The 54,428-nt window shown below is 67.4% G+C and carries 57 protein-coding genes (1 of these 57 running past the window's edge); 30 read left to right on the top strand and 27 right to left on the bottom strand.

Annotated features, from left to right (window positions below):
* From ACMUOO_RS01730 to ACMUOO_RS01715, 4 genes are all read left to right on the top strand, one after another.
* Positions 1-623, top strand: the 3' portion of a protein-coding gene (locus ACMUOO_RS01730) for a flagellin (protein ID WP_301920266.1). 592 nt of this gene lie to the left of the window's left edge; 623 of the gene's 1,215 nt are visible here — the last part of the coding sequence; its start codon lies beyond the left edge, outside the window; its stop codon occupies positions 621-623.
* 86 nt (positions 624-709) lie between these two features.
* Positions 710-1,084, top strand: coding sequence for a flagellar biosynthesis regulator FlaF (gene flaF, locus ACMUOO_RS01725; protein WP_301920265.1), 375 nt, complete (start codon positions 710-712; stop codon positions 1,082-1,084).
* Positions 1,081-1,485 (top strand): flagellar biosynthesis repressor FlbT, encoded by a 405-nt coding sequence (gene flbT / locus ACMUOO_RS01720; RefSeq protein ID WP_301920264.1) that lies wholly within the window; start codon positions 1,081-1,083, stop codon positions 1,483-1,485. Before flaF ends, flbT begins: the two co-directional genes overlap by 4 nt.
* Positions 1,482-2,309 (top strand): DUF1217 domain-containing protein, encoded by an 828-nt coding sequence (locus tag ACMUOO_RS01715; RefSeq protein ID WP_301920263.1) that lies wholly within the window; start codon positions 1,482-1,484, stop codon positions 2,307-2,309. The genes flbT and ACMUOO_RS01715 overlap by 4 nt, the downstream gene beginning before the upstream one ends.
* A gap of 68 nt (positions 2,310-2,377) precedes the next feature.
* Here the strand turns inward: ACMUOO_RS01715 and ACMUOO_RS01710 are convergent, their stop codons facing one another.
* Positions 2,378-3,709 (bottom strand): FliI/YscN family ATPase, encoded by a 1,332-nt coding sequence (locus ACMUOO_RS01710; protein WP_301920262.1) that lies wholly within the window; start codon positions 3,707-3,709, stop codon positions 2,378-2,380.
* Between the two features lie 79 nt (positions 3,710-3,788).
* Here ACMUOO_RS01710 and ACMUOO_RS01705 point away from each other — a divergent pair, with 79 nt between their 5' ends.
* From ACMUOO_RS01705 to ACMUOO_RS01665, 9 genes are read left to right on the top strand one after another with little or no spacing between them, the layout of a single operon-like run.
* Positions 3,789-4,178: a FlgB family protein gene (locus tag ACMUOO_RS01705; protein WP_301920261.1), complete on the top strand. Its 390-nt coding sequence runs from the start codon at positions 3,789-3,791 to the stop codon at positions 4,176-4,178.
* Between the two features lie 12 nt (positions 4,179-4,190).
* The gene (gene flgC / locus ACMUOO_RS01700) at positions 4,191-4,583 is read left to right on the top strand and encodes a flagellar basal body rod protein FlgC (protein ID WP_301920260.1); all 393 of its coding nucleotides are present in this window, start codon (positions 4,191-4,193) and stop codon (positions 4,581-4,583) included.
* 18 nt (positions 4,584-4,601) lie between these two features.
* Positions 4,602-4,901, top strand: coding sequence for a flagellar hook-basal body complex protein FliE (fliE, locus tag ACMUOO_RS01695; RefSeq protein WP_301920259.1), 300 nt, complete (start codon positions 4,602-4,604; stop codon positions 4,899-4,901).
* A 2-nt stretch (positions 4,902-4,903) separates the two neighbouring features.
* Positions 4,904-5,170, top strand: coding sequence for a flagellar biosynthetic protein FliQ (locus ACMUOO_RS01690; RefSeq protein WP_301920258.1), 267 nt, complete (start codon positions 4,904-4,906; stop codon positions 5,168-5,170).
* 3 nt (positions 5,171-5,173) lie between these two features.
* Complete coding sequence (locus ACMUOO_RS01685) at positions 5,174-5,893, top strand: flagellar hook-basal body complex protein (protein ID WP_301920257.1); 720 nt, start codon at positions 5,174-5,176, stop codon at positions 5,891-5,893.
* A gap of 12 nt (positions 5,894-5,905) precedes the next feature.
* The gene (gene flgG, locus ACMUOO_RS01680) at positions 5,906-6,691 is read left to right on the top strand and encodes a flagellar basal-body rod protein FlgG (RefSeq protein WP_301920256.1); all 786 of its coding nucleotides are present in this window, start codon (positions 5,906-5,908) and stop codon (positions 6,689-6,691) included.
* Positions 6,691-7,116, top strand: coding sequence for a flagellar basal body P-ring formation chaperone FlgA (gene flgA / locus ACMUOO_RS01675; protein WP_301920255.1), 426 nt, complete (start codon positions 6,691-6,693; stop codon positions 7,114-7,116). Before flgG ends, flgA begins: the two co-directional genes overlap by 1 nt.
* A gap of 14 nt (positions 7,117-7,130) precedes the next feature.
* Positions 7,131-7,856, top strand: a complete 726-nt coding sequence (flgH, locus tag ACMUOO_RS01670; RefSeq protein ID WP_301920254.1) for a flagellar basal body L-ring protein FlgH — start codon at positions 7,131-7,133, stop codon at positions 7,854-7,856.
* An 8-nt stretch (positions 7,857-7,864) separates the two neighbouring features.
* Positions 7,865-8,380, top strand: a complete 516-nt coding sequence (locus tag ACMUOO_RS01665; protein ID WP_301920253.1) for a flagellar basal body-associated FliL family protein — start codon at positions 7,865-7,867, stop codon at positions 8,378-8,380.
* A 200-nt stretch (positions 8,381-8,580) separates the two neighbouring features.
* On the opposite strand, the gene ACMUOO_RS01660 is transcribed toward ACMUOO_RS01665, so the two are convergent.
* The 10 genes from ACMUOO_RS01660 to fliL form a co-directional block, all read right to left on the bottom strand.
* Positions 8,581-8,949 carry a hypothetical protein gene (locus tag ACMUOO_RS01660; protein WP_301920252.1) on the bottom strand — a complete coding sequence of 123 codons (369 nt, stop codon included), beginning with the start codon at positions 8,947-8,949 and terminating at the stop codon, positions 8,581-8,583.
* Positions 8,946-10,031, bottom strand: a complete 1,086-nt coding sequence (gene flhB / locus ACMUOO_RS01655) for a flagellar type III secretion system protein FlhB (protein WP_301920251.1) — start codon at positions 10,029-10,031, stop codon at positions 8,946-8,948. Before flhB ends, ACMUOO_RS01660 begins: the two co-directional genes overlap by 4 nt.
* Entirely contained in the window at positions 10,028-10,804 is a 777-nt protein-coding gene (locus tag ACMUOO_RS01650; RefSeq protein ID WP_301920250.1) for a flagellar biosynthetic protein FliR, read from the bottom strand. Before ACMUOO_RS01650 ends, flhB begins: the two co-directional genes overlap by 4 nt.
* On the bottom strand, positions 10,801-12,888 hold the full coding sequence (gene flhA / locus ACMUOO_RS01645; RefSeq protein WP_301920249.1) for a flagellar biosynthesis protein FlhA: 2,088 nt from the start codon (positions 12,886-12,888) through the stop codon (positions 10,801-10,803). Before flhA ends, ACMUOO_RS01650 begins: the two co-directional genes overlap by 4 nt.
* The gene (locus ACMUOO_RS01640) at positions 12,888-13,688 is read right to left on the bottom strand and encodes a transglycosylase SLT domain-containing protein (protein WP_301920248.1); all 801 of its coding nucleotides are present in this window, start codon (positions 13,686-13,688) and stop codon (positions 12,888-12,890) included. The genes flhA and ACMUOO_RS01640 overlap by 1 nt, the downstream gene beginning before the upstream one ends.
* 90 nt (positions 13,689-13,778) lie before the next feature.
* Complete coding sequence (locus ACMUOO_RS01635) at positions 13,779-16,409, bottom strand: hypothetical protein (RefSeq protein WP_301920247.1); 2,631 nt, start codon at positions 16,407-16,409, stop codon at positions 13,779-13,781.
* On the bottom strand, positions 16,409-17,278 hold the full coding sequence (motA, locus tag ACMUOO_RS01630; RefSeq protein WP_301920246.1) for a flagellar motor stator protein MotA: 870 nt from the start codon (positions 17,276-17,278) through the stop codon (positions 16,409-16,411). The genes ACMUOO_RS01635 and motA overlap by 1 nt, the downstream gene beginning before the upstream one ends.
* A gap of 82 nt (positions 17,279-17,360) precedes the next feature.
* Positions 17,361-17,981: a MotE family protein gene (locus tag ACMUOO_RS01625; RefSeq protein WP_301920245.1), complete on the bottom strand. Its 621-nt coding sequence runs from the start codon at positions 17,979-17,981 to the stop codon at positions 17,361-17,363.
* The gene (locus ACMUOO_RS01620) at positions 17,978-18,343 is read right to left on the bottom strand and encodes a hypothetical protein (RefSeq protein ID WP_301920244.1); all 366 of its coding nucleotides are present in this window, start codon (positions 18,341-18,343) and stop codon (positions 17,978-17,980) included. The genes ACMUOO_RS01625 and ACMUOO_RS01620 overlap by 4 nt, the downstream gene beginning before the upstream one ends.
* A gap of 9 nt (positions 18,344-18,352) precedes the next feature.
* A complete protein-coding gene (fliL, locus tag ACMUOO_RS01615; protein WP_301920243.1) occupies positions 18,353-18,838 on the bottom strand; it encodes a flagellar basal body-associated protein FliL in 486 nt (161 codons plus the stop codon).
* 120 nt (positions 18,839-18,958) lie between these two features.
* Here fliL and fliF point away from each other — a divergent pair, with 120 nt between their 5' ends.
* From fliF to fliP, 4 genes are read left to right on the top strand one after another with little or no spacing between them, the layout of a single operon-like run.
* Positions 18,959-20,566, top strand: a complete 1,608-nt coding sequence (fliF, locus tag ACMUOO_RS01610) for a flagellar basal-body MS-ring/collar protein FliF (RefSeq protein WP_301920242.1) — start codon at positions 18,959-18,961, stop codon at positions 20,564-20,566.
* The gene (locus ACMUOO_RS01605) at positions 20,566-21,165 is read left to right on the top strand and encodes a flagellar biosynthesis protein (protein WP_301920241.1); all 600 of its coding nucleotides are present in this window, start codon (positions 20,566-20,568) and stop codon (positions 21,163-21,165) included. The genes fliF and ACMUOO_RS01605 overlap by 1 nt, the downstream gene beginning before the upstream one ends.
* The gene (locus ACMUOO_RS01600) at positions 21,158-21,439 is read left to right on the top strand and encodes a FliM/FliN family flagellar motor switch protein (RefSeq protein WP_301920240.1); all 282 of its coding nucleotides are present in this window, start codon (positions 21,158-21,160) and stop codon (positions 21,437-21,439) included. The genes ACMUOO_RS01605 and ACMUOO_RS01600 overlap by 8 nt, the downstream gene beginning before the upstream one ends.
* Positions 21,440-21,442: 3 nt before the next feature.
* Complete coding sequence (gene fliP, locus ACMUOO_RS01595; RefSeq protein ID WP_301920239.1) at positions 21,443-22,210, top strand: flagellar type III secretion system pore protein FliP; 768 nt, start codon at positions 21,443-21,445, stop codon at positions 22,208-22,210.
* Positions 22,211-22,434: 224 nt separating this feature from the next.
* On the opposite strand, the gene ACMUOO_RS01590 is transcribed toward fliP, so the two are convergent.
* The 3 genes from ACMUOO_RS01590 to ACMUOO_RS01580 form a co-directional block, all read right to left on the bottom strand.
* A complete protein-coding gene (locus ACMUOO_RS01590) occupies positions 22,435-23,211 on the bottom strand; it encodes a 3'(2'),5'-bisphosphate nucleotidase CysQ (RefSeq protein WP_301920238.1) in 777 nt (258 codons plus the stop codon).
* On the bottom strand, positions 23,198-24,544 hold the full coding sequence (locus ACMUOO_RS01585; protein ID WP_301920237.1) for a TldD/PmbA family protein: 1,347 nt from the start codon (positions 24,542-24,544) through the stop codon (positions 23,198-23,200). The genes ACMUOO_RS01590 and ACMUOO_RS01585 overlap by 14 nt, the downstream gene beginning before the upstream one ends.
* Positions 24,545-24,699: 155 nt before the next feature.
* Positions 24,700-26,190 (bottom strand): DUF2125 domain-containing protein, encoded by a 1,491-nt coding sequence (locus ACMUOO_RS01580; protein ID WP_301920236.1) that lies wholly within the window; start codon positions 26,188-26,190, stop codon positions 24,700-24,702.
* Positions 26,191-26,328: 138 nt separating this feature from the next.
* Here ACMUOO_RS01580 and ACMUOO_RS01575 point away from each other — a divergent pair, with 138 nt between their 5' ends.
* Complete coding sequence (locus ACMUOO_RS01575) at positions 26,329-26,940, top strand: enoyl-CoA hydratase/isomerase family protein (RefSeq protein WP_301920235.1); 612 nt, start codon at positions 26,329-26,331, stop codon at positions 26,938-26,940.
* 6 nt (positions 26,941-26,946) lie between these two features.
* Here the strand turns inward: ACMUOO_RS01575 and sugE are convergent, their stop codons facing one another.
* Positions 26,947-27,267 carry a quaternary ammonium compound efflux SMR transporter SugE gene (gene sugE / locus ACMUOO_RS01570; protein WP_301920234.1) on the bottom strand — a complete coding sequence of 107 codons (321 nt, stop codon included), beginning with the start codon at positions 27,265-27,267 and terminating at the stop codon, positions 26,947-26,949.
* Positions 27,268-27,327: 60 nt separating this feature from the next.
* The gene (locus ACMUOO_RS01565; protein WP_301920233.1) at positions 27,328-27,636 is read right to left on the bottom strand and encodes an HNH endonuclease; all 309 of its coding nucleotides are present in this window, start codon (positions 27,634-27,636) and stop codon (positions 27,328-27,330) included.
* Between the two features lie 53 nt (positions 27,637-27,689).
* On the opposite strand from ACMUOO_RS01565, the gene ACMUOO_RS01560 reads away from it, so the two are divergent.
* A complete protein-coding gene (locus ACMUOO_RS01560; RefSeq protein ID WP_301920232.1) occupies positions 27,690-29,003 on the top strand; it encodes a mechanosensitive ion channel family protein in 1,314 nt (437 codons plus the stop codon).
* Positions 29,000-30,181, top strand: a complete 1,182-nt coding sequence (locus ACMUOO_RS01555) for a TIGR03862 family flavoprotein (protein WP_301920231.1) — start codon at positions 29,000-29,002, stop codon at positions 30,179-30,181. Before ACMUOO_RS01560 ends, ACMUOO_RS01555 begins: the two co-directional genes overlap by 4 nt.
* Here the strand turns inward: ACMUOO_RS01555 and ACMUOO_RS01550 are convergent.
* From ACMUOO_RS01550 to ACMUOO_RS01530, 5 genes are all read right to left on the bottom strand, one after another.
* Positions 30,157-30,744, bottom strand: coding sequence for a glutathione S-transferase family protein (locus ACMUOO_RS01550; protein WP_301920230.1), 588 nt, complete (start codon positions 30,742-30,744; stop codon positions 30,157-30,159). The two genes, ACMUOO_RS01555 and ACMUOO_RS01550, sit on opposite strands and share 25 nt — an antisense overlap.
* Positions 30,745-30,800: 56 nt before the next feature.
* Positions 30,801-31,823, bottom strand: coding sequence for a DNA polymerase III subunit delta (holA, locus tag ACMUOO_RS01545; RefSeq protein ID WP_301920229.1), 1,023 nt, complete (start codon positions 31,821-31,823; stop codon positions 30,801-30,803).
* Positions 31,820-32,317 (bottom strand): LPS assembly lipoprotein LptE, encoded by a 498-nt coding sequence (gene lptE, locus ACMUOO_RS01540; RefSeq protein ID WP_301920228.1) that lies wholly within the window; start codon positions 32,315-32,317, stop codon positions 31,820-31,822. Before lptE ends, holA begins: the two co-directional genes overlap by 4 nt.
* Positions 32,304-34,859: a leucine--tRNA ligase gene (gene leuS, locus ACMUOO_RS01535; RefSeq protein ID WP_301920227.1), complete on the bottom strand. Its 2,556-nt coding sequence runs from the start codon at positions 34,857-34,859 to the stop codon at positions 32,304-32,306. Before leuS ends, lptE begins: the two co-directional genes overlap by 14 nt.
* Before the next feature lie 121 nt (positions 34,860-34,980).
* The gene (locus tag ACMUOO_RS01530; protein ID WP_301920226.1) at positions 34,981-35,523 is read right to left on the bottom strand and encodes a DUF3576 domain-containing protein; all 543 of its coding nucleotides are present in this window, start codon (positions 35,521-35,523) and stop codon (positions 34,981-34,983) included.
* A gap of 258 nt (positions 35,524-35,781) precedes the next feature.
* Here ACMUOO_RS01530 and ACMUOO_RS01525 point away from each other — a divergent pair, with 258 nt between their 5' ends.
* The 3 genes from ACMUOO_RS01525 to ACMUOO_RS01515 all read left to right on the top strand — a co-directional run bounded on the left by ACMUOO_RS01525 (position 35,782) and on the right by ACMUOO_RS01515 (position 39,717).
* Complete coding sequence (locus ACMUOO_RS01525; protein ID WP_301920225.1) at positions 35,782-36,768, top strand: porin; 987 nt, start codon at positions 35,782-35,784, stop codon at positions 36,766-36,768.
* Positions 36,769-36,893: 125 nt separating this feature from the next.
* Positions 36,894-39,071 (top strand): tetratricopeptide repeat-containing sulfotransferase family protein, encoded by a 2,178-nt coding sequence (locus ACMUOO_RS01520; RefSeq protein WP_301920224.1) that lies wholly within the window; start codon positions 36,894-36,896, stop codon positions 39,069-39,071.
* A complete protein-coding gene (locus tag ACMUOO_RS01515; protein WP_301920223.1) occupies positions 39,058-39,717 on the top strand; it encodes a YggS family pyridoxal phosphate-dependent enzyme in 660 nt (219 codons plus the stop codon). Before ACMUOO_RS01520 ends, ACMUOO_RS01515 begins: the two co-directional genes overlap by 14 nt.
* Here ACMUOO_RS01515 and ACMUOO_RS01510 read toward each other — a convergent pair.
* Positions 39,702-40,214, bottom strand: a complete 513-nt coding sequence (locus tag ACMUOO_RS01510) for a L,D-transpeptidase family protein (RefSeq protein WP_301920222.1) — start codon at positions 40,212-40,214, stop codon at positions 39,702-39,704. The two genes, ACMUOO_RS01515 and ACMUOO_RS01510, sit on opposite strands and share 16 nt — an antisense overlap.
* Entirely contained in the window at positions 40,211-41,299 is a 1,089-nt protein-coding gene (gene ribA, locus ACMUOO_RS01505; RefSeq protein WP_301920221.1) for a GTP cyclohydrolase II, read from the bottom strand. The genes ACMUOO_RS01510 and ribA overlap by 4 nt, the downstream gene beginning before the upstream one ends.
* A 165-nt stretch (positions 41,300-41,464) precedes the next feature.
* Between ribA and ACMUOO_RS01500 the strand changes: the two genes are divergently transcribed.
* Complete coding sequence (locus tag ACMUOO_RS01500; RefSeq protein WP_301920220.1) at positions 41,465-42,151, top strand: response regulator transcription factor; 687 nt, start codon at positions 41,465-41,467, stop codon at positions 42,149-42,151.
* Between the two features lie 203 nt (positions 42,152-42,354).
* Here the strand turns inward: ACMUOO_RS01500 and ACMUOO_RS01495 are convergent, their stop codons facing one another.
* Entirely contained in the window at positions 42,355-42,903 is a 549-nt protein-coding gene (locus ACMUOO_RS01495; protein ID WP_301920219.1) for a hypothetical protein, read from the bottom strand.
* Between the two features lie 128 nt (positions 42,904-43,031).
* Here ACMUOO_RS01495 and ACMUOO_RS01490 point away from each other — a divergent pair, with 128 nt between their 5' ends.
* The 4 genes from ACMUOO_RS01490 to ACMUOO_RS01475 all read left to right on the top strand — a co-directional run bounded on the left by ACMUOO_RS01490 (position 43,032) and on the right by ACMUOO_RS01475 (position 48,746).
* The gene (locus ACMUOO_RS01490) at positions 43,032-43,820 is read left to right on the top strand and encodes an exodeoxyribonuclease III (protein WP_301920218.1); all 789 of its coding nucleotides are present in this window, start codon (positions 43,032-43,034) and stop codon (positions 43,818-43,820) included.
* An 88-nt stretch (positions 43,821-43,908) separates the two neighbouring features.
* On the top strand, positions 43,909-45,057 hold the full coding sequence (dapE, locus tag ACMUOO_RS01485) for a succinyl-diaminopimelate desuccinylase (RefSeq protein ID WP_301920217.1): 1,149 nt from the start codon (positions 43,909-43,911) through the stop codon (positions 45,055-45,057).
* Between the two features lie 96 nt (positions 45,058-45,153).
* Positions 45,154-47,406, top strand: coding sequence for a ribonuclease R (gene rnr / locus ACMUOO_RS01480; protein WP_301920216.1), 2,253 nt, complete (start codon positions 45,154-45,156; stop codon positions 47,404-47,406).
* An 86-nt stretch (positions 47,407-47,492) separates the two neighbouring features.
* Positions 47,493-48,746: a lytic murein transglycosylase gene (locus ACMUOO_RS01475; protein ID WP_413854775.1), complete on the top strand. Its 1,254-nt coding sequence runs from the start codon at positions 47,493-47,495 to the stop codon at positions 48,744-48,746.
* Here the strand turns inward: ACMUOO_RS01475 and ACMUOO_RS01470 are convergent.
* Positions 48,739-51,615: an error-prone DNA polymerase gene (locus tag ACMUOO_RS01470; RefSeq protein ID WP_301920214.1), complete on the bottom strand. Its 2,877-nt coding sequence runs from the start codon at positions 51,613-51,615 to the stop codon at positions 48,739-48,741. The two genes, ACMUOO_RS01475 and ACMUOO_RS01470, sit on opposite strands and share 8 nt — an antisense overlap.
* 125 nt (positions 51,616-51,740) lie before the next feature.
* Entirely contained in the window at positions 51,741-53,018 is a 1,278-nt protein-coding gene (locus ACMUOO_RS01465; RefSeq protein WP_301920213.1) for a 4-aminobutyrate--2-oxoglutarate transaminase, read from the bottom strand.
* 125 nt (positions 53,019-53,143) lie between these two features.
* Here ACMUOO_RS01465 and ACMUOO_RS01460 point away from each other — a divergent pair, with 125 nt between their 5' ends.
* Both ACMUOO_RS01460 and ACMUOO_RS01455 read left to right on the top strand, forming a co-directional pair.
* On the top strand, positions 53,144-53,713 hold the full coding sequence (locus tag ACMUOO_RS01460) for a cupin domain-containing protein (protein ID WP_301920212.1): 570 nt from the start codon (positions 53,144-53,146) through the stop codon (positions 53,711-53,713).
* 172 nt (positions 53,714-53,885) lie between these two features.
* Positions 53,886-54,167, top strand: coding sequence for a hypothetical protein (locus tag ACMUOO_RS01455; RefSeq protein ID WP_301920211.1), 282 nt, complete (start codon positions 53,886-53,888; stop codon positions 54,165-54,167).
* Between the two features lie 17 nt (positions 54,168-54,184).
* Here the strand turns inward: ACMUOO_RS01455 and ACMUOO_RS01450 are convergent.
* The coding region (locus ACMUOO_RS01450) for a hypothetical protein (RefSeq protein ID WP_413854772.1) at positions 54,185-54,428 on the bottom strand (244 nt) is incomplete at its 5' end.

Raw genomic sequence — 54,428 nt, 5'->3', positions numbered from 1 at the left:
ATCAGGCGGGCGGCTCGGACGACCTGACGATCGCCAACGGCGGCACGTGGGCGGCGGGCGACAAGGTGTCGATCACCATCGGCGACAAGACCGCCTCCTACACCGTGACATCGAACGATGTGCTCGCGTCCTCGTCGACCGACGACCTCGTTGCCGTAGGGCTAAAGAACGCGATCGACTCGCTCGGGATCGCGAACTTCTCGGTCGACTACGACAGCGCAAACCCCGGCCAACTGGTCTTCACCAACGGCGGGACCGCCGATCTCTCGGTTACGGGTCAGTTCCGCAACGCCGGCTCCGGCGGGCTCGGCACGCTTTCCACGATCGACGTCTCGACCGCCTCGGGGGCTGCGGCGGCACTGACCGAGATCGAGACGCTGATCCAGACGGGTATCGACGCCGCCGCCGAGTTCGGCTCCGCGGAGAAGCGGATCGATATCCAGAACACCTTTGTGGGCAAGCTGTCCGACGCCCTCAGGGCGGGCATCGGCTCGATGGTGGACGCCGACATGGAGGAGGCCTCGGCACGGCTGCAGGCGCTGCAGGTGCAGCAGCAGCTCGGTATCCAGTCGCTGTCGATTGCCAACCAGGCGCCGCAGAACGTGCTGTCGCTCTTCCGCTGAGGAGCGTTTTCGGGGCGCCCGAACGGCGCCCCGGGTCCCACGGAAAACCCGTGATCTGACGAAAACCGTCATCGGAAGGTATCCCAGTGAACGCTCACCTGATGGCCAGATCGGCCTATTCCGGCGCTGCAATTCCCACCCGCACGGGGCGCGGCACCGAATACGAAATCTTTGCCCGCGTCACCCGCCGCTTGCGCCAGGCGCAGGCTGGCGAGGGCGGGTTCGCGGCACTTGTGCGCGCGCTGCACGATAATCGCAGTCTCTGGACCGCGTTGGCGGCCGATGTCGCGGTCGAGGCGAACGAACTGCCAAAACCGCTCAGGGCGCAGATCTTCTACCTCGCACAGTTCACCAATGAACACAGCCGCCGCGTGATGGCCGGCGACGCCACCGTCGATGTTCTGATCGACATCAATACCGCCGTCATGCGCGGGCTGAGGGGCGAGGGGGAGGGTGCATGAGCGGCCTTGTCCTGAAGCTCGCCCCGCGCGAACGGGTCCTTATCAACGGCGCGGTGATCGAGAATGGCGACAAGCGTTCGCGCCTCGCCATTCTCACGTCGAACGCCCACATTCTCAGATTGCGCGACGCCATCCATCCCGAAGAGGTGAACACGCCCGTCCGCCGGGTCTGCTACATCGCCCAACTGGTGCTCTCCGGCGATGCCGACCCGCGAGAGGCGCGCCCGCAGATCATCCGCGGGATCGAACAGTTGAGCCAGGTTTTTACCGATCATGACAGCCGTTCGCACCTGACCTTGGCCACGGAAGCGGTGCTCGACGCCCAGTTCTACCAGGCAATGAAGTCGCTCCGATCGCTCCTGCCGCGCGAGGCACGGCTCATGGCCGCGGCGGGGCCATGAGCTTCACGCCCGTCGTCCCCGTCGGCGGCTACGCAGGCTGGACCTTCCTCGCCCGTACCCGCGAGGCGCAAAAGCAGGCCTTCGTCGCCTCCGCGTCCCAGCAGCGGGACGAAGCGTACTTCAGGGCAAAGATCGGCGGCATCTCCACTGCGGAAGAGCTGGTGGCAGATCGCCGGCTTCTCTCGGTTGCCCTCGGCGCCTTCGGGCTCGAGGCGGACATCGACAACCGCTACTTTATCCGCAAGGTGCTCGAGGATGGCACGCTGACGCCCGGGGCGCTTGGCAACAAGCTCGCCGACAAGCGCTACCTCGAGTTCTCGAAGGCCTTCGGCTTCGGCGACTACGCCACCCCGCGGACGAAGCTTTCCGACTTTGCCGACAGGATGCTCGAAAGTTACGAGACCCGCAGCTTCGAGGCTGCCGTCGGTGCGCAGAACGATGACATGCGGCTTGCGATGAACGCCGAAAGGGAACTCGCCAGGCTCGCCGGCCGCGCGGGCAGCGATGATGCGAAGTGGTTCGAGGTGATGGGCTCGCCGCCCCTGCGGGAGGTGTTCCAGACCGCGCTCGGCCTGCCCTCGGCCTTCGCCAGGCTCGACCTCGACCAGCAACTCGGCGTCTTCCGGGAGCGGGCGGAGCGCGTACTCGGCGATGCAGAGATCAGCCAGTTCGCCGATCCCGGCAAGATCGGGAATCTGGTGCGCGTCTTCCTCTTGCGGGCCGAGAGCGGCGCCGCGGCCAGCGTCTATTCGGCCCGGTCCGCAGCGCTCACACTGCTGCAATCCGCGGGGCCGCGCGGAACGCTCGTGTCGCGGCTGGTCTGACCCGTGCCGGCCCTGGGGCAGGGTCTCGGACGACCCCCGGTCCACCAGGGCGGAGCGCCCCTCATCCGTCAGTTCCCCCGTTCCGGTCCCGCCCGGTCGAGGATCGCCCGGAGGCGTGCGAAGCTCTCAGTCGCCCCCTCCGGGGCGTCTTCCGACAGGAACGCATCGAGCGCCGGCCAGACACGGATCGCCGCATCGACCTGCGGGTCGCTGCCCGCGGCGTAAAGGCCCGCCTGAATCATCATCTCCGCCCGGTCATAGGCGCCGAGGAGCCGTCGTGCTCGGGAGATGAGCGCATTCTCTGCCTCGGTCGCCGCGTGGGGAAGCGAGCGCGATACCGAGCGAAGAAGATTGATCGCCGGGTAGCGTCCGCGCTCGGCGATCTCGCGCTCCATCACCACATGACCGTCAAGCACGCCGCGCAGGATGTCGGCCACGGGCTCGTCCATGTCCGACCCCGCGACGAGAACGGAGAAAACGGCGGTGATGTCGCCCGTCCCCTCCGTGCCGGGGCCCGCGCGCTCGGCCAGCGACATGATGAGATGAGAGGTCGAAGGCGGAAAGCCGCGGAGCGAGGCCGGCTCGCCGGCCGCCAGCGCCACCTCGCGGTGCGCCTCGGCAAAACGGGTGATCGAATCGGCAAGGAACAGCACCTGACGGCCCTCGTCGCGGAAATGCTCGGCCACCGCCATCGCGGTCCAGGCGCAGCGCCGGCGGACGAGCGGCGACTGGTCCGACGTCGCTGCGACGATCACGCATTTGGCCATCCCCTCGGGGCCGAGCACGCCTTCGACGAATTCCCGCAGTTCCCGGCCGCGTTCGCCCACGAGCGCGATGACTGTCACGTCCGCTTCGACGCCGCGCGCGAACTTCGCCAGCAGCGATGACTTGCCGACGCCGGAGCCGGCGAAGAGGCCGATCCGCTGCCCGCGGACGAGCGGCAGGAGCGTGTTGAAGATGGCGATGCCGGTTTCCAGCCGGGACCCAAGGCGGCGGCGCCGGGCCGGGGCCGGCGGGGATGCGCGCAGCGGCCGTTCGCGCGTCCCGCGCAGAAGCGGCATCCCGTCGGTCGGGCGGCCGAAGGGATCGATGATGCGGCCGATCCAGCTGTCGTCGGGGGCGACTCCGACGGTGCCGAGGTTCTCGACCCGGTCGCCGAGGCGAACGCCGTCCGCGGGCTCGTCGGTCAGGATCGTTGCGCGGCCGTTGCCAAGCGCCACGATTTCGCCACCGGCATGGCTGCCGCCGGCCAGTCGCACCCGGTCGCCGAGCCGCCAATTCTCGCCGATCCCCCCGACGGTCAGTACACCGCGGCCGACCTCCGTCACGCGCGCAAGCCTGCACACCGCGCTGCAGCCGCCGATTTCGGCCCGCAGAATCTCAAGCCCGAGGATCGCCATTCTGGTCTCCTTTTGTTCGCAACCGTTTCTAAAGGAATCGGGGTTAAGGCTTGATTGAAAGTTCGGAGGAGAAACCCCGATGTTCGAGAAACCCGAGGTGCTGACGATCGCCTCCTCGCTCGCGGCGCACGCCGCAGCGCGGCAGTCCGCGATCGCACGGAACGTTGCCAACGCCGATACGCCCGGCTACCGCGCCCAGGATCTTCCCGATTTCGCCGAACTCTATCGAGCCCGTGACGCCGTGCCGCTCCGTACGACGCGCGCGGGCCACATCGCGGAATCCGACCGCACGACATCGTCTTCTCCCTCGGACCGGGCCGGGCCGGGGTCACGCTCACCCAACGGCAATTCGGTGTCGCTGGAGACCGAGATGGTGAAGGCCGCCGATGTGAAGCGCGAGCACGATCTTGCGCTGGCGGTCTACGGCAAGTCGCTCGCCATCCTGCGGGCGAGCCTCGGGCGGCGCTGAGGGGCTTGAGAAATGAGCGGCTTCACCCCTTCCCTCTCGATCGCGGCGAGCGGCATGGAGGCGCAGGCCATGCGGTTGCGCCATGTGTCCGAGAATATCGCGAACGCGGACACGCCCGGCTATCGCCGCAAGGTCGTGAGCTTCGAGGCCGTGATGCAAGATGGCCGGAAGACCGGGGAGGTCCGGCTCGGCGAGGTGGAACTCGACCGGTCGGAACTCGCGAAGGTGCTCGACCCGGGCAATCCTCTCGCGGACGAGAATGGCTACTACGACGGCTCGAATGTCGATCTGGTGGTCGAAATCGCTGACGCGCGCGAAGCGCAGCGCAGCTACGAGGCGAATCTCAGGATGTTCGATCAGGCCCGGCAGATGTCGGCAAGCCTGCTCGACCTCTTGCGCCGATAATCCGAGTGGAGGTCCAGAATGGACATCAGAACCTCATTCGCCACGCAAGTCTACGCGCAGGCCCGGCCGGCGACGCAACCGGCTTCGAACGTGGCCGGGCCGGCCGGCGCCCTGGGCGGGTTCGCACAGGCGCTGGGCAGTTTCGCCGACACTTTGAAGGCAGGCGAAGCAACCGCAAGTTCCGCAATGACCGGTGGCGCGGACCCCCATGCATTGGTCGAGGCGCTTGCCGCAAGCGAACTGGCGGTGGAGACGGCCGTTACGCTGCGCGACAAGGTCGTCGAAGCCTATCAGGAAATCCTCCGGATGCCGGTGTGACGATGGAAGAGGCGGTCTTCTTCGACACGATGCGCCAAGGCCTCTGGATTTCAGTCCAGATCTCGGCTCCGCTTCTTGCGGTCGCGTTGGTCATGGGCGTGGCGATCGGCCTGCTCCAGGCGCTGACCTCGGTCCAGGAGATGACCCTCACCTTCGTGCCCAAGGTGGGCGCGATGATCGCGGTCTTCTGGGTCTCGATGAGCTACATGTCGGGCGCGCTGGTAAGCTTCTTCCAGGATCGGATCGTGCCGATGATCGCGGGGATCTGAGCCATGGAGAATGCGGTCTATACGACGCTCAACCGTCAGTCGGGTCTCATGGCCGAGATGCGGGCTGTGGCGAACAACATTGCCAATCTGTCCACAACCGGCTTTCGCAAGGAAGGCGTGATCTTCACCGAGCACGTGGCCGACCTTGGGCGCGACGAGCCGTCGCTTTCGATGGCCACCGCAGAGGGTCGGCTCGTCAATCTCGCACAAGGCACCCTGGTCAAGACCGGCGGCACATTCGACCTCGCCATCGAGGGCGAAGGATTCTTCCAGATCGACACGCCCGAAGGCCCCCGGCTGACGCGGGCGGGCGCCTTCACCCCTTCGGCGGAGGGTGAACTGGTTACGGCGGACGGCTACCGGCTTCTCGATCTCGGAGGCGCACCGGTCTTCGTTCCGACCGACGCTGGCTCGGTCGCGGTTGCACCGGACGGCACCTTCTCGGCGGGCGGGAACCCGGTGGCGCAGATCGGGCTTTTCCGCCCTGTCGATCCGGCGGGACTGCTGCATTCCGGCGGCACTCGGTTCGAGGCGCCGGCAGGCATTGAGCCCCTTGATGGCGGCACTATATTCCAGGGTTTTCTGGAAAACTCGAACGTCGATCCGGTGGCGGAAATAGCCCGCATGATCGAAGTTCAACGCGCCTACGAGATGGGCCAGGGATTTCTCGACAGCGAGGATCAGCGCATCCGCGCCGTCATCCAGACTCTCGGCAGAAGCTAAGGAGGAAGACGCATGCGCGCACTTCAGATCGCCGCGACGGGCATGAGTGCCCAGCAGATGCGGGTGGAGGTGATCTCCAACAACCTCGCGAACATGTCCACCACCGGCTACAACCCGCGACGGGCCGAGTTCGCGGACCTGCACTACCAGCAGTTCACCCGCCCCGGCACGATCAGCGCCAGCGACGGCACGGTGGTACCGACCGGGGTGCAACTCGGCCTCGGCGTTCGCCCGGCCGCGGTTACGATAAACGTTTCGCAGGGATCTCTCTCGGCCACCGGTGGGGATCTCGACTTGGCAATCGAGGGTCTCGGCTATCTCGAAGTGACGCTGCCATCGGGCTTGTCCGCCTATACCCGCGACGGGGCGCTGAAGAGGTCCGCAGACGGGTTGATCGTGACATCCGACGGCCACCAGGTGGCGCCGGGCATCACCATTCCCGCGGACGCGCGGACGATCTCGGTCAATGCTGCGGGCGAGGTCTATGCCTACTTCAGCGACCGGGTCCAACCGGAACTCCTCGGCCAGTTCACCCTTGCCGGCTTTGTGAACGAGAAGGGGCTGGAGGCGATCGGCTCCAACCTCTTCCTCGAGTCCGCGGCCTCCGGCCCGGCGGTGGTGGCCGCACCGGGGGAAAGCGGGGTGGGCACCCTGCGGCAGGGGTTCCTGGAGGAAAGCTCCGTCGATTCGGTGCGCGAGATCACGGACCTGATCGAGGCGCAGCGCGGCTACGAACTGAACGCCAAGGTGATCACTGCAGCCGACCAGATGCTCTCTGCCACGACGCAGGTGCGCTGATGTGGTGGCTGGCGATTCCGCTCCTTCTGACGCTGGTGGTTCCGGCCAGGGCGGAAACGGTCGTAGCGGCGCGTACACTTCGGGCTCAGTCCGTCCTCGGCCCCGACGATGTTGCTGTGGTCGACGAAGTGGTTCCCGGAACAGCCAGCGACCCGTCCGAGGTCATGGGGCTTGAAACCCGGGTGACGATCTATCAGGGCCGACCGATCCGGTCCGTCGACCTCGGAGCCCCGGCGATCGTGGACCGGAACCAAGCGGTGATCCTGATGTATGCGGCCGGACCGCTCATCATCACCGCCGAGGGCCGCGCACTCGGCCGGGGCGGTGCGGGCGATCGGGTCAAGGTTATGAACGTCGCTTCCCGCGCGGTCGTTCTCGGCGTTGTTGCCGACGATGGATCCGTGCGGGTCTCGGCCAATCGATGACGGGGAGTTACCGGATGAGATACGGAGCGGTGCTGGCCTTCGCGGCCATGCTGTGTGGATGCCAGCGGCTAGAGGATGTGGGCAAGGCGCCTGCCTTCACGCCGGTCGAGGCGGGCGGCGAGTACTACGCGATGACGACACCCGGACTGCCCGAGGTGCAGCCGCAGGGGTACTCGGGCGACGAGGCTTCGCTCTGGACTGGCGGACGCGGTTCGCTTCTCGGAGACCGCAGGGCAGGCCAGCGCGGCGACATCCTGACCGTGGTGATCGAGATCGACGACAAGGCGGAGATCTCGAACACTACCGGACGGTCGCGCTCCGGCTCCGACAGGATGGGCATTCCGAACCTGCTCGGCATCCCTCAGAGGATCGACGGGAACATGCCCGCCGGCGCGAGCCTCGCCGATGCCTTTGGCACCAATTCATCCTCCGACTACCAGGGCAACGGCAGTGTCGCACGAAAGGAAAAGCTGACCCTTCGCGTCGCTGCGACCGTGGTGGAGGCGCTGCCGAATGGTGTCCTTCGAATCCAGGGCTCGCAGGAGGTCAGGGTCAACTTCGAGGTGCGTGAACTGATCGTGCAGGGCTTTGTCCGACCTGCGGACATCTCGCGTCAGAACGAGATCACATATGACAAGATTGCCGGCGCGCGCATTTCCTACGGTGGCCGCGGGCAGATCACCGATGTCCAACAGCCACGCTACGGACAACAGATCGCCGATGCCGTCCTGCCATTCTGAGGTGCCCGATGCGCAAGCTTCTGCCCATGCTCCTCGCGGTTGTCGGCCTCATCGGGGGGGGTGGCGCCGGCTTTCTGCTCCGGCCGCCGCCCGAGGAGAAGGTGGCGATCAATCCTTGCGGCGATCCCGAAGCAGGCGAATCCGCGCATGACGCTGCCATACCCGGCAAGGCGGCGGAGAATGACCCTGAAGCGCTGCCCGCGCACGAGTATGTCAAGCTCAACAATCAGTTCGTCGTGCCGGTGGTCGAGAGTGGCGAGGTCGCCGCACTCGTGATCCTGTCGATCACGCTCGAGGTGACCGCCGGCGCAACCGAGCAGGTTTATGCCCGCGAGCCGAAGCTCCGCGACGTGTTTCTCCAGGTGCTGTTCGATCATGCCAATACCGGCGGCTTCGGCGGAGCCTTCACGGAATCGGACAACATGGAAGTGCTCCGAAACGCGCTTCTGGAGGTCGCGCGAAAATCGCTCGGCGCGGTAGTCGCCGACGTTCTGATCGTCGATATCGTCCGCCAGGACAGCTGAGGTTCCGCAACTGTGGTGACTTCGCGCTGCGACCCGGAAACCTGCCGGCAGCGGCGAACGGCCGCCGGCACACTTGGGGCGCGACTCAAACGCCGACAACTGCCCGGGCGGCTTTTCGATCGTCTCTGCGTCGGGATTGGTCCGGCAGTCGAGACATCGACTGCCACCCGGGCATCCGCGCGGCCGGGCGTCACCTTGGCTCACATGCCGGGTCGGCGACGGGTTCGCGCCGCCTCCGCCAGCCGGGCCAGCACGTCCGAACGCCCGAAAGATGTTCGGGCGCGGTCCCGGGCGACCGCGGCCTGACGTCCCGATGCCTCAAGGCGGTCCGCAAGCAGGGTCCTCTGCGCCGCAGACCAACGTGCAAAGCCTTCGAGGGTGGCGTGCGTCGCCGGATCGGCTGTTCCGGCCGCTGTGCGCCGCGCCTCGGCGAGCGCGGCATCGAGTTGCCCGACTTCGGCCAGGGTCGCCCGGACACTCGCGTCCGCTCTGGCGAGTGCGGCGAGATCGCTCTCCTTCTTGACGGCAGCGAGGCGCGCAAGCGCCGCAAGTCGCCGCGGGTCGGTCATCGGGCGCGGCCTGCACCGGCGCGGCGTCGCATGGCTTCCGCAAAGCGGATAGCGGCGGCGACGGGCGCATAGTGATCCCGCAGGATCTCCTGCCCGACCTGAACGGTGGCATGTATCGCCCGCGCGGTGGGCGGATCGGACCGGATCGGCACGCCGGCGGTCGCTGCGGCCTCGCGTATGCGCGCGGCGACCTCGTCCACGCCCTTTGCTACACAAACCGGCGCCCGCCGGCTGGCGCGGTCCCAGCGAAGCGCGACGGCGTAGTGGGTGGGGTTCACGATAACGACGTCGGCCTTGGGGACATCCGCCAGCATTCGGCTGGTGGCCACGGCCTCGGCCCTCTGGCGGCGCTGTCCCTTGACGTGCGGATCGCCCTCCGCCTCCTTGAACTCCTCCATCAGCTCCTGGCGCGACATCCGGTTTCGGCGCAGATGTTGCTGCCGTTGCCAGAGATAGTCGATGGCGCCGGTGACGGCGCTCAAGGCCAGAACGAGAAGCAGGAACTCGAGGATAAGGCGCGCAAGTTCCGCAGCCACGGGTCCGGCGTCATGGCCTTGTGCGCGGAGCGCGCCAGGCAGGTGCTGCGCGAGAAACCAGCCGAGCAGGCCGGAGACCAGGCAAAGCTTGACCGCGCTCTTGGCAAACTCGAAGAGACCCTCGCGCCCGAATTTCCGGCGGGCGTTCGCGATGGGGTCGATCCGGTCAAGACGCGGCATGAGACGCTCGGGCGTGGCCACGATTGACCTCTGTGCGAGAAGGCTGACGAGAACGGCAACTGCCGGGAAGATGAAGAACGGAAGCACCGGTGTGAGCATCGCCGCCATCACCTTGCCGGTGCCTGTGTTCCCGCCGTGAAGCACAAGGGCCGAGGTTTCCTCGGCCCGGGCGAGGAGTGCCACTCCGGCGTCGCCGAAGCCGCGCAGCGCGGATGCTCCGGTTACGATCGCGGCGACCAGGAGCCCGCCATAGGCGGCGGCGAGCGAGATTTCGGCAGAGCGGACGACCTCGCCGCGCTTTCGCGCCTCGTCGAGCCTTTTCGGTGTCGGCTCGTGTTCCTTCTCGCCGGAGTCGTCGGTGCTCACGCGGGCACTCCGAACGGATCCGCGAACAGGGCGTCAAGGCCACCGAGCCAGAGTGTCAGCGCCGTGGGTGCGGCGATGGCGAGAAGGATCAGAGCCCCTGCCGTCAGCGCTGGGGCGCCCACAAAGGAGACCATGAGCTGCGGCATCGCGCGATTTATGGCGCCGAGTGCGACATTGTAGATCGCAGAGACGAGCACGAAGGGGGCGGCGAGGCTGAAGGCGAATGCGAAGCCGTGCGCGATATGGCGAAGACCCCAGCTGCTCATGCTTTCCGCGCCCGGCATCGTCGCGGGTGGAAGCACCTTATAGGAGATTATGAACAGACCTGCGATCCTGGTATGCAACCCCGCCATCATCGCGAGCGCGAGGCCCGCCGTGACCAGAAGATGAGACATCGAGGGCATCGGCTCGCCCCCGGCGCCGAAAAGTTGCGAGAGCGAGGTGGATTGTGCGGCGATCGTCCCTGCGACCTCGAGCGCAATCACCATGAGCCGAAGCACGACGCCGATGGCGAGGCCGATCAGGGTTTCTGTCCAAAGGCAGGAGAATAGCGCCGCAGGGTTGTCCGAGACAGGGGCGATGGCGGGGGATACGGCCGGGGCAACCACGGCGGTGAAGGCGACGGCCACGGCGAGCTTCACCCGGGCCGGCACGGTTGCCTCGCCGAAGCCCGGCAGGAACGCCATCGCGGCCGCGATCCTGAGAAAGACGACGAAGCCGGTGACGGCCGCTCCGTCGATGACGTCAAGCAGGGCGCCAAGCGTATCTGTCAAGTCGTCACCATGCCGATGATCGCGGGCTTCGTGTCGAAGCCCAGTTCGTCGAAGGACAGGACGGGCGCCGAGATGCCGCGCGCGCCGAGAACCGTCCTCAGGAACCGGCGCCGGCGCGAGGATGTGACGACGGCGGGATAGATCCCCCTCTCGCCTGCCTTCGAGATCTTCTCCGCCACGTTCGCCGCCAGCCGGTTGAACTTCTCCGGCGGCAGCGCGACGTCGGCGAGGCCTCGCTCGCCTTCGACCTGGTGCATGCTGAATGCGTCCTCCCACTCGGGCGCGAGTTGAACCAGCGGTACCGTTCCATCCTCGCGCCGGATCTCGGCCACGAGCTGAAATCCTAGCCTGCGACGGACATGTTCGCAGATCGCCTCGGGGCTGCTCGCGCCGCGCGCCTCGGCAATGCCCTCAAGGATCAGCGGCAGGTTGCGGATCGATACGCGCTCGTCGAGGAGGAGGCGAAGAACCGAGAGCAGCAAGTCCGCGGGCACCTTTTCGGGGATCAGTTCATCGAGAAGCCTCTTGTTCGCCTGGGCGCGCGCTGGATCGGAGAGGTTGACGCACTCGTCGAGCAGCCGGCGCAGCGACTTGAGCGACAGCAGGCGTGCGAAGTTGCGCTTGATCACCTCCAACAAGTGTGTGGCGAGAACCTCGGTCGGACCCACGACGGTGACGCCGGCCAGTGCGGCCTCCTCCTGCCTGGCGGCCGGGATCCAGCGTGCGGGCGCCCCGTAGACCGGCTCCCGGACGTCGCGGCCATCGGGCACGCGCGATTCGTCACCGGCGACAAGTGCCAGTGCATGATCGGGCACCAGCCGGTCGCGGGCCTGTTCGACCCCCTGGATGCGGATGCGGTACTCACCCGGCTCGAGCAGCGCGTCGTCGGTGAGCCGAATCTCGGGCAGGATGAGTCCGTAGACGGCGGCGACATGGTTGCGCATGTTCACAATCCGCGCGTCCAGCCCCGTCGCGGGGTCGAGCACCATGGCGACGAGCGAAGGCGCGAACTCCACATGGATCTCGTCGAGATCGAGGATGTCGCCAATGGATTTCTTCCGTGGCGCGTCCGGCTTCGGCGCCACAGCCCGGGCTGCCTCAGCCTCGCTTCTCTGCGCCTTGCGCCGCATCGCCTCCCCCGCCACTCCGAGGATGAGCGCGCCGGCGACGAACGGCACGAACGGAAGGCCCGGCACGAGCGCAAAGAGCGCCATCAGGAAAGCCACGGTGAGGAGCGCTGGGGGGTAGCGACCGAGTTGCCGGAACAGTTCGCTGTCGGCTGTGCCTTTCGCGCCGCCGCGGGACAGCAGCAGCGCCGAGGCAATCGAGATGATCACGGCCGGAATCTGACTGACCAGCCCGTCGCCCACGGTCAGGATCGCGTAGGTCTCAAGCGCCCGGTCGATGGGCATTCCATGCACGGCGACCCCGATCGCGAGGCCAACGACAAGATTCAGGAGCGTGATCAGGAGCCCCGCAACCGCATCCCCCTTGACGAATTTCGATGCGCCATCGAGCGAGCCGAAGAAGGTCGTCTCCGCCTGTTCGCGTTCGCGCCGGGCCTTGGCCTCGGCGTGATCGATGGCGCCCGCGTTCATGTCGCTGTCGATGGCGAGCTGCTTGCCGGGCATTCCGTCAAGCGCGAAGCGTGCTCCGACCTCGGCCATCCGGCCCGCGCCCTTGGTGATGACGATGAAGTTGACGATGAGGAGCACGCCGAAGACGACGAGCCCGATAAGGACCGAGCCCGACATGATGAACATGGCGAAGCCCTCGATCACTTCGCCGGCGGCATTCGTTCCCTTGTGACCCTGTCCGATGATGAGCTTTGTCGACGAGACGTTCAGCGAGAGCCGCAGCATCAGCGAGGCGAGAAGGATCGTCGGAAAAGCCGAGAAGTCGAGCGGGCGTTCTATGAAGAGAGTGATCGTGAAGATCAGGATCGCTATGGCGAAGGATGCGGCGAGGCCGATGTCGAGCACCAGGGGCGGCATGGGCAGGATCATCATGACGATCACCGCCATGAGTGCGAGCGCCAGAAGCACCGTCGGCCGGAACAGGTCGGCGACGCGGAAGCTCGACATTAGTCCGCGTTCCTCTCGCCTGCGGGGACTGGCGCGCTCGCCGCGAAGAGACTGCCGCCGGTGCCACCGTTGCCGAGCGGTACCAGCGAGCCTAGTCCGGTCGGCGCGCCCGTCTGCAAGAGCGGATAGCGGTTGACACGGATGATCGCCGGCAGGGCATCGGCGCCGGCAGTGCCGTTGGCTACCGCCACGATGTCCGGAATGTCCGGGACCTCGGTCGAAATGGTGCCGGCGAGCCCGGCGAACAGTCGCTCGAACCGGGCCTGGTAGCGGTTGGCGAATTCGGGTGTCCGGGAATGGTATGCGCCGGCGGCACGACCCCAGTCACCCTTTTCGGCATGAAGCCCCTGCAGCAGGCGCGCCGCATAGAGCGCATTGGCAAGGGGATCGAACATCTCCTCGATCGAGCGGAAGGCCTCGCCATGCCATCTGTAGTTGATCTGGAAGCAACCGACATCGAAGCTTCGGGCTCCACGCTTGTATTCCCGATAGACGTAGGCGCGGGCCTCGTCCGCGCTCTCGAACCAGTGGCCCTCGCCTTCCATGTTCACGGTCCAGGGCCAGGGACGGAGAGCACCGCCACGATTCCGTCCCGTTTCGGTCAGGGAGATCGCCTTAAGGACCGAAAGCGGCACGCCGGTGCGGCGCGAAGCTTCGGATGCGACGTGATCGCAGACGGCGGAGGCGTCCGTGCTGGCTTGGATGCAGTTTGCGCTCGCAACGAGGAGAAGCGCCGCGACAGCGGCTCGGCCAATGGCGAGCGACGTAAGCTCGATGAAGAAGGGCGGCGGGTGTGTCATTCTGACTCTCGGACGCAATCCTTGCCTGGCTGCGACGTTAGGCAGCGGAGGTTTAGATTCGGTAAGCGGGACTGGGTCGTCGTGGGCGTTTCATCCGCCGTTCGGACCGGCTGCGGTTGGGCCGGTCACGGCGTTGGGCGAAAGGAGGCCCGAGATCGCAGCGCGTGTCGACCGGCTGTCGTCCACCAGAGCCCTCGCGCTTGCCAAGGGCCCGAGCTCGGAAACGCCGAAGTTCGAATCCGCCAGCGCTGCCGCCGCGGGGGGATGATCTAGCGATTCGAGCGCAGCGCGAACCGGTTCCGGCCCGATGGCGGATGCAAGCGGCAGGTTGCCGCCGCGCCAGGCTTCCAGCCCTGCGCGTGCGTCCTGCCCGAGCGCGCGGAACTCTGCGGAGGCGCCGGAGTGGTCCCCCGACATGGCCATGGCCTCGGCCCTGACTTCGGTCGCCACAGGGCTGGCAACGCCGGCGACCTGGGCCATCGCCTCGACCGGATCGTATTCGCCGAGGGCGGCCCGGGCGAGCAAGGCTCTTCCGCGTTCGGTGTAGCCGGCCTCTCCGTGAAGCAGGCGCCTGACCTCGCCCGTGAACCCGGCCGCTGCAAGTCGGTCTGCTAGATCGAGCCGTAGCACCAGATCGGCCGCAGGCCAGTCGACAAGGCGACGCTGGCGGAAATATTGGACCAGGAAGGTCCGGTCATCTGCGCTTTCGGCGAGCATCGCGAAGAGCCGCGTGGCCGTGGCGGCGCGAAGGTCATCGGGCGCTGATCGAGGCCAACCTGCCCAGCCGGCGAAGGCGCGGTCGAACTCGCCTGTTGAGGCCCTTGCGAGGATTTGGAGCGAAGCCAGAACCGGGCCGCTCGCTCCGTCCTGCAGTTCGAAGGCGAGCGCTTCGGCGCTGTCGGCAAGCGCTGGTTCGACCGCTTCGCCGCGCGCGAGCCGGGATTCGACGGCCAGGATCAGGGCATCGGCCGAGAGGGGACCGTTCGCGCCCGCCAGCGTGCCGAGCCGTGTTTCGCCCGCCGCGAGGTTGCCAGACGCGAGATCGACCTGTGCCGTGACCATATCGAGGGTGTGTCCGTCGCCGCTCGGCATCCGGGCGATCGCGTTTCGGACAGACCGGGCGGCGTCGGTCGCCCCGACAGCGATCAAGCGTTCCGAAACGCCGGGGCCGAGAACCCGGCGCAGGTGCGGGGGAAGGGCCGAAAATGCCTGGACAACCGCCCCGGTCTCCACCTCCGTCGCCGGCGGCGGCGCTGGCCAGGCCATCAGGGCCCAGAGCGCTGCGGCGGTGTCGCAGCCCGCCATATCGGAAAAGTACGCCGAACCGCCGGGCGGCTTTCCGTCGAGGATAAGTCCAATGTCGCTCAGGATCGCCCCGTCCCGCGGACTGACGTCGAACGACCTCAGCGCTGCGCGGGCTTCCGCGCCGAAGCCGAAGTAGAGATAGAGCCGGGCAAGGGTCAGCACCTGCTCCGGAGACGGACGATCGAATTCCCCGACGAGGCCGGCACGTGTCTCGGCGATCTGAACGGCGAACGGCCGATCGTCGCCCCAGGTGCCGATGCCTAATGCCTCATCGGACAGGCAGGCCCCGCCTTCCGCGGTTGTGGGCATGCGCTTGGAGAGCGAAAGTGTGTCACGATCGACACTGGTTTCCGCGTGGACCGCGAGCGGCCTGCGGGTGGTGCCATGGGTCTCGCCAGCCACCGGAGCAAGGGGCGTGGTACCAGGCGCCCCGAGAGGCGGATCGCGGTTCTCAGGCGCCTCCATCTCGACGAGACCCTGGGACGCCGCGCGGCTCAGTTCGCGAAGGAGCGCAGCCTGAGCTTCCAACCGTCGGGTGGCTGGAAGGTCCGGCGCGGAAAGTTCGGCTCCGCGCGCGGCAGGCGGGTGGAACTCCACGGCGGTTTCGGGTGGCACGGCCGTGAAGCCCGCTCCCTGGTCAATGCCGGACGAGGCCGGGATGCCTTTCGGCGGAACTGAAGATCGCGCTTGGCCGGTGGCAGCGGCGTCAGCCGGGGGTGTCGTGTGTGGGCCAGTTGGTTCGGGAGCGCTGGTCGCCGCGGGTCTGGCCGCGAGGCCCGTATCCTCCTCCTGTGGGATTGCCGGCGTGTCGGCAAGTACCCGATGGACATTTCCATCCGGCACCTCGATTCCGCGCCAGAAGAAGGCGAGCTTGGGGTCGGCGATGGCGGCCAGACCATACCCGCCGTCGCCACTGAGTGCGTCGTCGGAAGCCGCATACGCGCGGCGGTGGCCGTCAGGGCCATCTGTGTTGGCCTGCGACGACGGCGGATCGCTGGCGGCCGGCTGTTGTGTCACGGGTGCCTCGAATGGGGAGTCCGGCGATGGAGCCCCGTCGCCGATGTCGATGACGAGAGCGCCTTCAGCCGTCACGAAGGCTGTCGCATGGCATGCACAGCCGAGGTCGATGCGAAGCGACCCCGGCACCCCGCCTTGTGTCAGCGCGGAGACGCGAGTACGCCCGATCAGGCGGAACGCCTCGGAGAGGTCGAAATCGTCGCCGGTGCCGAGCCGCAGTTCGTAGCCATCATTGGTCCGGCCGAGCGACCAGCGTTCTCCTCCCCGCTCGGCCACGATCCGCGTGAACCCGTCGTGTTCGCCGCTGCGGATCCGCACGGATTCTGCCCACAGCGGATCTGCGGCCAATGCGCTGGCAGCCACCATCGCAAGGCCGAAACCCTTAGCCGGCCGTCGCATCACGCCGCCTCCGACTTGACGGCCTTCAGCGCCTCCTCGAGCGCCGAGTAGCTCGGCCGGAAATGGTGCGGCGTATTCTGGCGGCCGACCTCGATGCAGATGTTGGCTGCGTGGTTGTGGAGGTTGGCGACGAGCACTTCGCGGATCAGCTTGTAGAAATGGCTGTCCTCCTCGATCACCGTCTTGAGTTTCGCCGCGAACGGACCGACGAGCCCGTAGGCGAGAAAAACGCCCAAGAATGTCCCGACGAGTGCGCCGCCGATCATCTTGCCAAGGATTTCCGGCGGCTGATCGATCGAGCCCATCGTCTTGATGACGCCAAGAACAGCCGCGACGATGCCCAGAGCCGGAAGACCGTCCGCGACGGACTGCAGCGCGTGGGGCGAATGCATCGCGTGATGCAGGTTCACTTCGAGCTGCTTTTCCAGAACCTCTTCGACCTGGTGAGGGTCGTCGTAGTTCATCGAGGCCGAGCGCATGGTGTCGCAGATAAGTTCCACCGCTGCATGGTCTTGCTGGATCCTCGGGTACCGGCCGAACATCGCGGATTTAGCGGGAGCCTCGATGTGCTCCTCAACGGCCACGGGGTTCTGCCTGGCGAGACGGATGAGCTCGAAGAGAAGACAAAGGAGATCGCGGTAGTCCTCCGGCCGCCATTGCGGCCCCTTGAAGACCTTCTTCACGTCTTTCAGCGTGTGCTTGATCGCCGCGCCGTCGTTCGACAGCACGAACGCACCTGCGGCGGCACCGGCGATCATGATCATCTCGAACGGCAGGGACTTGAGAATGATACCCATCTTGCCGCCGGCGGCCATATAGCCGCCGAAGACCATGATGAAGATGATCGCGATGCCAATGATGCCAACCATTTCCCGTCCCTTGCTTCGTCCGGCAGATCAACGCCGGATCGCGCCGACCCTTGCAGGCGCGCCTTAAGAATCCCTCTCCGACCTAGTCTTTGGGTGCGGCGGCGTTGCGCCCCGCAAGGACCACGCTGATCGTATAGGCCGCCTTCGGGTCGAGTCCCGCCATCACCGCCGCGGCGGCATCGGGGCGCATCCGGGCGAGGAAGCCCGCGGCGAAATCCGGATCCATCTCGGCGAAGAGCGAGGCTGCGTCCTTCGGCTTCATCTGCTCGTATACCGCGACGAGTCGGGTAACGTCGCCGTCCGCCGCCTCATCGGCAAGGGTAAGCGTGGCGGCGAGCCGTTCCTCCGCGGCCACGAGATCGGCGAGCTTGCCGTCAATCTCGGCGCGTGCGAGGACCAGCGCCTGCGCCTGGTCGGCGGCGGCAGCCTCGCGTTCCCTCAGTCGTGCTTCGCGCCCCCTGAGTTCCTCGAGCATGGCGAGCGCGCCGGCGTCGGGTTCGCACGCAGGTGACGCCGCGGCGGGATCCGCCCCTGCCGACGCGGGGTCTGCATTCGCCAGGGCGTTCCCGGCGCTGAGACCGAACCGCAGCAGGCCCGAGCCACCAAGAAGGAGGGCGATCAGGAAGAGCGCCCCCTGACCACTCTTCCTGGACTTCCGGGCCGGCCTGCGACCCTGTGAACGCTCGGGAAGCGCCGGTTTCATTCCGCCGCCTCCATATGCTGATGCAGACGGCCTCGCCGCCGCAGGATCCGCATCCGCCGCGGTGCCGCGTCGCCGCCCTCCGGCAGGTCGTGCAGCGTCGCAAGCATGAGTTCGAGCCGACCGGCGGCACGTTCGGCCCTATCGGTCATGTCGCACAGCGATCGTGCCGATTCGTTCGCTGCGCCGCGGGCGGAGTCGAGCGCCTTCGTCATGTCGTCGACCTGCGCGGACAGGACGGCAATCGCACCACCCATTCCGGTTTCGAGACGGTTGAACGCCGTGAGTCGCCGCGAAAGGACAAGGCAGTAAGCTCCGGCGGCGATCGCGCCGGCACCAAGGAGAATGTCGGCAATCAGCTCCATCGCGGTCTCCTAGTTGATGACGAATCCGGTCACGAGCAGGTCGCGGACGCGCCCGTCGCCGGCGACCATCTGCACCCGGCGCAGCATCTGCGCCCGAAGCCGTACGAGCGCGGTCGGGTCCTCCAGATCCGCGACCTCGACGGCTCGAAGATAACTGTTCAGCACGTCGATGACCCGCGGCAGGAGGAGCGTGACATCGGGCTGGAACGCCTTTGCAACCTCGAGTTGGGCGGTGAAGTGCAGGTACCGGCCGGCGGGTTCCGAGCCGAGCGACACGACCAGAGGGTCGATCGGCACGAAGGCGATGTCCGGCAGCGCCGCCACTTGCGGGGCATCCTCGGAGGTGTGCTCGCCGGGCTGGCCAAACACCAGGCCGGCGTAGACCGCGTAGAATCCGCCGCCCCCGAGCGCGAGCATCAGGAAAAGGCCGACGATCAGCGGCACCTTCGAACGCTTCTTCGGAGTCACCGTGGCTTCGGCATCGGCATGTGACATCGGACCATCCCGTCTGGCTGCCACACCGGTATAGCCCCGCGAAAACTAACCGATTGTTAAGCGCAATCGGCGAAGCATCAGCCAGACGATGGGCAGAAGCCCGCTTTGCGGAGATGTGTCGTGCGAGAGCTGACAGCCGTCTGGCAGAACCTCGAGCCCCGCCGCCGACTGATCGTGGCGTTGGCGACAGTGGCGATGTTCGCGGCCGTGATTGCGCTGGCCAAGGTGGCGACAAGACCATCCATGGCGGTGCTCTATGCCGGACTTGATGGGGCGCGCGCGGGCGACGTACTGGCCGCGCTCGACCAGCAGGGGGCACCCTATGAGGTTCGCGGCACGGCAATCTACGTCGAGTCGCCGCGGCGGGACGAGTTGCGGATGTCGCTTGCGGCCGAAGGCCTGCCTGCCAACAGCGGCGCCGGCTACGAACTGCTCGATTCGCTCACGGGGTTCGGCACAACCTCGCAGATGTTCGATGCGACGTACCTGCGGGCCAAGGAGGGGGAACTCTCCAGAACGATATCCGCGCTCCCGCAGGTTCGCAGCGCACGCGTTCACATCGCCGATACGCGTGCCCAGGGTCTCAGGGCGCAGGCGAAGCCATCAGCGTCGGTCGCGGTTACGACGACGAGCGGAGGCATTTCGCCGGCTCACGCCAAGGCGCTCAAGTTCCTCGTGGCCTCGGCCGTGGCAGGGCTGTCGCCCGACGACGTCTCGGTCATCGACGGCGAGGGGGCCCTGGTCGATGCCGGCGACGAGGCGACAGGCGCGAACGGCGATGACAGGGCGGCAGTGCTGCAGCGGAATGTCGAGCGCCTGCTCGAGGCGCGTGTCGGTTATGGCAACGCGGTGGTCGAGGTGGCGGTCGAGACGGTGACGGAGCGCGAGGCGGTCACGGAACGCAAGTTCGACCCGGACGGCCGGGTGGCGATCTCGACCGACACCGAAGAGCGCACCAACTCGGCCAATGACGGCGGGACGAGTGCCGTGACGGTCGCGTCGAACCTTCCGACCGGTGCCGCCGGCGGGTCGGGCGGCTCGTCGCAGAGCCAGGCAAACGAGACGCGGGAGCGGACGAATTTCGAGGTGTCGGAGACGACGCGCGAGGTGCTTCGTACCCCGGGCGCGATCCGGCGGCTGACGGTCGCGGTGCTCGTGGACGGGGTGACGGTGACGGCGGCCGACGGTACTGCCACGATCGAGCCAAGAAGCGAGGAAGAACTTTCGGCGTTGCGCGATCTGGTGGCTGCGGCAGTCGGCTTCGACGAGGCGCGCGGCGATCTCATCACGCTCAAGTCGATGTCGTTCGAGCCGGTTTCGGCGCCTGCGGATGTGGCTGGCCTGCCGTTCATCGACAGGCTGGGGCTGGACGTCATGAGCCTTGTGCAGCTTCTTGTGCTGGCGGCCGTCAGTCTTGCGCTCGGGCTCTTCGTCCTCAGGCCCATCCTCGCCTCGCGGACACCGCGTGCGGATGGGACCGGCGCGGTGCGCCCGGCGCTTGGCGCACCCCTCGGTCCCGCCCCGGCCCTCAGTGGCGTGATCGATGACGGCGATTTCCTCCCGGCCAATCTGCCCGAAATTGCCGAGCGTGTCGGCAGGAACGCAACAGGCGACAATCCGCCTGCCGATCCGGTCGAACGCCTCCGCCGCATGATCGCAGACCGGCAACAGGAGACGGCAGAGATCCTGCGCGGCTGGATGGAAGACTCCGAGGAGGAACGGGCGTGATGCCGCGGCTGCTGCAGTTCGAGGTTTTCGAGGTTGCCGACCGAAGCACGCCTCGCGCGGAACTCGCGCAGGACGAGCTGGAGGAGGCGCGGCTTCAGTCCTACGAACAGGGCTATGCCGCGGGATGGGACGATGCGGTGGCCGCGCAGGACGGCGAGATTGCGCGACTCAGGGCGGATCTCGGTCGCAACCTCGAGGATCTGTCCTTCACCTATCACGAAGCGCACAGCCACGTGCTGCGGACGCTCGAGCCGCTCCTGCACGACATGGTCACGAAGGTGCTTCCGGCGATCGCACGCGAGTCGCTCGGACATGTGGTGCTCGACCATCTCAGGCCGCTGGCAAGGGAACTCGCAGGTGCGCCGATCACGGTGGTGGCCAATCCGATAAACCGGCCGTTGATCGAGACGCTTCTGACAGCCGGGTCGGAGTTCCCCTTGAGCTTCGCGGACGAAGCCTCGCTGGGCGAGGGGCAGGTCTATCTGAAACTCGGCGAGGCGGAGGCGCGCGTCGACCTCGACGGCGTCATCGCGGCCATCTCGGCGGCGGTGTCCGCCTTCTTCCGGATAGAGAAACAGGAGGATAGACGTCATGGATGAGGCGGGCATGGCGGCCCTGGGCACGAGCCCGTTCACGCAGGTGCCGATCGAGATCACGGTCTCTGTCGGGCGGGCGCGGCCCTTGGTGCGGGATCTCCTGCGGCTGAAGCGGGACGCGGTCCTGCCGCTCGACCGGAAGGTGACGGATCAGGTGGAACTTTATGTCGGTGACCGGCTGATCGCGCGGGGCGAACTGACCGAGCTAGATGGCGAACAGGCAGGCCAACTCGCGGTGCGACTGACCGAAGTCGCCCAACTCGGCGGCGGGCTCTGATCCATGCGTTATTGCCTGGCCTTGCTTGGGTGCCTGCTCCTAGCGGTCGTGCCTGCCGCCGCGCAGGATCTGTCCGCGGGGGCGTCCGGGGTGGAGGGCGGTCTGCGCGGTATTGCCGGTACGGCGCTTTCCGGCGAGACGCTCACCGGCCAATCGCTTCTCCTCATTGCACTGGTCACGGTTCTGAGCCTTGCGCCAGGTCTCGCCGTGATGGTGACCTGCTTTCCGTTCATCGTGACGGTGCTGTCGATCCTCCGGCAGGCCATAGGGTTGCAGCAGTCCCCGCCGAACATGCTGATCGTGTCGCTCGCGCTCTTTCTCACCTGGTTCATAATGGAACCGGTCTTCGCCGAAGCCTGGACCGTCGCCGTCGAGCCGCTGCTTGCAGGCGCGCTCGACGTCCCCGAGGCCTTTGAGCGTGGCGTCGCCCCCTTTCGCGCCTTCATGGCGGCACGGATCGACAGCGACACACTCGCATCCCTCGCCGCGCTGCGGCCCGAGACCGCGCGCGTCACGGATGCCGCGACCGCGCCGCTCTCGCTTCTCGTGCCCTCCTTCATGCTGTCCGAAGTCGCCCGCGCCTTCGAGATCGGCTTTCTTCTCTACCTGCCGTTCCTCATCATCGACCTCGTGGTTTCGGCGATCCTGATGTCGATGGGCATGATGATGGTGCCGCCGGCCGTCGTCGCGCTGCCGTTCAAGCTTGCCTTCTTCGTCGTGGCCGACGGCTGGTCACTTGTCTCGGGCGCACTCGTCCGAAGCTACTTCTGACACGCCCAGGCGCGTAGAGGGCGGATGTCTTTCGCTCTCGGGTTTGGGATCGTCACAGGCGGCTGGCGACGTAGCTGTCCATCGTGGCGTCGATGGGGGACCGTCAACGCGCGGCATGGCCTTTGCAGCCCTTCGCGGGTCGTTCGTCGCTTTGGGCCGCGGTCGGGTGCGGGCGATCGCCGTCCGAGGCGTCAAGGTCTGAGCAGCCCGACGAAGGTCTACACTCAGCGGAGCGCGCTGCGGATCGCGCGCCAGAGCGGCTCGGGCGCCGCGATGATTCCCCGTGCCAGTGGTTCGGGCGCATTGTAGCGGATGGCATCGCCGGTACCGTCGGAAACATGGGCGCCGGCGCGTCGGGCGATGAGGTCGCCCGCGGCTACGTCCCATTCCCAGGTCGGCCGGAGCGAGAGCATCGCGTCGAACCGGCCTTCGGCGACAAGGCAGAGCCGCCAGGCGAGGGACGCACGGAACTCGCGGCGGAAGGGTAACGGTCTGCCCTCCCGCCAGTGTTCTGGCGCAAGGTTGGGTTTTGATGTCAGGAGGGTCGCGCCGGCCGGCTCAGTCCGACCTGAAGCGTGGATCGGCTGGCCGTTCAGCGTGGCCGCACCCGTCTCGGTCGCGGCATAAAGCGCCTTCCGTGCAGGCAGATATACCACGGCCGCAGTGATCCGCCCCGCCTCGGCCACGGCGAGAGAATGCGCGAAGCTCGCGTCGCCCTCGATGAATGCGCGGGTGCCGTCGATCGGATCGACGATGAAGTTCCGCCCGCGTCCGAGTCGCGCAGGATCGTCGGGTGTTTCCTCCGAGAGCCAGCCATAGTCGGGACGCGATGCGCCGAGTTCCGCGTGAAGCATGGCATTGACGGCGAGGTCGGCCTCAGTCACCGGTCCCGCACCGCCGGGCTTGTCCCAGGTTTCTGGCCGCTTTCGCCAGTATCTCAGGGCGATTTCACCCGCCGCCTGCGCGGCCTCGGTGAGAAGCGCGAGGTCACGCGCCGGCAAGAGTCAGGCCTTCAACGAGAAGCGAGGGCACGACGTGCGACAGATGCCCACGGGCGTCGTTGGCGGGCGTGATCCGCATCAGCATGTCACGCAGGTTGCCGGCCAGGGTGCACTCGTTCACCGGATGGCTGATCCGGCCGTTCTCCACCCAGAACCCGGACGCGCCGCGGGAATAGTCGCCGGTCGTCGGATTGATCGCAGCGCCGATCATGGAGGTCACGACAAGTCCGGTGCCCATCGCTTCGATCAGTTGCGCGCGGCTGTGGTCCCCTTGGGTCAGGGCGATGTTGGAGATGGAGGGTGCAGGCGGCGAGGATGCGCCGCGCGCGGCCGAGCCGGTGGATTTCAGGCCGAGTTTGCGCGCGGTTCCGAGGTCGAGCGTCCAGCTCTTCAGGGTGCCGTCGCGGACAATGTCGCGAGGCGCGGTCGGCAGTCCCTCGGCATCGAAGGGGCGCGAGGAGGAGATGCGCGGGCGGTGCGGGTTTTCGTAGATCGACAGGCCCCGCGGCAACACCTGCGCGCCCATCGCGTCGCGGAGCCAGGACGATCCGCGCACGATGGCCGAGCCGTTGATCGCCGCCAGAAGATGCCCGACGAGACCGGAAGCGATGCGTTCGTCAAAGACGACCGGATAGGCCCCGGTCTTCGGCTTGCGCGCGCCGAGCCGTTCCGCCGCGCGTTCCCCGGCGAGCCGCCCGATCTCCTCGGCGGAAGGCAGGTCGGATTGGTACGTACGGCTTTCGGCTGCCCAGTCCCGCTCCATCGCCAGCCCCTCCCCGGCGATCGCGACTGCGGAGGTCGAGCGGGAGGTACGGGAATAGCCGCCCGCGAAGCCGTTCGTCGCTGCAATGAAGACGCGCTGACGCGAATAGCTGGCCGAGGCGGCCTGGCACTGGCTGATGCCGGACACGGCGAGGGCGGCCGCCTCGGCGCGGCGGGCGTCGTCCTGAAGCTCCGCCGCGCCGGGTTCCGGCGCGGGATCGGCCAGGTCGAGCAGGGCGAGGTCCCAGGCGCGGGCGAGATCCGCCGGCTCGGCAAGGCCGATGGTGGCATCCTCCGGCGCCTCGCGCGCCATGGCGACGGCGCGCTCGGCCATTTCCGCCATGGTGCGTGCCGAGATATCCGACGCCGAAACGCAGGCTTGCCGGCGGCCGATGAGAACGCGCAGGCCGATTTCGGTGCCCTCGGACCGGTCGGCCTGCTCCAACGCCCCGCCGCGCACATCGACGGAGACGGAGCGCCCGTCTATTGCCATCGCATCGGCCGCCTCGGCACCGGCCTTGCGCGCGGCGGCGAGGAGCGCCTCTGTGAGAGGGGCGAGACGGTCGGGCATGGGCTCTGTCCTGAACGGTTGTGACGGTTGGCAAGGACCTAGTTGGGTGCGGGGCGTCGCGCAAGTGCACCTGGCCGGCTGGAAGCGGATCGCCAACGCAAACGCCGCCCACCTCGCGGCAGGCGGCGTCTGTGAAGGGTCGCAGTGAGGCGCAACTACTGGATGCGCTGGCCGTTGGCGTATACGCCGCCATCCTCCTTGAACTCGATCTTCGAGGTCAGTTGGTCTTCTCCGGTCGGCACGGCGAAGAGGCCCATCATCATCCTCGCGCCCATCGCCTGGTCCTCGGGCACCAGACCCATGCCGACGAGCTTGTCGATGAGCGCATTGCCGCCGACAAGCTGCATGTCCACCGCGCCGAGCGGTTTCGGCGTGCCGGAGGAGTTGTCGAAGGTCATCGCACCCTTTCCGGTCAGTTCCGCGCCGACGGCGGACACCTGCAGCTCGCGGATGTCGAGTGCCTCCAACTCGCCCGGGGGGGCGCCGGCGATGGTCTCGGCCTGCTTGGGGTCGAAGATGTCCACCGCCATCTTGGCCGATCCCGCGAGATCGACGATGAGCGTTGCCGGATCGCGCGGAAGCTGGGACGTCGGGTCGAACATCGCCCAAAGACCGTCGGACACCTTGAGGTCGACAAGCTTCACGAGCGCCGAGAAGGGCTCTGCGCTGTCGCTCTTGGATACCGGCAAGGCGATTTCGATCGCCGTCTCGGCGATCGAAACGTCGATCGGCATCGGCAGCGCGGAAACCTGAAGTGACACGGTCGAGTCCTTGCCCGAGCCGCCATAGGCCATCCCGCTCTTCGACATCTTGAAATGCAGCGTGCCGGCGCCACCAGTGGACTGGGCGTGCATCGTGTCCGCCTCGTCCTCGAAGTCCATGACATAGCCGCCGCCGCTGAAGGCGAAATTGCCGCTCATGTCGAGCCCGGCTTGAAGTGCCGCGTGCATGTCGGCCATGTCTACCCCATCCGGAATTGCCGCGTCGGATGTCCCGGTGAGCCCGGCGAGAGAGCCCGAGGCCGAGAAATCTCCCTTGCCCTCGGGGTCTTGCGCGGCGACCTCGAAGTCGAGCTTCTCGACCTTCATGTCCGAGACCACCTTCCTGCCGGCTGCGGTCGTCATGCGGTAGCTGCCCGAGTTGCCGGAGAGCTTCACATTGAGCTTCAGCGGCACATCGGACCCGTCCACCGTCATGCCATCGACAACGATTGCCATCTCGGGCGCGGTCAGGTCATAGGCCGTATCCTCGGGCGTCCCCGACACGATCATCGACAGGCCCGACTGCGTGAACTTGAGTCCCATGTCGACAGCTTCGCCGCTTTCGGGCTTGCTCAGCATCCGGATCGGCACTTCTCCCGGCAGCGTGACCTCGACCCGACCGTCGCCCAGTTCCTTCAGCCGGATTTCGGCGAAGGTCGCCGAGAAGGAGCCTTCCGGGACCGTCGAGGCGAAAACTGCATCGGTCACGACCAGCGTGTCGCCCTGCATCGCCGTCGACCCGGTCGTGACCGACTGGCCGAGCGCGGCATAGTAGTCGGTCATGCCCTTCCAGACGTCGTCCGCCGTCACATCGGCCTGGAGTGCCGTAGAACCGAGCAGAAAGGCGCAAAGCGCGCCGGAGCCGAGACCAGTCCACTGTTTCATAATCAAGCCTGTCTTGTGTCCAAATGCGCCCACAGCATCTTCCGCCGCACGCGGGCGGTCAAGGGCTGCCGGGGGATGGAATTCCACCATCGGCTGCTGTTAGAGGAAACCAATCTGGCGTTTTGATGACGGTGACCCATGATCAGGTTGGAACGGAAGGACGGCCTGTGGCGCGCCGTCATCGCGCGTGAGGAGAAGGCGAATTCGCTCACCGGGGCGATGCTGGCCGAGCTTGCCGAAATCGCCGAGGCCGCAGGGCGCGAGCGTGCGCGCGCGTTCGTGCTCACCGGGGCGGGCAAGATCTTCTCGGCCGGGGCGGACCTGGACGAGGCGCGGGCGGGGCTGGCGACGGATCCGGTCTGGGAGCGCCTTTCGGGCGCCATCGCCGGACTGCCCTGCCTGACCGTCGCCGCCTTGAACGGCACGCTGGCCGGCGGCGCCTTCGGCATGGTGCTCGCCTGCGACCTCAGGGTCGCGGTCGAAGGTGCGAAGTTCTTCTACCCGGTGATGAAGCTCGGCTTCCTGCCGCAGCCTTCCGATCCGCGCCGGCTTGCCGGCCTCGTCGGTCCGGCGCGCGCCAAGATGATCCTGATGGCCGGCCAGAGGATCGGCGCCGAGGAGGCGCTGTCGTGGGGCCTGATCGATCGGACTGTGCCGGCCGAGGCGCTTGCTGACACGGTAAACCTTCTCACCGCAGACGTGCGCGGCGCAAAAGCCGAGCATGTCGCCGCGATCAAGGCCATGATCTGAACGGGACTAATGACCCGAGACGAGCTTGAGCCCCAGGATCCCCGCGAGGATGAGACCGATGGAGGCCAGTCGCAGAACGTCCGACGGTTCGTTGAACAGAAGGATGCCAAGTGCCACTGTTCCGATCGTGCCGATGCCGGTCCAGACGGCATAGGCAGTACCCATCGGCAGCGTCCTGAGTGCGAGCGCGAGAAAGACCATGCTGGCGGCGATTGCGATGGCAGTCAGCAGCGACGGCCAGAACCGCGTGAACCCGTCGGTGTATTTCAGCCCGATGGCCCAACCGACTTCCATCAGTCCGGCCAGAAGCAGGTAGAACCACGCCATTGCTTCCTCCGCGCGCAATCATGCGCAAGCTAGATTGACCCGAGGAGAGCTGCAACGGTCTCATTGTCGTCGCCGCGGCCCCGGCACGCGCGACGTGAAACCCGGCGGGCGGCTGGCGACCCATCGCACGAAGGCAGCGATCCTCGGATGCGCCCGCAGCGCCTCGATCGTGGAATACGCGCGGGCAAGCTCGGTCTCGCTCAGCGTCGCGTGGATCTCCGCGTGGCAGATCGCGTGGAGGAGCACCGTCGCACCTGCCTTGCCGCCGCGCAGGCGGGGAACGAGGTGGTGTCGGCTCTGCGCCACCCCGGCCGGAATTGGCCTTTCGCAGAGCGGACAGATCGGGACAGGCGCCGGGTCTTGTCTCATGACCGGATTCTTGTCACAGGAAGGGGCGATCTGACAGGGGGCCCGGCCGCACAATGGACAATCCGCCCGACATCGTCGTGATGGCGCTCGGCTATGCGGAGCAGGCGAAGACGCTTGCGATCGACTGGGCGACGAGCCCTGCAGCCTGGTCTCAGTTCGCGCTGCTCGTGCTCTCATGGCTTCTCTCGCTCGCGGTCTCGCGCCGTTTCGGTGCGAGGCTTTCGGCACTGATCGGCCCGAAGGAGGGCGCTCGAGGACCCGTTGCCGCGGTCCGCCGCTTTGCGCTGCGGTTCCTTCCGCTTCTCCTTCCGCTTCTCGCCTATGGATTTACTGCGGTGGGCGAGGCGATCACGCGATCGGTCTTCGGCTCGGGTGCGGTCATAGCCTTCGGCAAGAGGGTGTTCCTGTTCGTCGCCGCGCGCGCCTTCGCGCGCGACGTACTCACCGACCCCTTCTTGCGGCTCCTCGGCCGCTACGTGCTTGTCCCGCTCGCGGCGCTCAATGCGCTCGGCCTGCTCGACCCTGCAATGGCCTGGCTCGAGGCGCAGATGGTCGAGCTTGGGAACATCCGCTTCTCGCTTGCGGCGCTTATCCGGGGACTGATCGCAGGCAGCCTGCTCTTCTGGCTCGGGTCCTGGTCGAACCGGCAGAGTGCCGTCTACATCAAGGCGCAGCAGGAACTCAGGCCCGCCACGCGCGAACTGGCAGCCAAGGCGGCCGAGGTCATCATCTTCGGCGCGGCGTTCCTCCTTCTCCTCAGCATCATGGGGATCGACCTGACGACCATCGCCGTCCTCGGCGGCGCACTCGGCGTCGGCATCGGCCTCGGTCTTCAGCAGATCGCCGCGAACTTCATCTCGGGGATCATCCTCCTGATCGAGGGGCAGACAACCGTCGGTGACTATGTCGAGCTCGACGGCGGCGAAACGGGCACCATCGTGAAGATGACCGCCCGCGCCTGCGTGCTGGAGACCTTCGACGGCCGCTGGATCGTCGTCCCGAACGACCATTTCATCACCACGCGGGTGGTCAACTACTCCGACCAGGGCAGTGCGAACCGCTACGAAGTGCCGTTCTCGGTCAGCTACGACACCGACATCAACCTCGTGCCCGACCTCATTGTCCGGGCGGTGGAGGCGCTGCCCTTCGTGCTGAAGACGCCCGAGGGGCCGGATTGCGAGCTGAAGGGCTTCGGCGAATCCGGCGTCGACTTCGCGGTGGAGTACTGGGTGAACGGCATCGACGACGGACGCAACAAATATGCCAGCCAGGTGCTCTTCGCGATCTGGAACGCGCTGAAGGCCGAGGGAATCGAAATCCCCTATCCGCACCGCGTGGTGGAACTGAAGGGCAGGATGCCGACATGACCGACGCTGTCGTCATCGGCGCCGGGCCTGCCGGGCTGATGGCGGCAGAGGCGCTGGCGACGGCCGGGCGGAGGGTTCTGGTCTGTGAGGGCCGCCCGAGCCCCGCGCGAAAGTTCCTGATGGCAGGAAAGTCGGGGTTGAACCTGACGAAGGACGAATCGTCCGCTGCCTTCGCCGCCCATTTCGATGCCGGCTGGCTTGCGCCGATGCTCGCGGAGTTCGGCCCGGCCGAGGTCATGGATTGGGCGCGGGGCCTCGGGCAGGAGGTCTTTACCGGGTCGTCCGGCCGGGTCTTTCCCGTCGCCATGAAGGCTTCCCCGCTCCTGCGCGCCTGGCTCGGCCGGCTCGGCGCGGCCGGGGTGGAACTGCGCACGAGGTGGATGTGGGAAGGGTTCGAGGGTGCTGCCCTTGCCTTCGACACGCCGGCCGGGCGACAGGTCCTGCGCCCCGAGGTCACGGTGCTCGCTCTGGGCGGGGCAAGCTGGCCGCGGCTCGGATCGGATGCCGCATGGGTCCCGTGGCTTGAAGCCAGCGGCGTGACGGTCGCGCCTTTCCGGCCCGCGAACATGGGGTTCTCCGTGGCCTGGTCGGACCACATGGCGCGGCATTTCGGCACCCCGGTCAAGGGCGCGGCGCTGGTCGTGGCCGGGCAGAGGGAGCGTGGCGAGTTCGTCGTCTCCGCCCGCGGCATCGAGGGTGGCGGCGTCTACGCCGTTTCGCGCGCGGTGCGTGAGGGCGCGGCGCTCACGCTCGACCTCGCGCCCGACAGGACCCTCGCCGAGGTGGCGGGGCGGCTGGCGAAGGGGCCGGGCAAGGACACGGTTCAGAACTGGCTCCGCAAGGCGCTGAAGCTCGATCCGGTGAAGGCCGCTCTTCTGCAGGAATGGGGGCGGCCGCTGCCGAAGGGGGATGCACTCGCCAGGCTGGTCAAGACGCTCCCCATCCGCCACAGCGGCCCGCGGCCGATTTCCGAGGCAATCTCCTCCGCAGGCGGCATCACCCGGGACAGCCTTACCGACGATCTGGAACTGAGCGGCATGCCCGGCGTCTATGCGGCGGGCGAGATGCTGGATTGGGAGGCGCCGACCGGCGGCTACCTGTTGACCGCCTGCCTCGCCACGGGCCTTCGGGCCGGCCGCGCGGCGGCGGCGCGTCAGCGCGCCATCGCGCGCTTGTAGGCCGGGCGCTGGCGCATCCGGTCGAGGTATTCGGTCAGCCGGTGCTCCACGATCGGGAACTTCGCCGACAACGCCCAGTTGCCGCAGTGGGTCAGGATGATGTCGGGCACCGTCATCATCTCGCCCATCAGGAACGGCCCCTCGCCCATCCGGTGCATCAGCGTCCGTTGCGAGCGCTCGAACTCCCACCTCAGCGTGTTCTTGATCGCGGCATGGCGCAGTTCCTCCGGCAGGACGAAGCTGTGCCGCGCCGCCATCCAGAGGTTCGCGTCGAATTCGTCCAGCAGGAACTGGGTCAGGCTGTCCTGTCGCGCCCGATCGAGCGTCCCCGCCCTGTGGGTAAGCTTGCCGTGCTTGTCGGCGAGATACTGGATGATGGCGGTCGAATCGGTGATGGGCGTGCCGTCCTCGACCAGCACGGGAACCTTGCCTGCGGGGTTGAAGGCCGTGACCCCTTCCGACCGGGGCGGGGCGGCGACATGCTCATAGGGCTCGCCGAGTTCCTCGAGCATCCAGAGGACCCGCGCGGCGCGGCTGCCGACAGTGCCGATAACCGTGTACATGAGCAGCCCCCCTGACGCGACCATGGAGCCATGTGCGACCGGCGGGTGCAAGACCCCTAGCGACGGTTCAGCATGGCAAGGCGGATGAGCGCGCGTTCCATCACCGCCATGGCCGGAGCGCGCGAGCTGGATCGTAGTGCGAGGTCCGTGTCGGTCAGTATCCCGATGGCCTTTTCAAGGCTGTGCATCCCCCAGCCCTGCGCCTGCCTGAGCATCCGGTCGCGGCGCGGGCCGAAGACGGGCGGGCGCATCCGGGCGATTCCCTCGGAGGCTCCGCCGGGGGCCGATGCCGCCGCATGCAGCGCACGGAAGTGGCGCATCGCCGCGATGGAAAGGCCCACCGGCGTCACGCCCTGCCCTTCGAGCCGGCGCATGAGGGGCCCAACCTCGCCCGAACGCGCCTCCGCCACGGCGTTCAGCACGTCGTCCACGTCGGCTTCGATGGTCGCCGGCGCGCAGGCCGCGACATCCGCCGGCGTCAGCGGAGTGGCGTCGCCAAACTTGTAGAGTGCGGTCTTTTCCACCGTCTGGCGGAAATCACCCGGGTCCAGGTCGCGCGCGAGGGCGAGAAGATCGGTCATCGCCTCGCGCCCGATCTCCCTGAGCCCGGCCTTGGCCAGCACCGCCTCGATCTCCTCGCGGCTCGGCGGGTCGTCGTAGATACCGATGGCAAAGGCGCTCGCATGGTCCTCGAACGCCTTTCGGAGTGCGGACGTCTTGCCGAGGTTCCCGGCGGTGACGACGAGCGTGGCGTCACCCGACCGCCAGGCCGCGAGCGCGGCCCTGACAGTGTCGGCCACGCTGTCGGCGGCTTCCTCCACGAAGGCGACGCGGGGGCCGGGAAAGAAGCCCTGCGCCCGCATCGCATCGTCCAGAAGGGCCGCGTCCTTGCGCAGATCCCCACCCGAAAGCCGCGTCAGCCGCATTTCGGCCTCCCCTTGCGGCCCGATCAGAGCGGCGATCAGCTCTTGCCGTTTCAGCGCGACGCGCATGGCGTCCGCGCCGAAGATAAGGACTCCGGCGCGGTCGGGCTCGGGCCGGGCGAAGAACCTCGCCGCCGCGGCGCCGGCGAGCTTCACTGCCCGTTCCAGTCAGCCGAGGTCGCGATCAGCCGTGTGACGATCTGGTCGGCGAGGATGCGCATGAGCCGCCGGTGGGCGTCTCCTTCCGAAGCCGCGGTGGCGACAGAGGTGCCGAAGGCCGAATAGGCGGTGAAGGAGGAGACCTCGCCGGAGGTCAGGGTCGCATCGGTGGCCGTGTCATGAAGCGTGAATGCGACCGTGCCCAGAAGCTGATAGCGGTTGATCGTGTTGTCGGGCGCGATCGCCTGGGGCTCGGCCTTCGTGGCGATCCGGTAGGAAAGCCGGAACTCCGGCGTCCGCGTGCGGCCGAGCCGGTCCTCGAGGCGGGCCACGAGGTCGAATGCGTCGCGATCATCCGGTGCATCGACCGTCACGCGGCCAAGAAGCCCCGATGCTGGTCCGCCGGGCCCGTAAGCTGGCTCGAAGCCGCAGGCCGCGACCGCGGATGCGGCAAGCAGCGTCAGGAAGGCGCGGCGGTCAGAGGACGACATTGACGATGCGGCCCGGCACGACGATGAGCTTCTTCGGCGCGGCCCCGGCCAGCGCCTTCAGCACAGCTTCGTCCGCCAGAACGATCTTTTCAACCTCCGTCGGCGGAAGGTCCTTCGCCACGACGATTTCGGCCCGCCGCTTGCCGTTGATCTGAATCGGCAGCGTCACCGTGTCCTCCACCAGCATCGCCGGATCGGCCTTGGGCCAGGGCGCCCGAGCGACCAGCCCCGCGCCACCTGTGATCGCCCAGACCTCCTCGGCCAGGTGCGGCACCATCGGCGACATGAGCTGCGCAAGCGTCCGCATCGCCACCCGCTTCGTGGCGGCCGAGGCGTCGGACTTCGCGAAGGTGTTGGTGAACTCGTAGAGCTTCGCCACCGCCTTGTTGAAGGCGAAGCCCTCGATTCCCGCCGTGACGTCGGCGATGGTCCGGTGCATGGCCTTAAGAAGCGCCTCATCCTGTGTCGTGTCCGTCCCGCCCCTGACGTCGATCTCGGCGGCGAGCCGCCAGACCCGCGAGAGGTGCTTCTGCGTCGCGTCGGCCCCGGCTGCCGTCCATTCCACGTCGCGCTCGGGCGGGCTGTCGGACATGACGAACCAGCGCGCGGTATCGGCGCCGTAGCGGGCGATGATGTCCATCGGATCGACGACGTTCTTCTTCGACTTCGACATCTTGATGACGGGACCGATCTCGACCGGCGTGCCATCGGCAAGCGTCGCGCCCTCGGCGGTGCGGGTCACCTCGTCGGGCGTGTGCCAGACGGGGCGGCCGTCCTTGCTGCGCGTCGCGTAGGTCTCGTGCGTCACCATTCCTTGCGTGAAGAGCGCGTCGAAGGGCTCGATGGCCTTCGCCGGCAGGTGGCCGCAGATGTGCATCGCGCGGGCGAAGAAGCGGGAATAGAGCAGGTGCAGGATCGCGTGTTCGATCCCGCCGATGTACTGGTCGACGTTCATCCAGTATTCGGCTTCCGCCATGTCGGTCGGCGTCCTGGCATGCGGCGCGGTGAAGCGGGCGTAGTACCAGGACGAATCGACGAAGGTGTCCATCGTGTCGGTCTCGCGCCGGGCGGGTCTGCCGCAGGCGGGGCAGGGCACGTCGCGCCAGGTCGGGTGCCGGTCGAGGGGGTTCCCCGGTTGGTCGAAACTCACGTCGTCCGGCAGGCGGACCGGCAGGTTCGCCTTCTTCTCCGGCACCACGCCGCAACCCTCGCAATGCACGACCGGGATCGGGCAGCCCCAGTAGCGCTGACGGGAGAGACCCCAGTCGCGCAGGCGGTACTTGGTGACCCCGGTGCCGTAGCCCTTCGCCTCGGCATGGGCGATGGCGGCGTCGATGGCCTCGTCCCCGGTCTGCTCCGCGGCCCCGGCAAAGCCGCGGGTATAGCGCACCCGCTCCGACTTCTGCGGCACGTAAGGATCGACCCCGATGTCCCAGCTGCCGTCGAGCGGCAGGAACGTATCGACGATGGGCAAACCGTACTTCCGGCAGAAGTCGTGGTCGCGCTGGTCGTGGCCGGGGCAGCCGAAGATCGCGCCGGTGCCGTAGTCCATGAGGATGAAGTTCGCGATCCAGACCGGGATTTCCCATTTCGGATCAAGCGGATGGCGCACCTTCAGCCCGGTGTCGAGCCCGAGCTTCTCGGCCGTCTCGATGGCCTCTTCGGTGGTGCCGCCCTTCCGCGCCTCGGCGCAGAAGGCGGCGATCTCGGGCCGCTCGGCCTCGAGCGCGCGGGCCAAGGCGTGGTCGGGCGAGATGCCGAGGAACGAGGCGCCCATCAGCGTGTCGGGGCGCGTGGTATAGACCTCGACCCGGTCGAACCCGGCATGGGGCGCGGTCAGGTGCCAGCCCATCTCCAGGCCGCGGCTCTTGCCGATCCAGTTGCGCTGCATGGTCCGGACCTTCTCCGGCCACTGGTCCAGCCCGTCGATCGCCTCCAGCAGATCCTCGGCGAAATCCGAAATCTTGAAGAACCACTGCGTCAGTTCGCGCCGCTCCACCTCCGCGCCCGAACGCCAGCCCTTGCCGTCGATCACCTGCTCGTTGGCCAGCACGGTCATGTCGACCGGGTCCCAGTTGACCACCGCGGCCTTGCGATAGACGAGCCCCTTTTCCATGAAGTCGATGAACATCGACTGCTGCTGGCCGTAGTATTCCGGGTCGCAGGTGGCGAATTCGCGGGACCAGTCGATCGAGAGGCCCAAGGGTTTCATCTGGTCGCGCATCTGCGCGATGTTGCCGTAGGTCCAGTCCTTCGGATGACCGCCCCGTTCCATCGCGGCGTTCTCGGCCGGCATCCCGAAGGCATCCCAGCCCATCGGGTGCAACACGCTGAACCCGCAGGAGGATTTGTAGCGCGCCACGACATCGCCCATCGTGTAGTTGCGCACATGGCCGATATGGATGCGCCCCGACGGGTAGGGGAACATCTCGAGCACGTAGTATTTCGGCCGCGCCGGATCATGCCGGGCCGTGAAGCATCCGGCCTTTTCCCAGGCCTTCTGCCACTTCGGTTCGATCACGGCGGGGTCGTAGCGCGACATGTCTGTCCTCGGCGTTCTGTCGGGCCGGTTATACAAGCGCGGCAGGCAAGGTCCAGAGTTTCCCTCTGCCTGTCATCTTGCCTGTGTGTCCACGGTGTCCGGGGCGGCTCCCCGGGGGGCGTCAGAGCCTGCCGGCGCGAATCCTGAGTTCGCGCGCCCTGGTCAGGATCGCGTCCTCGACCGCACGCTGCGTCGCGGGATCGACCGGCCCCGCCTTCGTCATCAGCGCGACCTTGAGCGAGCGGGCATCGAGCGCCGGGTCCTGAACGTAGATCGTGGCGCGGTAGGCGCGCCCGCCGCCGGGCGGGGTGCCGTAGCCGGTGACGATCACGCCCGAGAAAGGATCGACCGACTGGATCGGCAGGAAGTCCAGCACCTCGAGCGAAGCCTGCCAGAGGAAGCGGTTCACCTCGACGGTGGTGTTCGGATCCTGCGCGTTGGTGAAGAGATCCCATAACGTCGAGCGCTTCTTTTCGCGGTTGACCCTGGCCAAATTGGCGCGCTGCGCGTCGGCGGCGGCCCGCGCGTCGATCGTCGAGGCATCGGTGGTCGGCGCCCGCTTGCGCCCGAAAAGTCCGCTGTCGCCCGAGCCGATTCCGCTGCACGAGGCGAGTGTCGCCACCAGCCCCGCAAGAATCGCGCCGCGCATCATGATCCGGACCATCTGTCCCACCCTTGCCGCTCCGTTTCCGCTGTCTAGCCGAGCCTCCCCGTGCGAACAAGGCTTTTCCGGACAGGGGGTTCGCCGCCAAACGGGCCTGCCGCCAAGTCACTGTGGCAAGAAGGCACCATCGCCCCCGAACCTTCCCGCGGCCCCTGTCCTTTCCGTTGCATTGCCGGGGCGGACGGCGGAAATAGGGGCATACCCAATTCGGATTCCCCTGAGTTGGGCCTACCCCTGAGATCAACGAGGGAATACGAAATGAAAAAGATCCTTCTCGCTTCCACCGCGCTCGTCGGCTTCGCCGGCGCCGCCGCGGCTGCGGAGATCACGCTGTCGGGCTATGCCGAGATCGGCATCGACGGCGGCAACGCCGTGGGCTACGAGACCCAGTTCCACAACGACTGGCAGGTGAACTTCAACTTCTCGGGCACGATGGACTCGGGCGTCGAGTTCGGCGGCAAGGTCCAGATCGAAGAGACGAACGGCCCTGGTGCGACCAACGGCGGCCTGAAAATCGACGACGAGGCATTCTGGGTTTCGGGCACGTTCGGCAAGGTTACGCTGGGCGAGACCGCGGGCGCGCTCGACTGGGCGGTTCCCGACGTCTACTCGGGCTCCGGCATCTCGGATGACCATTCGACCCACGCCGGCGCCTACTGGAACACCGGCATGGACGGTTTCTATGATAACCAGATCCTGCGCTACGAATACTCCTTCGGCGACTTCGGCGTGGCCCTCTCGGCCGAGATGGACGACACCGGCGTGCAGGACACGATCTGGGCTCTCGGCGGCAAGTGGGCCGGCCAGCTTTCGGGCCTCGACGTGACCGCCGGTCTCGGTTACCAGTCGAACGGTGGCGCGGATACCGTCAGCGTCGGCGCCACGGCCGCGATGTCGAACGGCCTGTCGTTCGCCCTTGGCTATGCCCAGTTCAACTCGGATACCGCCCCCGGCGGGATCGTGTTCGACACCGGCGACTTTGTGTCCGGCGCCACCCAGGTTGAAAACTGGATGGGCGTGGGCGTTGCCTACACCACCGGTGCCCTGACCGTCGGCGCGAACTACAGCGTCTACGGCGCCGAACTCGCCGGCGTGCCGGACCCGTCGGGCTGGGGCCTCGTGGCCAACTACGATCTCGGCGGCGGCGCGGTCGCAATGGCCTCCTACGGCGCCAGCGACAACGGCGTGGCGGGCAACGGCAAGGGCGACGAGACCTGGTCGATCGGCCTCGGCCTGTCGTTCTGATCGTCCGATCGGAAGAACTGCGGAAGGAGCGGGCACAGCGCCCGCTCTTTTCACTTTCCGCGGCCGACGCCCAACTCGACATTGCCCGCCCCCACCGGTAAGGTCCGCGCCGATCACGAGGAGCGGTGGGCCAGACGATGCGCGCGATGACGGGACCGGAGATTCAGGAGGCCTACGGCCGCGCGCTCGACGCGCACAAGGCCGGCGACCTCGACACCGCGATCCGCGGCTACGGCGCGATAATCGAAGCCAACCCGAAGGTGGCCGAGGCGCATTTCCAGGCCGGCCGAATCTACACGGCGAAGATGCGCTTCGACCGCGCTTTCCTGCATTTCCGGGCCGCCGTCAGCCTTCGCCCCGCCGAAGGCGCGATCTGGAGCGCCTGGGCCAACGCTGTGGCGCTGGGGGCGGATGCGGCCGCCGAGGCGGAGTTTCTCAAGGCGTTGAAATCCGCGCCGGTTCCCCCGGAGGCGCGTGTCGCGCTTCAAGACCGCTTCGGCGCGCAGCGCGGGGGGACCCGCCCCGCAACCGGAGGAATGAAGCTCGCCGCCATCCGTCGCCTTCTGTCGCTGATCCAGTCGGGCAGAATGGCCGAAGCCGAGCGACTTGCCAGCGCGGCTCTGAAGCAGCATCCCGGCTCGGCTCTGGCGCTGAACGTTCTCGCCACCGCGCTCGCCCGGCAGGGAAAGGCCGCCCCCGCCGAGGCCGCGTTCCTCAAGGCGATCGCCGTCGACCCCGACTATGCCGAGGCCCATGACAATCTTGGCCAATTCCTGATCGAGCAGGGGCGGCCCGAGGAAGCCCAGGCGATGTTCCGCAGGGCAGTAATGCTCGCCCCCGGTCTTGCCCCGGCGCTGGTCAACCTTGCCACCTGCCTTACCTCGGCCGGCCAGCCCGCCGCCGCGCTGACGCTGCTCGAACGCGCGCGCGCGGGAGGGGCAGATGCGCCACCGCTTTGCGTCGCTCTCGGCAACGCGCATACGCGATTGAAGAACTTCGCCAGGGCCGAGGCCGCCTTGCTGCGCGGCGTCGAACTCACAAAGGGCGGGACGGCGCAGATACTGGCACTTCTGGCGCAGGCACAGGCGCGGCTTGGAAAGGATGGCGAGGCGATGGCCAACTTCGACCGCGCGCTCGCGATGAACGAGAACCTGCCGGTCGCCGTGGGTGGCAAGGCGCTCCTGCTCCAGACGCTCGGCGATTTCGGGGGGGCCGAGGTGCTCTTCCGCAAAGGCTTCGAGATCGACCCGTTGAACGGCGAGAACTTCCGCGCCTTCATCATGTCGCACAAGGCGAAGCCGGGCGATCCGGTGATCGACATGATGCTCCGGCGCTACGAAGACCCGGCGATGTCGCCGACCGACCGGATGAACATGGGCTTCGCCATCGCCAAGGCGCTTGAAGATGTGAAGGATTACGGCCGCGTCTTCCGCTACCTTGACGAGGCCAACGCGCTGATGCGCAAGATGTCGCCCTACAGCATCGCCCAACGGTTCGAGCAGGTGGCCCAGACCAAGGCGGTGTTCGAAGGAGTCGACTGGCACGGCACGAGGATCGAGGGCACGACCGATTTCGCACCGATATTCGTGACCGGGATGCCGCGGTCGGGCACCACGCTGATCGAGCAGATCATCGCCAGCCACTCCTTGGTGACCGGGGCCGGAGAGATCGGCGAATGTGCCCGTGCGGCGCAGGATCTGATCTACGACGCGAAGAACCCGATGAAGATGCACCCGCCGTCGATGGACGAAATTGCCGGACTCGGCCACCGGTTCGAGGCCTTCATTGGCGAGCGTTTCCCCGGGTCGGACCGGATCACCGACAAGTCGATCCAGACCTACATGTATCTCGGCCTCGTGAAGCTCGCGATGCCGAATGCGCGGTTCGTCGTGGTGCGCCGCGATCCGCGCGACAACCTCCTGTCGATCTACAAGAACAAGTTTCCCGACGACACGCACCTTTACGCCTACGACCAGCGCGACCTGGCGAAGTTCTACGGGACCTTCGTCGAGATGATCGACTTCTGGCGCGAACGTGTGCCTGACTGGTTCTACGAGGTGCAATACGAGGAACTGGTGGCCAACCCCGAGGAGGAGACGCGCAAGCTGATCGCGGCCTGCGGGCTCGACTGGGAGGACGCCTGTCTCTCGTTCCACGAGAACAAGCGGAAGGTGGAGACGCTTTCCGTCTATCAGGTGCGCCAGCCGATCACCCAGGCTTCGGTCGCTCTCTGGCAGCGCTACGAGAAGGACCTGGAGCCGATGCTGGAGCAGTTGAAGAAGGATGGCCATGTCGCTGGCTGAGATTCTCGGGCGAATCCGCGCGGCCGAACGCCAGGCCGGACGACCGGAGGGTTCGGTCAAGCTCATCGCGGTCTCCAAGGTCCAGCCGCTCGACCGGGTGGAGGCCGTGCTGGCCGAGGGCCACCGGGTCTTCGGCGAGAACTATGTGCAGGAGGCGGCGGCGAAATGGCCGGCGCTGCGCGAGCGGTTCGGGCTGGTCGAGCTGCACATGATCGGCCCGCTGCAGACCAACAAGGCCAAGGCGGCGGTGGAGCTTTTCGACGCGATCCACACGCTTGACCGCCCCTCGCTCGCCGAGAAGCTTGCGCGCCTGGCAGAGGCCCGGGGGGCCTGCCCCGCGCTTTTCCTCCAGGTGAACACGGGCGAGGAGCCGCAGAAGGGCGGCATCCTGCCGGCCGCGGTGGACGGGTTCATCGCCGAGTGCCGCTCCCTGGGTCTGGTCCTCGGCGGGCTCATGTGCATCCCGCCGGAGGGCGAGGATCCTGCGCCGCATTTCGCGGACCTGGCGGGGATGGCCGAGCGGAACGGCCTGTCGGGCCTCTCGATGGGCATGAGCGCCGATTTCGAGACCGCCATCGCGCTCGGTGCAACGCATGTCCGGGTCGGTTCTGCCATCTTCGGCGCGCGGGCTTACGGGCCGCGCTGAGGGACGACGACCCGCGTTCCGGGCGCGGCATGCCGGGCGATGAAGACGAGGTCGCGCCGGGAGAAGGCAAGGCAGCCCGCGGTAGGGTAACCGGGGCGGCGCCACTGGTGGATGAAGATCGCGGAGCCCTTCCCGGGCACCGCGTCGGGCCAGTTCCAATCGAGCGGCAGGATCAGGTCGTAGAGCGGATCCGCGCGGCGGAGCCGCTCCGCGCTTTTCCCAAACGGTTTCCGGGTGAGGTGGTTGTACTCCGGGTGGCCGGAAAGATCGCACCAGCGGTCCTGCGGATGGATGGGCCGGGCCCAGGGCGGCAGGAGATGCGCTGCGATCCGGTCGGGCCGGTAGAGCAGCCCGATGATACGATGCACGCCGGCGGGTGTCGCCCCGTCACCTTCATGCTTGTCGGTGTCGATGCCGGACCGGCCGAGGCTGACCGGCAACAGGCGGTGCCGGAAACGCACTCCGGCCGGGGTCACGACGAGGTCGGCCGGACTCAAAGGAGATGCCCCGACTTCCGCGCCTTTGTCGCGAGGTAGCCGGCGTTGTGGCGGGTGTGACCGACCTTCAGGGGAACACGCTCGGTCACGTCGATGCCCATGGCCTCCATCATCCGGACCTTGGCGGGGTTGTTGGTCAGAAGCCGAACCGAGGAGAAGCCCAGTTTCTTCAGGATCGCCGCGCCCAGGCGGAAGTCGCGCTCGTCATCCTCGAACCCAAGCCGGTGGTTGGCCTCGACCGTGTCGAAGCCCTGATCCTGCAGCGAATAGGCGCGCATCTTGTTGGCCAGCCCGATGCCGCGCCCCTCCTGGTTGAGGTAGAGCAAGACGCCCGCACCTTCAGCCCCCATCTGGGCAAGCGCGGCACGCAGCTGCGGGCCGCAGTCGCATTTCAGGCTGCCGAGCAGGTCGCCGGTGAAGCAGGCGGAATGGAGCCGGGCGAGCACGGGCCTGTCGCGCGGGGGGTGGCCGATCTCTATGGCGTAGTGTTCCTCGCCGCCGTCCTCGGGGCGGAAGACATGCAGCCGGCCGGCCTCTGCGGCCTCCATCGGGACGCGGGCTGAGACGACGGGGTGAAGCGTTGCGGACGCCGACAGGACAGGTGCGGCCTCGTCCCAGTCCACCAGTGTCAGCGCCTCGGACCCCGCGAGCGCGGCAGCATCCGCCACCGGAACGAGAAGCCCGGCCGGCAGCAGCCGGGCGGATTTCGCAAGCTGGATCGCCGCCCGCGCCAGCGTCGCGCCCCCCTCGCGACGGCTGAGGAGTGGCCCCTTCATCGGCGTGGCGAGATCGCCTGAGGGATCGGCGATCGCCGCCACCCAGGCCGGAGTGGCCTCATCTGGCACCACGAGCCGCGCGACGTCGCCGTCATAGGCGCGGGCCTTGAGCGTCGCTGCCCGCTTGTCGGTGATGGCGAGCGTCATCGGCCCCATCGCCGCAAGGGCTGCGAAGCGGGCCGGATCGAGCGCCTCGGCCGCGAGCGCGAGCGCACCCTGTCCCCCCGCGACGAGCGCGACAGGCACGCCCATGCGCAGGTCGGCGCGGGCGCGGTTCAGCCGTTCGACGATATCGGGGCCGAGGGGCATGTTACAGTCCGTCCGGATCGGTGCCCTCCTAGATAGTCTGCCCGGAAGGAAATTGAAACATTTGCAATCCTGGCGACACGACCGCGTGAGCCTTCGGGTCGTTGACTTGTGTCAAAGCGACCTGGTGCGCATCTGGCTCAAAGAGGACGGACGGAGGATATCGACATGGCGAACGTGAAGAAGATCCTGCTTGTCGATGATGACGCAGACCTGCGCGAGGCGCTGGCCGAACAGCTCGTGTCGACCGAGGATTTCGATGTCTTCGAGGCCGGCACCGGCGCCGACGGGATCGAGAAGGTGAAGGCTGGGATCTACGACCTCGTGATCCTCGACGTGGGGCTTCCAGACACCGACGGACGCGAGCTCTGCAAGAAGATGCGAAAGCAGGGAGTGAAGTGCCCGATCCTGATGCTGACGGGCCATGACGGCGACGCCGATACGATCCTCGGGCTTGACGCAGGAGCCAACGATTATGTGACCAAGCCCTTCAAGTTCCCGGTTCTTCTCGCCCGTATCCGGGCGCAGTTGCGCACCCACGAGCAGTCGGAGGACGCGATCTTCCAGCTTGGTCCGTATACGTTCAAGCCGGCCATGAAGATGCTGATCGACGAGCGCGACCGGAAGATCCGGCTGACCGAGAAGGAGACGAACATCCTGAAATTCCTCTACCGCGCGACCGAGAGTGTGGTGCCGCGCGATGTGCTCCTGCATGAGGTCTGGGGCTACAATGCCGGCGTCACGACGCATACGCTGGAGACACATATCTACCGGTTGCGCCAGAAAATTGAACCCGATCCGTCAAACGCCCGCCTTCTTGTGACCGAATCCGGGGGCTATCGTCTGGTCGCATAGGCTCCCCCTATCCCCTCGCCGGACCGGGGTCATGATGCGGCATCCTCCCTGTTGGACTGGCCGGGCCTCGTGCCCGGCCTTTTTTTCGCCTTGCCCCGTGACCCAGGGAAAGGCCACGACCGCGACCCCATCGCCAAGGTCCGACGCTACGCTTGCGGAGAAGTCCAGCCGGAAGTTCCGGTCGCGGCGCAGAAGGCCGGCGATCATTCGACGGGGGTGGTCTTCGCCTCGGGGAACTCCTTTCCCGCGAGGAAGGGATAGGCAAGGGCGGCAACCTCGCGCCGTTCCGGCCCGTCGATCCGGAGAAAGTGCCAGGCCTTGCCCTCCCTGAGCGCCAGCAGAGGCTGCTCGTTGCGGGCCGTCTTGCCGTCCATCTCGCTCACGAACGCGGTGGGGACGATCACCCAGGCGACGCTTGCACCGTCCGCGAGCCCCTCGTCTTCTGCATCGAGCGCGGACTGGTCGGCAGAGAGGTCCGTGACCTTCGTGCCCCGCATCAGGGCGCCCGTCTGCTCCACGAGGGTTTTCCTCAGCGCCGTTTGCTCCAGCCCTGTGGCGGCGGCGAAGATGGCAACGACGCGGGGCGGCATCGCCGCGACCACTGCTTCGGCATTGCCCGTCGCGATGGCGTCGAGATAGGCCGTGATCGCCTTGTCGAGCGCCCGCGCCTCGGCCTTCGCAAGCGGACGCGCGGCTGCCGGCAGGGCGAGAAGAAGGGCGGCAAGCAGGGTGGCGAGGCGGATCGGGCGCATGGGGGCCTCCATTCGGCGTCGGCATAGCATCTTGCACGGGTCCTAAGCCTCCGCAAGCCGCGCGGCACGGGCTTGGCCAACGCGGCCCGTGCGCTTATGGTCCCGCCCGCAACGGAAAGGAACCGCCCATGGCCTTCACCATCGCCACCTGGAACATCAACTCCGTCCGCTTGCGCGAGGGGCTCGTTTCGCGTCTGATGCGGGAAGAGGCGCCTGACGTCCTTTGCCTGCAGGAATGCAAGGCGCCGGTAGAGAGTATCCCGCTCGAAGGGTTCAGGTCGCTCGGCTATGGGCACATGGTCGCGCGCGGGCAGAAGGGCTACAACGGCGTCGCGATCCTTTCGAAGCATCCGCTGCGCGAAGTGGGTGCGCATGATTTCGTCGACCTCGGTCATGCCCGCCATATCGCTGCTGCGTTCGAAAACGGCGTCACCATCCACAACTTCTACGTGCCTGCCGGCGGCGACATCCCCGACCGGGAGGAGAACATGAAGTTCGGCCAGAAGCTGGACTACGTCGCCGCCATGCGGGACTGGGCAAGGGCGGAGCGGCCGAAGAAGGCGATCCTCGTGGGCGATCTCAACATCGCTCCGCGGGAGGACGACGTCTGGAACCACAAGAGCCTGCTGAAGATCGTCAGCCACACGCCTGTCGAGACCGAGCTTCTCGGTCAGGCACAGGAGGCCGGCAGCTGGGTCGACATCACCCGGCAGGACATTCCCGACGGCTCCCTCTACAGCTGGTGGTCCTACCGCGCACCCGACTGGGACGCGGCCGACAAGGGACGGCGGCTCGACCACATTTGGGCCACGCCCGACATCGCCGGCGCCGGCCATGGCAGCCGCATCCTGCGGGCCGCGCGGGGCTGGGAGCAGCCCTCGGACCACGCCCCTGTCTTCGCGAGCTTCGACCTTTGAACGGCGCTGGGCTTATGCGATCCGGCGGATTGCGACGGGACGGCGATGCGGCTATCGCTGTGCGCAGCATCGAAGGAGCGCACTTGCCGTGACCCAGCCCGTGGACCCCGTCCGCCTGACCGCCGACCTGATCCGCTGCCCCTCCGTCACGCCCGAGGAGGGTGGCGCGCTTAACCTCCTCCAGGGGATTCTGGAGGACGCCGGTTTCGAATGTCACCGGGTGGACCGGGCCGGAACGCCCAACCTCTTCGCCCGCTGGGGGCGCAAGGGCGCGAACCGTACCTTCGGCTTCAATGGCCATACAGATGTCGTGCCTGTGGGCGATGCGGCGGCCTGGACGCACGACCCCTTCGGAGGGGAGATTGCCGACGGCTGGCTCTGGGGCCGTGGCGCGACCGACATGAAGTCGGGCGTGGCGGCCTTCGCCGCCGCCGCGGTGGACTTCGTGCGCGAGACGCCGCCGGATGGTGCCATCGTGCTGACCATAACCGGCGACGAGGAGGGGCCGGGCAAGGACGGGACGGTCGCGCTTCTCGACTGGATGCGTGCGCAGGGCGAGGGCATGTCGGTCTGCCTCGTCGGAGAGCCCACCTGCCCCGAACGCATGGGCGAGATGATCAAGATCGGCCGGCGCGGCTCCATGACGGTGCATTTCGAGGCGCAGGGGGTACAGGGGCATTCGGCCTATCCGCACCGGGCGAAGAACCCGCTTCATGCCCTCGTCCGGCTGATGGACCGCGTGGCCTCGCACCCGCTCGACCAGGGGACGGCGCATTTCGACGCCTCCACGCTGGCGATCACGACGATCGACACCGGCAACACAGCCTCGAACGTGATCCCGGCGAAGGCGCGGGCCACGGTGAACATCCGCTTCAACGACGCCCACAGCTCGGTCAGCCTTGCCGACTGGCTGCGGTCCGAGGCGGCTTCGGTGGAGAGGGAGACTGGTGTGCATTTCTCGCTCCGGATCGAGGTCTCGGGCGAAAGCTTCGTGACGCCGCCTAGTGATTTCGTACGGCTGGTCGCCGGATCCGTTCGCGCCGAGACCGGGCTCGACCCGGTCTTGTCCACTTCGGGCGGCACGTCGGATGCACGCTTCGTGAAGGACCATTGCCCGGTGGTGGAGTTCGGCCTTGTCGGGCGGACCATGCACCAGGTGGACGAGCGGGTCGAAGTCGCGCAGATTCATCAGCTGAAGGCGGTCTACGGCCGGATTCTGAGGGACTATTTCGCCTGAGCGGCGCGGGCGGCAGTTGCGGGAGCCTCCGGCGGAGGTATTTGGGGCAGGAGGAAAGCGCATGACGCGGGCCTGTGCGCATGGTAGCCCAAGGCCATGGTACGCATTCCCTCCAAGACCGAAATCCTCGACTGGATCGCCGAGAACCCCGGGCTTTCCGCCAAGCGCGACATCGCCAAGGCCTTCGGCATCAAGGGGGCCGAGCGGATCGAGCTGAAACGGCTGCTGAAGGAGCTTGAGGCCGAGGGGACGCTGGAACGGCGGCGCAAGACCTATCGCGATGCCGAGAAGTTGCCGCCGGTGACGATCCTGAGCATCCTCGCGCCCGACCGGAACGGCGACCAGTTCGCCCGCGCGATGGAATGGCAAGGCGAGGGTCCGGAGCCGCGCGTCCTCTTCCTGCCGCGCAAGGCAGATGCGCCCGTGGCCGAAGGGGACCGTGTGCTCGCCCGCGTCAACGAGGTGCGGGGCGAGGATTACCAGTACGAGGCGCGGTTGATCCGCAAGATCGGGACAAACCCGCTGAAGGTCCTCGGCATCTTCCGCAAGGCGGCAGAGGGCGGACGGATTGTCGCCATCGACAAGGGGTCGGACAAGGAATGGCTCGTCAGCGCGGAGGCGACGCAGGGCGCGAAGGACGGCGAGCTGGTGGAGGCGGAACAAGCAGGGCCGAAGGGACGCATGGGGTTGCCGCGGGCCCGGATCGTCGAGCGGCTGGGCGACCCGGCCGCGCCGAAGGCGGTCTCGCTGATCGCGATCCACCAGCACGGCATCCCCGACGAATTCCCCGACGCCGCAATCGCGGAGGCGGACCGGATGAAGCCCGCCGCCTTGGGCGACCGCGAAGACCTGCGCCATCTGCCCTTCGTCACCATCGACCCGGCTGACGCACGCGACCATGACGACGCCTGCTATGCCCATGCCGACGAAGACCCGCGGAACGAGGGCGGACACATCGTCTGGGTCGCCATCGCCGACGTCGCACGCTATGTCACGCCCGGCTCCGCGCTCGACCGCGAGGCGCGAAACCGGGGAAACTCCACGTATTTCCCCGACCGCGTCGTGCCGATGCTGCCAGACCGGCTGTCGGGCGATCTCTGTTCGCTGCACGAAGGCGTGGCGCGGGCGGTCATTGCCGTCTGGATGAAGCTCGACATGAAGGGGCGGAAGGTCTCCCACCGCTTCACCCGCGCGATGATCAAGTCGGTCGCGAGTCTGAACTACACCGAGGTGCAGGAGGCGCGGGACGGCCGCCCGAACGACCGCTGCGAACCGCTGTTGGAGGAGGTCATCGCGCCCCTCTATGCCGCCTACGAGGCGACGAAAGTCGCGCGCGCGATGCGCCAGCCGCTCGACCTCGACCTGCCGGAGCGGAAGATCGAACTGACCGAGGACGGCCGTGTCGCCTCGGTGGCGTTCCGCGACAGGTTCGACGCGCATCGGCTGATCGAGGAATTCATGATCCTCGCCAATGTCGCCGCGGCCGAGGAATTGATCCGGCTCCGCCGCCCGCTGCTCTACCGCGTGCACGAGGAACCTTCGCCGCTGAAACTCGACGCGCTGCGCGAGGTCGCGGAGGCCTCGGGCTTCACGCTCGCCAAGGGACAGGTGCTGAGGACCGAGCACCTGAACCGACTTCTTGCGCAAGCCGAGGGCACGGATTTCGACGAGCTTCTGAACATCACCACCCTCAGGTCGATGACGCAGGCCTATTATCATCCGGAGAACTTCGGGCACTTCGGGCTGGCGCTGAAATCCTACGCGCATTTCACCTCGCCGATCCGGCGCTATTCCGACCTGATCGTGCACCGCGCCCTCATCTCGGGGCACAGCTGGGGGAAGGACGGGCTTTCGGCCGAGGACATCGAGCGGCTGGAGGAAACGGCCCAGCATATTTCCGAGACCGAACGCCGGTCGATGGCGGCCGAACGCGACACGACGGACCGCTACCTCGCGGCCTACCTCTCGGACCGGGTCGGCGCCGAATTCGAGGGCCGGGTAAGCGGCGTCACCCGCTTCGGGCTCTTCGTGAAGCTGACGGAGACGGGGGCCGACGGGCTCATTCCGATCCGCACGCTCGGGCGGGAATTCTTCCACTACGATCCGAGGACGGAGACGTTGACGGGCGCGGACACCGGGCTGGTGATCGGCATGGGACAGCGCGTGCTGGTGCGGCTGGCCGAAGCGGTGCCGGTCACGGGCGGGCTGATGCTCGAACTCCTGGAGATCGAGGGGCGGGGGATGCCCGGTGGCGCGTCGGCGAAGCGTGGCAAGCCCTCGGCCCGCCGGCCGGGTCAGGCCGCTGCGAGGACGTCGAAGACCGGTCGCAAGGTCACCCGCCGCCGCTGACGGTTCCGGGCCCTGACACCGGCTTTCCCGCTGCGCCGCGTCGCGCTACACTCCGGCCAAACGAAAAACGGCAGGGCAGGTGACGCATGAAGCTTGCAGGCATGGCGGTTGCAGTCTGGATTCTGGGTTCCGGCCTGGCGCATGCCGGGACAGCCTCCGCACCGGCCGATCAGCAGGAGACGGCGATGAGCGGCCCCGAGACGATCCATCCCGCGACGGCAAACCTCCGCTTCGGTCGCTGGATCGAGGAGTTCCGCAGCCGTGCGATTGCGCAAGGGATCTCGCCGGAAACCTTCGCGGCGGCCTTCCGCGGGGTCGAATACAACACCGGGGTCATCGAGAAGGACCGCAACCAGAGCGAGTTCACCAAGGCGATCTGGGACTATCTCGACAGTGCGGTGTCTGACATCCGTGTCGCGAACGGACGGGCCGCACTCGACTCGCATCGCCAGATCCTCGACCGGATCGAGGCGGAGTTCGGCGTGGACAAGGAGGTGGTCGTGGCCATCTGGGGGCTCGAAAGCTCCTACGGCGCGAACCGGGGCAATACCCCCCTGATCGAGGCGCTGGCGACGCTCGCCTATGACGGGCGGCGGGGCGACTTCTTCGAAAGCCAGCTCCTCGCGGCGCTGGAGATCGTCCAGTCGGGCGACGTGGAGCCGGGCAGGATGACCGGAAGCTGGGCGGGGGCGATGGGCCACACCCAGTTCATCCCGACCTCCTACCTTTCCTTCGCGGTCGATTTCACCGGCGACGGGCGGCGCGACATCTGGTCGGACGACCCGGCGGATGCGCTCGCTTCCACCGCGGCCTATCTCGCCCGCTCGGGCTGGCGGAAGGGCGCACCCTGGGGGGGCGAGGTGACCCTGCCCGTCGGCTTCGACTTCGGTCAGACGGGGGAGCGGGTGAAGAAGACTGCCGCCGAGTGGGCGGCGCTTGGCGTCCGCAGCGCGGAGGGCCGCGAGATCGGCGACCACGGGCCGGCTTCCATCCTCTTGCCCGCAGGTGCGGGGGGCGCGGCCTTCATGATCTTCCCGAACTTCCACGCGATCGAGAAATACAACACCGCCGACGCCTATGTGATCGCGGTCGGCCATCTTGCCGACCGCATCGCGGGCGGGCCGCCCATCCGCGCCGCCTGGCCGCGGCAGGACCGTGCGCTTCTCGCGGCCGAACGCCGCGAGTTGCAGGAACGGCTGACGCAGGCAGGCTTCGATACGGGCGGCATCGATGGCCGGATCGGGCCCAATACGATCGCGGCTGTTCGCGCCTTCCAGCGGGCATCGGGTCTCATCCCCGACGGCTACGCCAGCCTCGACATTCTCCGCCGGCTCAGGTGACGGCCGGCCCGCGCGGCGCGCCCGAGCCTGCCCTTTCGCCCTGCGCCAGATGCCCCGGGGGCGTGGGGACGGTGCCCGCGCCGGGCGTCAACCGCCCCCGCAGAAGCGCCATCGGGTGGCGCCTCAGCGTCAGCCGGAGCGCGGCGTAATCCTCCACCACCTCCTCGCCCTCGCTCATCGCGGCGAAGGTGACAGCGGGTTCCACGATCCCCTCGCCGTCGAGGTCGCCGGCGAAGAGCGGCAGCGGTTTCGGTCCGGCCACGGCGCGGGCGGCCCAGAGCGCGTCGCGCCGCGAAAGTCCGAGCGCCGCGAAGGCATCCGCTTCGGCCAGCTTCACCAGCGTGGCCGGCGCCACCCCGGCCCGGCGCCACACATCATCGACCGCGCGGTAGCCGTTGCCGCGCGCCGCCGCGATCCACTCGCCCTCCTCCCCGCCCACGCCGCGGATCTGGCGGAAGCCAAGACGGAGCGCGAGAGCCCCACCGGGGCGGTTTTCCATCCGGTTGTCCCAGAGGCTCGCGTTGACGCAGACCGGCAGCACCTCCACCCCATGCGCGCGGGCATCGCGCACGATCTGCGCGGGGGCGTAGAAGCCCATCGGCTGTGAATTGAGAAGCGCACAGGCGAAGATGCCGGGGTGGTGGCGCTTCAGCCAGGCCGAGGCGTAGACCAGAAGCGCGAAGCTTGCAGCGTGGCTTTCCGGAAAGCCGTAGCTGCCGAAACCCTCGATCTGGGAAAAGCAGCGCGCCGCGAAGTCGGCGTCATAGCTGTTCGCGGCCATGCCGGCCATGAACCTTTCGCGGAAATCGCTGACATTGCCATGCTTCTTGAAGGTCGCGAGCGAGCGACGCAGGCGGTCCGCCTCGTCGGGACTGAACCCCGCGCCGATGATGGCGATCTGCATCGCCTGTTCCTGGAAGAGCGGCACACCCAGCGTCTTGCCGAGAACCGCACCCAGCGCGTCGGAAGGAAAGCTCACCGCTTCGAGCCCGTTCCGCCGGCGGATGAAGGGGTGCACCATGTCGCCCTGGATCGGGCCCGGACGGATGATCGCCACCTGGATCACGAGGTCGTAGAAGCACTTGGGCTTCATCCTGGGCAGGAAGTTCATCTGCGCCCGGCTTTCCACCTGAAAGACGCCGATGGAATCGGCGGCCGAGAGCATGTCGTAGACGCGCCTGTCCTCGGGCGGCAGCGTGGCGAGCGTCAGCGGCGTCTTGTGGTGCTTCGCCACCAGGTCGAAGGCCTTGCGGATGCAGGTCAGCATCCCGAGCGCGAGCACGTCCACCTTGAGGATGCCCAAGGCGTCGATGTCGTCCTTGTCCCAGGGGATGACGGTGCGTCCCTCCATCGTCGCGTTCTCGACCGGCACCAACTCGTCGAGCCGCCCTTCCGTCATGATGAACCCGCCGACATGCTGGCTGAGATGCCGGGGAAAGCCCTGAATTTCGGCCATCAGGTCGAGCGCCTGTGCGAGCCGCCTGTCGGTGGGGTCGAGCCCGATCTCGCGCAGACGCTCGGGCGTGATCCCGCCGCCGCCCCAGCCCCAGATCTGACTCGACATGGCAGAAAGCGTGTCCTCCGAAAGCCCCATCGCTCGGCCCACCTCGCGCGCGGCGCGCTTGCCGCGGTAGTGGATCACCGTGGCGCAGAGCCCGGCACGATGGCGGCCGTATTTCTCGTAGATGTGCTGGATCACTTCCTCGCGCCGCTCGTGCTCGAAATCGACGTCGATGTCGGGTGGCTCGTCGCGCGCCTCGGACACGAAGCGCTCGAAGACCATCGTGCCGACCTCCGGACTGACCGAGGTGACGCCGAGGGCGTAGCAGACGACGGAGTTCGCGGCCGATCCCCGTCCCTGGCAGAGGATGCCCCGGTCGCGGGCGAAGGCCACGACATCGCGGACGGTAAGGAAATAGGGTTCATACTTGAGCCGCGCGATCAGCGCGAGCTCGTGCTCCGCCATCCCGCGCACCCGGTCCGGCACGCCCATCGGATAGCGCCACTTCAACCCCTCCCAGGTCAGCCGGGCAAGCCGGGCGGCTGGCGCCTCTCCCGCCGCCACCTCGGCGGGGTACTCGTAGCGCAGCGCGTCGAGCGAGAAGATGAGCTGCCCGGCAATCTCGCCCGACCGGTGCACCGCCGCCTCGTGCCCGGCGAAGAGCCTGAGCATCCCGGCCTCGGTCCTCAGCCTCTGTTCCGCATGGGTCAGCGCCGCGCGGCCCAAGTCGTCCACCCGGACGCCGGTGCGGATCGCAGTCAGCACATCGGCGAGACGGCGACGGGAGGCGGCATGCATCAGCGGCCGCCCCGAGGCGACGGTGGGGATGCCGGCGTCTCTGGCCAGCGCGGCGAGTCGCGCGAACCGTGCCGCATCGCCGCCGTCGTAGCGGGGTGCCATCAGCAGCGCGGTGTCTTCTCCGGGGCGGCAGGCCAACTGTCGCGCCCGAGTCATCCATCCGTGCGGCGCCGTTTCCTCTGGCGGGTGGAGAAGAAGGGTAACCCCCTCGCACCAGGCCAGAAGGTCGTCGAAGCCCAGATGGCACTCCCCCTTGGGCGCCCTGAGCCGCCCGGCCGAGATCAGCCGGCAGAGCCGACCCCACCCCGCCCGGTCGCGCGGCAGCGCGGTAGCCTCGAACCCGTCCGTCAGCCGGATCAGTGCCGCCGGGATGAGCCGGGGCGCCGCGCCGGTCTTGCGCCTTGTGTCGCGCGCCGCGACATGGGCGCGGACGATCCCGGCGACCGAGTTCAGATCGGCGATGGCCAGCGCCTCCTGCCCGAAGACGGCTACTTGCGCCATCAGTTCCTCGGGATGCGAGGCGCCGGTGAGGAAGGTGAAGTTCGAGGTGGCGGAGAGTTCGACGAACATGGGTGATTCCGAAAGGGAAGGCGATCATATTCACGTTTTGTTCCTGTGACGAGTCGCTCTTCGCCCACCCCGCGCAAACGCAAACGGCCGCCCCGAAGGACGGCCGTTCAGCCAATTCGTCGCCTTCACGCCGCGCGGGCGGCGCGGATCGAGTCCTCGAGCTTGCCGAGCGCCTCGGTGAACACCTCGTCCTGGATGGTGATCGGTGACAGGAAGCGGATCACGTTGCCGTGGACGCCGCAGGTCAGCAGGATCAGCCCGCGCTTCAGCGCCTCGGTCCGCACCTTGCCCGCGAACTCGGCGGAGGGCTTGCCGGTCCTCGCGTCGTTGAACTCGACCGCGTTCATGAAGCCAGGCCCGCGGATGTCCACAATCTCGGGCACGTCCGGGCGCAGGCTTTCCAGATGCTGCTTCAGCCGCGAGCCGAGCTGGTTGGCGCGATCGCAGAGCTTTTCTTCCTCGATCACGTCGAGCACGGCATGGGCCGCCGCGATCCCCATGGGCGAACCCCCGTAGGTGCCGCCGAGACCGCCCGGCGCCGGCGCGTCCATCACCGCGGCACGACCCACCACGGCCGCGAGCGGGAAGCCCCCGGCCAGCGCCTTGGCCATGGTCATCAGGTCAGGCTCGACGTCGTGATGCTCCATCGCGAACATCTTGCCGGTGCGGGCGAAGCCGGTCTGCACCTCGTCGGCGATGAGAAGGATGCCGTGCTCGTCACAGATCGCGCGGAGCGCCTTGAAGAACTCGCGAGGTGCCTCGTAGAAGCCGCCCTCGCCCTGCACCGGCTCGAGGATAATCGCCGCGACGCGCTTGGGATCGACATCGGCCTTGAAGAGGTAGTTCAGCGTGTCGAGCGACTGTTGCACCGAAACGCCGTGCAGCGGCACCGGGAAGGGGACGTGGAAGACGTCGTTCGGCATGGCGCCAAAGCCGACCTTGTAAGGCACGACCTTGCCGGTCAGCGCCATGCCCATGAAGGTGCGGCCATGGAAGGCGCCGGAAAAGGCGACGACGGCCTGACGCCCCGTGGCGGCGCGGGCGATCTTGACGGCGTTCTCCACCGCCTCGGCGCCGGTGGTCACGAAGATCGCCTTCTTCTCGCCCTTGATCGGCGCGATTGCGGAAAGACGTTCGGCGAGCCGCACGTAGTTCTCGTACGGCACGACCTGGTGGCAGGTGTGGGTGAAATGATCGAGCTGGTCCTTGACCGCGGCGATCACCTTCGGGTGCCGATGCCCGGTGTTCACCACCGCGATGCCGGCGGCGAAGTCGATGTAGCGGTTGCCTTCCTTGTCCCAAAGCTCGGCATTCTCTGCCTTGTCGACATAGATCTGGGTCATCACGCCCACGCCGCGCGACATGGCGGCCTGACGGCGGGTTTCGATCTCGGCGTTCAGCATGGGTCTCTCCTCGGACGTTGTCCCGGCACCATTACTCCTTCCGCGGATGCCGATCAATATTGCGAGTTGCCGCACAATAAATTTATCACTATCCGGGGATGCAGAACTGCAGGTGGAGGCAGGGCATGGAGTTCGATACCGGCGCGCGGCTGAAGGATGAGCGCGAAAGGCGGCGGCTGTCGCAGCGCCAGCTTGCGGCGGTGACAGGCGTGACCAGCGGCATGATCTCGATGATCGAGCAGAACCGCACGAGCCCCTCGGTCGCCACGCTGAAGAAGATCCTCGCCGGGCTCGATATCTCGCTCGGCGAGTTCTTCGCGGCCGGGACCGACACCGGCGCGAAATGGCATTTCCGCCGCGAAGAGTTCCGAGCGATCACGCCCAAGGCGAAGCTTGGCGAGGCCGGCGCGGGCGTGGTGTTTCGCCAGATCGGCCGTCCCGGCGCGAGTGCGATCCAGATGCTGCACGAGACCTATGCTGCCGGCGCCGACACCGGCCCCGAACTCTACAGCCATGACGCCGAGGAGGCAGGGGTGGTGATTGCGGGCCAGATCCTCGTGACCGTCGGCGAGGACACGCAACTCCTGAGCGCGGGCGACGGCTACCTCTTCAACAGCCGCACCCCGCACCGCTTCCGCAATCCAGGGCCCGCACCCTGCGTCATCGTTTCGGCCTGCACTCCGCCGACCTTCTGAGCATTTCTGCAACAGCCATCGCCAATCCGCAGGGGACTGCGGGACTCGGCAAGAATGCGCGACCCCCGAGAGGGCGATTCGGCCGACCTCGGCCGAGTGGATTTCCGCTTATGGAATCCGGGGGCGGAAACGACGATGGTGCCGCCAACCGGGAAGAACCACGAGCAATCTGATGGATTACGAGCAGTATTTGTACGGGCCCGTCACCCGCGATGCGGCGCATCGGGAATCGCCGCGGCGCCGTCTCGGGAGGATTGGCAGCCTCGCCTTCGCCTCGGGCGTCGGGGCCGGCGCCGTCACGGCTCTTGCCGTCGCGTTGGGGCTTAACGGCGCGGGCGGGGACCGGCGCACCGCGTCGCCGCGCCCGGAAGTGTCCCGTGAGACGCCACACCAGCCCCCGCTGCCGATGACGCTGGCGGTGTCGGAAGACGCGGTCCCGACACCGGGGCGCTAAGAAGTCGGTCGCGCGGCTCAACCCTGGTGCGGCGCCCGCGTCATCGCGGCGCGCATCGCCGCGAGCGCGCGCCCCTTCACCAGCCACGACACAGAGAACGCCACCACCGCCATCGTTCCGCACCAGAAGAGATAGTGACGCGCCGACAGCGTCGCCCTCGTTGCCGCGCCGGAGAGGAAGTAGGGGACCATCGCCGGCATCGCCGTCATCGCCGCGAGGATCGTCGTCCCGCTGAGCAGGAAGAGCATGGTCCGGGCTGAC

It is taken from the genome of Albidovulum sp. (assembly GCF_041919395.1).
Taxonomy (GTDB): Bacteria; Pseudomonadota; Alphaproteobacteria; order Rhodobacterales; family Rhodobacteraceae; genus Albidovulum.
The sequence above is the reverse complement of the archived record's forward strand: the minus strand, read 5'-3'. Positions and strand labels throughout refer to the sequence as shown.

Excerpts from the sequence above, each read along its gene's own strand:
- ACMUOO_RS01625 (WP_301920245.1), bottom strand. The coding sequence starts at position 17,981 with ATGAAACCGGCGCTTCCCGAGCGTTCACAGGGTCGCAGGCCGGCCCGG.
- ACMUOO_RS01715 (WP_301920263.1), top strand. The coding sequence starts at position 1,482 with ATGAGCTTCACGCCCGTCGTCCCCGTCGGCGGCTACGCAGGCTGGACC.
- fliP (WP_301920239.1), top strand. The coding sequence starts at position 21,443 with ATGCGTTATTGCCTGGCCTTGCTTGGGTGCCTGCTCCTAGCGGTCGTG.
- ACMUOO_RS01475 (WP_413854775.1), top strand. The coding sequence starts at position 47,493 with ATGAAGCTTGCAGGCATGGCGGTTGCAGTCTGGATTCTGGGTTCCGGC.
- ACMUOO_RS01585 (WP_301920237.1), bottom strand. The coding sequence starts at position 24,544 with ATGCCCGACCGTCTCGCCCCTCTCACAGAGGCGCTCCTCGCCGCCGCG.
- ACMUOO_RS01660 (WP_301920252.1), bottom strand. The coding sequence starts at position 8,949 with ATGACCGACCCGCGGCGACTTGCGGCGCTTGCGCGCCTCGCTGCCGTC.
- ACMUOO_RS01515 (WP_301920223.1), top strand. The coding sequence starts at position 39,058 with ATGTCGCTGGCTGAGATTCTCGGGCGAATCCGCGCGGCCGAACGCCAG.
- flgH (WP_301920254.1), top strand. The coding sequence starts at position 7,131 with ATGAGATACGGAGCGGTGCTGGCCTTCGCGGCCATGCTGTGTGGATGC.
- motA (WP_301920246.1), bottom strand. The coding sequence starts at position 17,278 with ATGGTTGGCATCATTGGCATCGCGATCATCTTCATCATGGTCTTCGGC.
- ACMUOO_RS01495 (WP_301920219.1), bottom strand. The coding sequence starts at position 42,903 with ATGCGCCCGATCCGCCTCGCCACCCTGCTTGCCGCCCTTCTTCTCGCC.
- fliE (WP_301920259.1), top strand. The coding sequence starts at position 4,602 with ATGGACATCAGAACCTCATTCGCCACGCAAGTCTACGCGCAGGCCCGG.
- ACMUOO_RS01555 (WP_301920231.1), top strand. The coding sequence starts at position 29,000 with ATGACCGACGCTGTCGTCATCGGCGCCGGGCCTGCCGGGCTGATGGCG.
- ACMUOO_RS01530 (WP_301920226.1), bottom strand. The coding sequence starts at position 35,523 with ATGGTCCGGATCATGATGCGCGGCGCGATTCTTGCGGGGCTGGTGGCG.
- ACMUOO_RS01580 (WP_301920236.1), bottom strand. The coding sequence starts at position 26,190 with ATGAAACAGTGGACTGGTCTCGGCTCCGGCGCGCTTTGCGCCTTTCTG.
- ribA (WP_301920221.1), bottom strand. The coding sequence starts at position 41,299 with ATGCCCCTCGGCCCCGATATCGTCGAACGGCTGAACCGCGCCCGCGCC.
- lptE (WP_301920228.1), bottom strand. The coding sequence starts at position 32,317 with ATGTCGTCCTCTGACCGCCGCGCCTTCCTGACGCTGCTTGCCGCATCC.
- leuS (WP_301920227.1), bottom strand. The coding sequence starts at position 34,859 with ATGTCGCGCTACGACCCCGCCGTGATCGAACCGAAGTGGCAGAAGGCC.
- ACMUOO_RS01560 (WP_301920232.1), top strand. The coding sequence starts at position 27,690 with ATGGACAATCCGCCCGACATCGTCGTGATGGCGCTCGGCTATGCGGAG.
- ACMUOO_RS01575 (WP_301920235.1), top strand. The coding sequence starts at position 26,329 with ATGATCAGGTTGGAACGGAAGGACGGCCTGTGGCGCGCCGTCATCGCG.
- ACMUOO_RS01665 (WP_301920253.1), top strand. The coding sequence starts at position 7,865 with ATGCGCAAGCTTCTGCCCATGCTCCTCGCGGTTGTCGGCCTCATCGGG.
- ACMUOO_RS01500 (WP_301920220.1), top strand. The coding sequence starts at position 41,465 with ATGGCGAACGTGAAGAAGATCCTGCTTGTCGATGATGACGCAGACCTG.
- flgA (WP_301920255.1), top strand. The coding sequence starts at position 6,691 with ATGTGGTGGCTGGCGATTCCGCTCCTTCTGACGCTGGTGGTTCCGGCC.
- ACMUOO_RS01705 (WP_301920261.1), top strand. The coding sequence starts at position 3,789 with ATGTTCGAGAAACCCGAGGTGCTGACGATCGCCTCCTCGCTCGCGGCG.
- ACMUOO_RS01465 (WP_301920213.1), bottom strand. The coding sequence starts at position 53,018 with ATGCTGAACGCCGAGATCGAAACCCGCCGTCAGGCCGCCATGTCGCGC.
- ACMUOO_RS01455 (WP_301920211.1), top strand. The coding sequence starts at position 53,886 with ATGGATTACGAGCAGTATTTGTACGGGCCCGTCACCCGCGATGCGGCG.
- ACMUOO_RS01685 (WP_301920257.1), top strand. The coding sequence starts at position 5,174 with ATGGAGAATGCGGTCTATACGACGCTCAACCGTCAGTCGGGTCTCATG.
- ACMUOO_RS01460 (WP_301920212.1), top strand. The coding sequence starts at position 53,144 with ATGGAGTTCGATACCGGCGCGCGGCTGAAGGATGAGCGCGAAAGGCGG.
- ACMUOO_RS01635 (WP_301920247.1), bottom strand. The coding sequence starts at position 16,409 with ATGCGACGGCCGGCTAAGGGTTTCGGCCTTGCGATGGTGGCTGCCAGC.
- ACMUOO_RS01600 (WP_301920240.1), top strand. The coding sequence starts at position 21,158 with ATGGATGAGGCGGGCATGGCGGCCCTGGGCACGAGCCCGTTCACGCAG.
- ACMUOO_RS01620 (WP_301920244.1), bottom strand. The coding sequence starts at position 18,343 with ATGGAGCTGATTGCCGACATTCTCCTTGGTGCCGGCGCGATCGCCGCC.
- flgG (WP_301920256.1), top strand. The coding sequence starts at position 5,906 with ATGCGCGCACTTCAGATCGCCGCGACGGGCATGAGTGCCCAGCAGATG.
- flbT (WP_301920264.1), top strand. The coding sequence starts at position 1,081 with ATGAGCGGCCTTGTCCTGAAGCTCGCCCCGCGCGAACGGGTCCTTATC.
- ACMUOO_RS01640 (WP_301920248.1), bottom strand. The coding sequence starts at position 13,688 with ATGACACACCCGCCGCCCTTCTTCATCGAGCTTACGTCGCTCGCCATT.
- sugE (WP_301920234.1), bottom strand. The coding sequence starts at position 27,267 with ATGGCGTGGTTCTACCTGCTTCTGGCCGGACTGATGGAAGTCGGTTGG.
- fliL (WP_301920243.1), bottom strand. The coding sequence starts at position 18,838 with ATGTCACATGCCGATGCCGAAGCCACGGTGACTCCGAAGAAGCGTTCG.
- rnr (WP_301920216.1), top strand. The coding sequence starts at position 45,154 with ATGGTACGCATTCCCTCCAAGACCGAAATCCTCGACTGGATCGCCGAG.
- ACMUOO_RS01605 (WP_301920241.1), top strand. The coding sequence starts at position 20,566 with ATGCCGCGGCTGCTGCAGTTCGAGGTTTTCGAGGTTGCCGACCGAAGC.
- ACMUOO_RS01490 (WP_301920218.1), top strand. The coding sequence starts at position 43,032 with ATGGCCTTCACCATCGCCACCTGGAACATCAACTCCGTCCGCTTGCGC.
- ACMUOO_RS01525 (WP_301920225.1), top strand. The coding sequence starts at position 35,782 with ATGAAAAAGATCCTTCTCGCTTCCACCGCGCTCGTCGGCTTCGCCGGC.
- ACMUOO_RS01565 (WP_301920233.1), bottom strand. The coding sequence starts at position 27,636 with ATGAGACAAGACCCGGCGCCTGTCCCGATCTGTCCGCTCTGCGAAAGG.
- ACMUOO_RS01690 (WP_301920258.1), top strand. The coding sequence starts at position 4,904 with ATGGAAGAGGCGGTCTTCTTCGACACGATGCGCCAAGGCCTCTGGATT.
- ACMUOO_RS01470 (WP_301920214.1), bottom strand. The coding sequence starts at position 51,615 with ATGTTCGTCGAACTCTCCGCCACCTCGAACTTCACCTTCCTCACCGGC.
- ACMUOO_RS01710 (WP_301920262.1), bottom strand. The coding sequence starts at position 3,709 with ATGGCGATCCTCGGGCTTGAGATTCTGCGGGCCGAAATCGGCGGCTGC.
- ACMUOO_RS01550 (WP_301920230.1), bottom strand. The coding sequence starts at position 30,744 with ATGTACACGGTTATCGGCACTGTCGGCAGCCGCGCCGCGCGGGTCCTC.
- flhA (WP_301920249.1), bottom strand. The coding sequence starts at position 12,888 with ATGTCGAGCTTCCGCGTCGCCGACCTGTTCCGGCCGACGGTGCTTCTG.
- flgC (WP_301920260.1), top strand. The coding sequence starts at position 4,191 with ATGAGCGGCTTCACCCCTTCCCTCTCGATCGCGGCGAGCGGCATGGAG.